This is a genomic window from Streptomyces sp. NPDC085900, from assembly GCF_044540925.1.
GTDB lineage: Bacteria > Actinomycetota > Actinomycetes > Streptomycetales > Streptomycetaceae > Streptomyces > Streptomyces gilvifuscus.
Map to the genome: position 1 here is coordinate 17537 of NZ_JBITSP010000019.1, position 54972 is coordinate 72508.

Below are 54972 nucleotides of genomic sequence, written 5' to 3' on the forward strand. Positions count from 1 at the left end.
AGGCCTTACCAGTCGCCGTCCTCCGTCGGCTTGCCGGGTGCGGGCCGGGGGCTGTCTGGGCTCGTGTCAGGTCTTACCGGTCGCGTCCTCCACCGGCCCGCCCGGTGTGTCCCCGGGTCTGTCTGGCCGTGGTCAGGACTCACCGGTCGCCGTCTTCGACCGGCCGCCCGGTGCGGCCCGGGCCCATCTGGGCCCGCGGTGAGGCCTTACCAGTCGCCGTCCTCCGTCGGCTTGCCGGGTGCGGGCCGGGGGCTGTCTGGGCTCGTGTCAGGTCTTACCGGTCGCGTCCTCCACCGGTCTGCCCGGTGTGTCCCCGGGTCCGTCTGGCCGTGCTCGGGCCTCCCTCGTCGCCGTCCTCCACTGGCCGCCCGGATGCGGGCCGGGGCCGTCCGGGCCTGTGGGCACGCCTTACCGGTCGCGTCCTCCACCGGCCCGCCCGGCGTGTCCCCGGTCCGGGCGGCCGCCGTAAGGACTCACCACTCACCGTCCTCCACCGGCTTGCCCGGTGCGTCCTTGAGGGGTTTGACCTGGTGCGGGGTCGGGGCCTGCCAGGGCTCGTGGTCGTCGCCGACCCAGTCGCCGACCGGCTTCACGGCCTCCAGGGTGTCGGTGGGGGAGAGGTCCTGTGCGTCCTGGTCGTAGTAGTCGTACCAGGGCAGTCCCGCGCGGGTGTAGGCGGCGCGGTCGACCGGTGACGGCGGGGGAGCCTCGCCGGTGATGCGGCGCCACTCGGGCGGCGTCACCAGGTGTACGAAGACCCGGCCGGCGGGCTGCTCGGACCAGTCGTCGAGCGACCGGTCGTCCTGGTAGACCTCCTGCCGCATGGAGCCGCCGACGCCGAGCCCCATGGCCGCCGCGGCCTGCGGTGCCCGCGCCGCGGCGGGAGCGGGAGCCGCGCCCGGAGCCGGCGGTGCCGCCATGGGCATTGCCATTCCGTAGCCGCCGCCCGGCGCGGCCGCCCGCTCCCGGGCGAGTTCCGTGCGGCGCCGCTCCGCCTCCCGCCACTCGGCCAGCTTCCCTTCGCGCAGCGGGAAGGACTGCAGCTGAACGCCGCCCCAGACCTCCTCGCCGGTGACCTGGCCCTCGACGGTCGCCCCCAGACCCAGCGGCACCGCCACGAACTGCCGGACGGTGCCCTTGCCCGAGTTGATGCCGTCAAGCCAGGGCTGACGCGGCAGTACGACGTAGTTCTGCGGCTTGCGTGAGAGCCGGTCGCTCCATGGCTTGCCCGAGACGGCGCACACCTTGCCCACCCCGACCTGGAGGGCGGCGGGCTCGGCCGTACCCGCGAAGCTCAGCCACATCGCCTCGCGCAGGTACACCGGCAGCATCACCCCGCCGCGCGCACGCCACGCCTCGGGCACCGTGTCCGGGTAGTCCGCCACCCGTCGGACCGGGAACTCGCCCAGCCCCGGTGGCAGCGGATGCGTCCCCGTCTCCGGCAGCCGCAGGGTGCGCACGAAGCGCACCGCCACCCCGCCCGGAAGCCGCAGGGTGTTCCCGTCGATCCGCACGCCGCTGTCGGCCATCGGCCCGCCCCCTTCGTTCTACGCTGCCGGGGAAACGTACGCGTCCCCGGTGACCACATCAGCTGGAACGACGCCGGGCACCCGCGCGGTTCCGGCGCAGCACCTCCGGAACGCGCAGTCGGCCCGAGTCGCGCAGGCTCTCCCGCAGCCGGGTCAGCCGCGGCATGCGCTCGCGCTGCTCGGCCGAGGCCCGGTCCAGCTCCTCCAGCAGCCGGCGCGAGCGGTGCTCGGTGTCCATCTCGTCGAGGATGCGGTTGACCTCGGTCAGCACCGCGCCGTGCAGCTGCCAGCTGCGCGCGTCGCGCTGGACCTCCTCCAGCAGCAGCTGGGCCAGCTTGTCCCGGGTCGTGCCGGCCTGGCGCAGTTCCGCGGTCAGCCGCTCCTCGGCCGACTCGGCGCTGACGCTGACGCTGGTGGTGACCAGGACCGCGAAACTGACCACCGCGTCGGCGATCTCCGACAGCAGCCGCTCCACGGCGGCCCCCGTCTCGCGCGCGAACAGCGGCTCCGGATCGCGCTCCTTGGCGAGGTCGGTGAAGGTGCGGGCGAGCACCCGCAGCACCACCGTGCAGATCTCCAGCGTGTCCAGCCCGGTGCGCAGCACCACCCGGTGCAGCAGTCCCTCACGCACGCGCGGGTTGAGCCGCAGACTGTCCTCGGCCTGCCGCAGAGCCGCGTCCACCTCGACGATGTCGTGGTCGAGGCGGCGCGCCTCGTGCAGCCGCTCGGTCGCGTGCTCGACGGGCGTGCGCCCGGCGGCCTCCTCGCCCATACGCAGCATCAGCTGCCGCACCCGCCGGGCCAGGCCCTCGATCGACTCGCCCGCCTCGTCCACCCACACGGGCGGCGCGAGGAGAAGATTGCAGGCCATGCCGACGACCGCGCCGATCAGCGTTTCCACGATCCGGGCCCACGCGGTGTCGCCGACCGTCGTGACGCCGAGGACCAGCATGGCGCTGATCGCCACCTCGGGGACGTACTCCTCGACCCGTACCAGCCGTCCCACCGCCAGCGCGGCCACGATCAGCAGCGCGAGGCTCCACCAGGTCAGACCGACCAGCTGGCTGAAGGCGATGGCGACCAGGACGCCGGCCACCACCGAGTTGACCCGGCGGATGCCGTTGGTGAGCGTGGCGTACAGGGTGACCTGGACGACCAGCAGCGCGGTGAGCGGCGCGGTCAGCGGGGCCGCCTCGGGACTCAGGCGCAGCGCGACGACGTAGGCCACCGTCGCCGCGACGGCAGACCGAAGCGTCTGCACCACCACCGGGTCGCGACGGCGCTTCACGTACCGGACGAGGGACGCCCTCCACTCACGTACATCTGGCACTACGGGCTGTTCCCTTTCCACTGCCTCGAACACGTACGACGTTTCTTTTGAGGACCGTAACTGTCCGCAAGCACACCTAGATTGTTGGTGACGGCCGGTGGACGGCAAGAGGGGAGAACGGTGATGGCGGACACCCGGGACTTCGAGGTTCTCACACGTGCGCACTCCTATCTCGGCGACGTGGTCGCCGCGGTTCCCGAGTCGGCGTGGGGAGCGCCGACTCCCTGCACCGAGTGGACCGTGCGTCAGGTCCTCAACCACGCCCGGATCGACCAGCTGGGCTACGGCCTCGCGCTCACCGGCGGCCGGCCGGACTCCGACCCCTTCCACCCGGCCGACGCGTTGGACGGGGACCCGGCGGCCGAGCTCGGCAAGGTGCTGAGCCAGGTCGCGGAGGCCTATGCCGCGCTGCCCGCGGACGCCGAGCAGGTGCCGACGCCGCTCGGCCCGCTGTCCCCGGCGCTCGCCGCGGCGGCGGCCGCCATGGACGCGGCCGTGCACGCCTGGGACATCGCGGTGGCCACGGGCCAGGACCGCCCGCTGGACCTGGAGCTGGCCGAGGGGATCTGGCCGGTGGCGGAACGGCTCGTCGATCATCTCCGGGACTCCTACCAGGTCTTCGCACCCGCCAGGCGGCTCCCGTACCGCCACGACCGCGCCGAGGCCCTGCTGGCCTTCCTCGGCCGGGATCCGCACTGGACCCCGTGACCGACCGGGACACGGCCCGCCGCTAAATGAGTTGCGGACACCCCCGCCGATGAGTGATCTCTTGGGACGGACGTCCGCACTCACCAGGGGGAGCCGATGGAGTCGACAGAGCCCGGTACGGCCCGGACACTGCGGGCGCTGCGGCACGTTGCCGCCCGCTCCTCCGGGCCGGCCGTCGGCCCCGGGCCGCGGATCACGCTGAACTTCCATCCCGACCGGGCGGCGGGCGGGCTGCCCGTCCTGCGGGCCCTGGCCCGGGACGGCGCCTACCACTCGCAGTTCGTCACCGGCACCAGCAACGGCGGCCTCACCGCGCATCCCGGCGGCGACCGGTGGCGCTGGGAGAGCCGGATCTTCGGCGGCGCCTACGACGACGCCGACCCGCACGAGCGGCCCGTGTACGGCGCGCTGAACTTCCGGCGCCAAGTCGTCGGCGCCGCACCGCGGTTCGGCTCCTCGCACTTCCGGCTCACCGCCGACACCGTGGGCCGGGCCACCTTCTGCTATCCCGACAGCGCCGCGGAGCCGACCGATTTCGGGATCGCCGCCGGCATGTCGCTGATCGCGCTCGCCGAGGTCGACGAGCAGGACGCCCTCAACGACTACATCGAGGCGCAGGTCCACGGCGGGGTGCTGCTCGCCCGGCACGTCGAGGCCCTCGTCCTGGACGCGAGCTACCGCGGCACCGCCGTAGAGGCCGAGGCCCGCCGGCTGCCCTGCCCCGTCGAATGGCACCCCGGCTACCGCCTGACCGTGGAGCAGCTGCGCGTGCACGCGGACTACCGAGGACCCGAGTACGCCGCCCTCGGCGCCCGGATCGCCGAGGACGGCCGGATCGACCCGCGGATCATCGGGGACGCCGCTCGCACCGGCCGGTACGAGCTGCAGGACCTGAAGATGGTGTGGCACACCCTCGCCCGCTTCGGCGCCCCGGAGGGCGCGGGCACCGCCATTTCGCCCAGCGGGCACGCCCGGGCCGGGGGCACCTCCTAAGCGTCCGGCGGCCCCACCTCGGACGCGGGTACCGCTTCTGCGTCTGGCGGGCTCACCCGGACCCCGGGCGCCGCTTCTGCGTCTGGCGGGCCCACCTCGGGTGCGGGCGCCGTCTCTGCGTCTGGCGGGCCCACCTCGGGTGCGGGTACCGCTTCTGCGTCCGGCGGCCACACCTCGGGCGCCGCCTCCGCCTCCGGCGGCCACACCCCGGGCGCGGGCACCCCCTACGCGTCCGGCGGCCACACCCCAGGGGTGAGCACGCCGAGCGCGTAGGCGCGCGCCACCAGCTCGGTGCGGTTCGACGCGCCCCAGCGTGCCGACAGCCGTCGCAGGTGGTAGGTGACGCCGTCCGTGGTCAGGCCGGTCTCCTCGGCGGCCCGTGCGGTGGTCGCGCCCCCGGCCAGCAGCGCCAGGATGCGGGCCTCGACGGGCGCCACGCGGGCCGGTTCCCGCGCCGCCGGCTCGCGCGTGCCCAGCACGCGCAGCATCACCAGCAGCGCTGGCGTCTCCTCCACGGTGTCGCTGACCGGGTCGGCCGTCAGCTCGCCGAACCGCTCGGCCCCGCCCGGCGCCTCCCAGAGGACCGACACCTGGTACCGCGACCGGTGCCTGAGCCGCAGCGCCTCGGCGATCCGCTCCACCTGCGTGGCCTCCCGCGGCCTGAACAGCTCCAGCACGGCACGGCCGCGCAGCCGCCCCGGCGTCGTACCGCACTCCGCCGCCATCGCGGGGTTGGCCAGCAGGACGTCTCCGTACACGTCGCACACGGCCACGGGCACGGAGACCCGGTCGAAGAGCGTCAGGGCGCGATTGCGCCACACCACGGCCTCGCTACGGCCCTCTTCCACCCGTCGCTCCCGTCACCCGGCGCGCGTCCGCCCGCACCACCCCCATCATGCGACGGCGGACGAACCGGCCCTCGGGCTCCTCGCTACACCGCCAGCCAGGCCGCGTGGTCGGGGGCCAGCACACCGTCCTCGACGGGGCCGCTCGCCAGCAGGAGCGATGTGTGCGCGGGCAGCCGGTAGCCCTCGGAGGAGAGGTTGACCGCACACACGAACCCGGGCTCGCGACCGAACAGGAGCACGCCGGCCGGGGCGTCGAGCCACGTCAGGTCGCCGTCGCCGAGCGCGGGATGCTCGCGGCGCAGCCGCAGGGCGGCGCGGTACAGCTCCAGCATCGAGTGCTCGTCGCCGCGCTGCTCGGCGACCCCGCGGCCGGCCCAGGCAGCGGGCTGCGGCAGCCAGGGCTCGGCCCGTGCGCCGTCCGGGCTGAAGCCGTACGGCGGGTTCGAACCGGACCACGGGATCGGCACCCGGCAGCCGTCCCGCCCGCGCTCGGTGTGCCCGGAGCGCTCCCAGACCGGGTCCTGGAGCACGGACTCCGGCAGGTCCTCGACCTCCGGCAGGCCCAGCTCCTCGCCCTGGTAGACGTAGGCGCCGCCGGGCAGGGCGAGCATCAGCAGGGCGGCCGCGCGGGCCCGGAGCGTGCCCAGTTCCAGGTCCAGGGGGCCCTCGGGCCGGTAGGGCTCGTTCACCGTCCATCGCCTGGCGGCCTTGCGGCCGTAGCGGCTGGGATGGCGTACGACGTCGTGGTTGGACAGCACCCAGGTGGCCGGCGCGCCCACCGCGCCGAGCATGGCGAGGGAGTCGTCGATGACGGCCCGCAGGTCCTTGGCGTCCCAACTGGACATCAGGAAGTCGAAGTTGAACGCCGTGTGCAGGCCCTCGGCGCGGACGTAGGCGGCGAGCCGTTCGGGGGTGTCCGCCCAGGCCTCGGCGACGAACGAGCGGTCGCCCGGGAACTCGTCGGCCACCCGGCGCCAGGACCGGTAGATGTCGTGCACCTCGTCACGGTCCCAGTGCGGGTGGTCCAGATGCTGCCGCGGCCCCCGCTCCTGGACGGGCGGCGGCAGGTCGGGCAGCTCCGGGTGCTTGATCAGCCCGTGCGCGACGTCGATCCGGAATCCGTCCACGCCCCGGCCGAACCAGAACCGGAGGATCGACTCGAACTCGGCGCGGACCTCGGGGTGCTGCCAGTTGAGGTCGGGCTGCTCGGGGGCGAACAGATGCAGATACCACTCGCCGTCGGGCAGCCGGGTCCAGGCCGGACCGCCGAAGCAGGAGACCCAGTCGTTGGGCGGTTCGGCGCCGTCGGGCCCGCGGCCGGACCGGAAGACGTAGCGCTCCCGCTCCGGGCTGCCCGGTCCGGCCGCCACCGCGGCCCGGAACCACACGTGCTGGTCGGAGGTGTGGTTGGGCACGATGTCGGGGATGACGCGGATGCCGTGCTCGTGCGCTTCCTCGATCAGCCGCTCGGCCTCCTCCAGCGTGCCGAACAGCGGGTCGATCTCCCGGTAGTCGGCGACGTCGTAGCCGTGGTCGGCCATCGGGGACCGGTACCAGGGGTTGATCCAGACGGCGTCGACGCCGAGCCACTTCAGATACGGCAGCCGGGAGCGGAGGCCGGCGATGTCGCCGACGCCGTCGCCGTTCCCGTCGGCGAAGCTGCGGATGTAGACCTGGTAGATGACGGCATCGCGCCACCAAGGTGCGGGGGAGGTGGACATTCGGTGCGTGCTCCTCGGTCGTGACAACGCTTGCAAGCCTGAACGGTCCCGACACGACCGTCAATGCGTTACGGCTCAGTAATTCCCTGGCAGCGCTGTCATGAACCGCACACACCTGTGCTAGCGTCCGCCCATGCCGCCAGCCCGACGGCACCCCACGATGGCCGACGTCGCCGAACGCGCCGGGGTCTCCGTCTCCACCGTCTCGCGCACCCTGCGCGGGCTGTCGAACGTCTCGCCCGACGTCCGCGCCCGCGTCGAGAAGGCCGCCCGCGCGCTGAACTTCGCCGTCTCCCGGCACGCGTCCAGCCTGGTCACCGGCCGGACGGGGGTCGTCGCGGTGCTCGTGCCCACCCTGGACTCGTGGTTCATGGGCTCGGCCCTCTCCGCCCTCGGCCCCCTGCTGCGGGCCGCGGACCTGGAACTGACCGTCTACGTCACACCCGACCTGGCCGAACGCGCCGCGTTCTTCGAGCGGCTGCCGGCCCGGCGCAACGCCGACGCCCTGCTGGTGTTCTGCTTCGACCTGACCGACGAGGAGAGCGCACGCCTGGACGACCTCGGCATGCCCGTCGTCTACGTCAGTCAGCACGCCGACGGGCGGCCGAGCGTGTACGTCGACGACGGCGCCGCGGCCCGGGCCGGCACCCGGCACCTGCTCAACCTCGGGCACCGCCGCATCGCCTTCATGCAGAGCGCGGGCCCGACCGGCTTCTCCTTCAGCTCGCACGAGCGGCTCCTCGGCCACCGGCGGGCACTCACCGAGGCGGGCGTCCCCCTGGACGACTCCCTCGTGGTGGCCGCACCGGCGGCGGACCGGCGCGCGGTCGCCGAGGCACTGGGAGAGCTGCTCGGCCTGCGCGAGCCGCCCACCGCGGTCTTCGCCGAGCAGGACGAGCTCGCCGTCTCACTGATCTGGACCCTGCGCCGGTCGAGGATCGAGGTGCCCGAGCGGATGTCCGTCCTCGGCTTCGACGATCAGCCGGTCGCCGAGCTGTTCGACCTGACGACGGTGGCGCAGTCACCCGCCGACATGGGCCGGGAGGCCGGTGAACTGGTCCTGAGCCTGATCACCGACCCCGACGCCGACCCCGCCCGGCACGTCCTGCTGCCGACCCGCCTCATCCCCCGCGGCAGCACCGCCCCGGCCATCGGCGAGGAGACCGACTGAAGTCCCGCCGGTGTTCCGGGCAAGACCTTTGGCGAGGTCTTGACTACATGATCATGTAGTGCGGCGGCCCGGTCCGCCCGCCGGGCTCGACCAACCTTGATCGCAGTACTTCCGTACCGCGAAAGGCAGTTGTCGCGCCATGCCCCCCACCGCGCCGCACCCCCACACCACCGACACCGTCCCCGGAGTCCCCGTCGTCGACATCACCGCCACCGGCCCCGGCCGCACCCCCATCCAGCAGATCATGGAACTGATGCGGGAGCACGGGCCGGTGCTGGTGCGCCGCCTGCACGGGCGGGACGCCCTGTTCGTCTCGGACCTCGACCTGGTGGCCGACCTCGCCGACGAGAAGCGGTTCGCCAAGCACATCGGCCCCGCCCTGGAGAACGTCCGCGAGTTCGCCGCCGACGGACTGTTCACTCCGGAGCCCGACTCGCCCCCGCGCTCTGCTACTTCGGCTGCGACGCGCCCGACGCCGACTTCCTGCACGCCGAGGAACTGCGCGCCGCCGAGGCCGCCGAGGTCTGGGAGCTGCTCGACGCGGGGGCCCGGGTGTACGTCTGCGGAGACGGTTCGAAAATGGCGCCCGGGGTGCGGGAGGCGTTCCGTACGCTGTACCGGCGGCACGTGCCGGATGCGGACGACGCGGCGGCCGTGACGTGGCTCGACGGGCTGATCGCGGACGGCCGTTACGTCGAGGACGTGTACGCGGCCGGCTGACCGAGGCGAGAGGTGGGCGCACGGTGGTGGACTCCTGGGAACGGGCCCGGCGCATCCTGCGGGACGCGGGCATCCCTCCCGGGAGGCTGGCCCGCCTGCGCCCCCTGAGCGGCGGCACGTACAACACCGTCGAGGAACTCACGCTCACCGACGGCGCCCGCCACGTGCTCAAGGCCGCGCCGGACGCCCCGGGACTCAGCCACGAGAGGCGGCTGCTCGTCGCCGAGGCGGAGTTCTACCGCGGCGCCGAGACGGCCGGGGTGCCTGCGCCCCGCCTGCTCGCGTTGGACGAGGCCGGCCGCGTACTGCTGATGACCGCATCGCCCGGCGACCCCTGGGACGCCTCGCTCACCGAAGCCGAAAGGGCCACTCTGCGAAGGCAGTTGGGGCGGCACGTGGCCGCCCTTCACCGGGTCGTCGGACCCGCCTTCGGGTATCCCTCCGGTGCGCTCGGCCCCCTGGCCGCGGACTGGCGGACCGCCTTCACCGGGATGCTCGACGCCGTCCTCGACGACGCCCGCCGCTTCGGCGCCCGGTTGCCAAGACCCGTCGACGAGGTGGCCCGCACCCTGGAGGCCGCCCACGGCGCGCTCGACGAGGTCACCGTCCCCGCCCTCGTCCACTTCGACCTGTGGGACGGCAACATCATGGTGGACCGCTCGGCCGGCTCCGTACGCGTCGGCGGTCTCATCGACGGGGAGCGCATGTTCTGGGGCGACCCGCTGGCCGAGTTCGTCTCCCTGGCGCTGCTCGGCGACATCAGGAAGGACGAGGCGTTCCTCTCGGGCTACCGGGAGGCCGGCGGACGGGCCGAGTTCGACACCCCCGCGCTGCTCCGCCTCGCCCTCTACCGCGCCTATCTTTGTCTGATCATGCTGGTGGAGACCGTGCCGCGGGCGATGGGGGAGGAGCAGGTCCGGTGGCGGGACGAGGCGGTCGCGCCGGAGCTCGTCGCGGCCCTGGACACCATCCGGGAACACGCCTCTTAGCTCACATCGTGAACTAAGGGTTGGAGGAATGTCGCGCCGAACCCGCCCGCAGAGGTATGTTGCAGGTCGGCAGGGTTCGGAAGGAGCCATATGGCGGGGCGGAACGGGCGCACCGTGCGCGACCTCAGGCGGGCGAACCGCACGGCGGTGCTGCAACGGCTCTACTTCGACGGACCCCTCAGCCGCTTCGAGCTCGGCCCGGCGACGGGGCTGAGCTCCGGCTCGGTCAGCAACGTCGTCGCCGACCTCGTCGCCGACGGACTGGTGGAGGAGGCCGGCAGCGTCGACTCCGACGGCGGCCGCCCCCGCACCCTGCTGCGGGTGGCCCCCGGCGCGGGCCACATGATCGGCGTCGACGTCGGCGAGACCCGCGTCCGCGTCGAGCTGTTCGACCTCACCCTCACCGAACTCGCCCGCGCCGAAAGGCCCTTGGAGCAGCAGCGGTACGAGGTCGAGGTCATCGTCGGCCACATCCGCGACGGGATCGCCGAGGTCCTGGACGAGGCCGCCATCCCGCCCGAACAGCTCCTCGGCGTCGGCATCGGCGTGCCCGGCATCGTCGAACGCACCCCGGACCGCGGCGCCGTCGTGCACGGCCAGACCATCGGCTGGGACGCGGTCCCGCTGGAGTCGCTGCTGCGGACCACCTCCCGGCTGCCGGACTCCGTCCGCTACTTCATCGACAACGGCGCCAAGACCCTCGGCCAGGCCGAGATGTGGTTCGGCGCCGGGCGCGGCGCGCGCAACGCGATCGTCGTGCTGTTCGGCTCCGGCGTCGGCGCCTGCCTGGTCACGCCCGAGGTGGAACACGGGCGCGCGGTCGAGTGGGGGCATCTGACCGTACGGGTCAGGGGGCGCCGCTGCCGGTGCGGCGCGCTCGGCTGCCTGGAGGCGTACGCGGGTGCGGAGTCCCTGCTGGAGCGCTGGCGCGAGGAGGGCGGACGGCCGCCGGAGGGCGCCGACGAGGAGACGGCGCTGTCCGCGATGCTGGCCGCCGCGTATCCCGCCGGGGGTGGGGCGGCCGACCCCGTCGCGCTCGGCGTGCTGGAGGAGACCGCCGAGTACCTGGGCGCCGGACTGTCCGATCTGATCAACCTCTTCCAGCCCGAGCGCATTCTGATCGGCGGCTGGGGTGGGCTTCAGCTCGGTGCGCGGTTCCTGCCCGCCGTGCGGCGGTACGCGACGTCGTACGCCCTGCGTTACCCGGCCGAGAAGGTCGCGATCGAGCTGGGGCGGCTGGGGCCGGACGCGGTGACCGTGGGAGCGGCGATCCTGCCGCTGGCCGACTTCTTCGGCCGGGGCGGGCGCCGGCTGGAACCGGCGGTCGAGGGGCCCGTGCCGGCCTGGCAGACGGCTCTGGAGGAGCGGGCCCCGCGCTGAGCAGTGGGCCCGCGGGGGGCGACGAGCGGCCGCGTTGTGGCTGGTCGCGGCGTTCCCCGCGCCCCGTGCGGGACGCCTCACAGCCCCATGTTTCGCCGGTCACCGCCGGAGGTACTCGCGTGTCGCTCGACGACGCGAAAGGAGTGCGCCGTGGCGGATCGACACCCTACGGGACAGGACGGCGAGCCCGTGCCGAGGGACCTGCCGGATCAGCAGGTCACCGAGGGCGAGGACCCACTGGACGTGCCCATTCCCGCCGTGGAGGAGGACGAGCCCGGCTCCGGTCTGCCCGACACCGACGAGGCCGGCACCGGCCGTCAGGGAGAGCGGCGGTCCGCGACCGTGCATCCCGAGCACCCCGAACCGGACGAGTCCTCCGCCTGACAGGGAGCCACCATGGGTATCGGCGACCGGGTCCGCTCCTGGCCCGTCTACCGTCAGCTCGGCGGAACCGACCGTACGGCCCGCGGAAGCGCCGCGAAATCGCCGTACACCGACAAGCTGCGCCCGCGCACCGACAGCGCGGACCGCGTCGTGCAGTCCGTCTGCCCGTACTGCGCGGTCGGCTGCGGGCAGCAGGTCTACGTCAAGGACGAGAAGGTCGTCCAGATCGAGGGCGACCCCGCCTCCCCGGTGAGCCGCGGCCGGCTGTGCCCGAAGGGCTCGGCGAGTCTCCAGCTGACCACCGGGCCGGCCCGGGAGCACCAGGTCCTCTACCGGCGCCCGTACAGCTCCGACTGGGAGCCGCTCGACCTGGAGACCGCCATGGACATGGTGGCCGAGCGGGTGATCCGCACCCGGCGGGAGACCTGGGAGTGGGAGTACGAGGGCATGCGCACCGCCCGCACCATGGGCATCGCCAGCCTCGGCGGCGCGACCCTCGACAACGAGGAGAACTACCTCATCAAGAAGCTGCTGACCGGCCTCGGCGTGGTCCAGGTGGAGAACCAGGCCCGGGTCTGCCACAGCGCCACCGTGGCCGGACTCGGCACCTCCTTCGGGCGCGGCGGCGCCACCACCTTCATGCAGGACCTGCAGCATTCCGACTGCATCGTCATCGAGGGCTCCAACTTCGCCGAGTGCCACCCGGTCGGCTTCCAGTGGGTGATGGAGGCCAAGAAGCGCGGCGCGTTCATCATCGACGTCGACCCCCGCTTCAACCGCACCAGCGCGCTCTCCGACCTGTACGTGCCGATCCGCGCGGGCACCGACATCGCCTTCCTCGGCGGGATCATCAACCACGTCCTCACCGAGGAGAAGGACTTCCGCGAGTACGTCCTGCGCTACACCAACGCCGCCACCCTCGTCGGCGAGGACTTCCGCGACACCGAGGACCTCGACGGCGTCTTCTCCGGACTCGACGAGGAAAAGGCCCACTACGACACCACCACCTGGCAGTACGAGGGCGTGGAGATCCAGCAGCCCGCGGGCGAGGCCGACGAGCTGTACGAGAAGCGCACCCGCAAGACGGCCGGCGCCGAGGCGCACGGCTCCGGCGGCGCCCGCACCGGACACCGCGCCCCCAGCGACGACACGCTCCAGCATCCCCGCTGCGTCTATCAGGTGCTCAAGCGCCACTACGCCCGCTACACCCCCGAGATGGTCGAGGAGGTCTGCGGCATCCCCCGCGAGACCTTCCGGCGCGTGTGCGACGCGCTGACCGCCAACTCCGGCCCCGACCGCACCAGTGCCTTCTGCTACGCCGTCGGCTGGACCCAGCACACCACCGGCTCCCAGTTCATCCGCGCCGCGAGCGTCCTGCAGCTGCTGCTCGGCAACATCGGCCGCACCGGCGGAGGCATCCAGGCGCTGCGCGGCCACGCCTCCATCCAGGGCTCCAGCGACATCCCCACGCTGTACAACCTGCTGCCCGGGTACATCCCGATGCCGCACGCGCACGAGAACATGAACCTCGACAACCACGTCGAGTCGACCCGCACGGTCAAGGGCTTCTGGTCGAACATGCGGGCCTACATCGTCAGCCTGCTCAAGGCCTACTACGGCGACGCCGCCACACCCGACAACGACTTCTGCTTCGACCACGTGCCGCGCCTGACCGGCTCCCACTCCACCTACGACACCGTCATGGCCCAGCTCGACGGCGACTGCAAGGGCTACTTCCTGCTGGGCGAGAACCCGGCCGTCGGCTCCGCCAACACGCGCCTGCAGCGCCTCGGCATGGCCAACCTGGAGTGGCTGGTGGTGCGGGACTTCTCCCTCATCGAGTCGGCGACCTGGTGGAAGGACGGCCCCGAGATCGAGACCGGGGAGCTGCGCACCGAGGACATCGGCACCGAGGTGTTCTTCTTCCCCGCCGCCGCCCACACCGAGAAGTCCGGCTCCTTCACCAACACCAACCGCTGGGTGCAGTGGCACTACACGGCCGTGGAACCCGAAGGCGACGCGCGCAGCGACCTGTGGTTCATGTACCACCTGGGCCGCCGGATCAAGGAGCGGCTGGCCGCCTCCACCGACCCCATGGACCGCCCGATCCAGGACCTGACCTGGGACTACCCGGTCACCGGCGAGCTGGACGAGCCCGTCGCCGACGCCGTCCTCGCCGAGATCAGCGGCCACGGCCCCGACGGCTCCCCGCTCAGCGCCTACACCGAGCTCAAGGACGACGGCTCCACCCGCTGCGGCTGCTGGATCTACTGCGGCGTCTACGCCGACGGCGTCAACCAGGCCGCCCGCAAGAAGCCCGAGTGGGAACAGGACTGGGTGGCCGCCGAATGGGCCTGGGCCTGGCCCGCCAACCGCCGCATCCTCTACAACCGCGCCTCGGCCGCCCCCGACGGCACCCCCTGGAGCGAACGCAAGAAATACGTCTGGTGGGATGCGGAGCAGGGCAGGTGGACCGGGCACGACGTCCCGGACTTCGTTCCCGACCGCGCCCCCGACTTCGTACCCGACGAGGACGCCGTCGGACCCGACGCGCTGCGCGGCGACGACCCGTTCATCATGCAGGCCGACGGCAAGGGCTGGCTGTTCACGCCGGCCGGCCTGGAGGACGGGCCGATGCCCACCCACTACGAGCCCCAGGACTCCCCGTTCCCCAACGCCCTGTACCCCTCCACCCCGCGCAGTCCGGTCCGCCGGCTGCTGCCGCGCGAGGGCAACCGATACCACCCGAGCGGCGGGGAGGAGGGCGCCGAGGTCTTCCCGTACATCGTCACCACCCACCGCCTCACCGAGCACTTCACGGCGGGCGGGATGAGCCGCTGGTCGGACTATCTGTCCGAGCTGCAGCCGGAGTTCTTCTGTGAGGTCTCGCCCGAGCTGGCCCGCGAACGCGGCCTGGAGAACGGCGGCTGGGCGACCGTCGTCACCGCCCGCAACGCCGTCGAGGCGCGGGTCCTGGTGACCGAGCGCATGCGGCCGCTGCGGGTGCAGGGCCGGGTCGTCCACCAGATCGGCCTGCCCTTCCACTGGGGGCCCAACGGCGTCGTGACGGGCGACGCGGCCAACGAGCTGACCGCCATCGCCCTCGACCCCAACGCCCACATCCAGGAGGACAAGGCGCTGACCGCCGACATCCGCCCGGGCCGCCGGCCGCGCGGACCGGACCTGCCGAGGCTGGTCGCCGAGTACCGCAGGCGGGCCGGCATCACCGCGGACACCGGAACGGAGACACGCAAGTGAGCGAGGAACGCGTCGGCTTCTTCACCGACACCTCCGTGTGCATCGGCTGCAAGGCCTGCGAGGTGGCCTGCAAGGAGTGGAACGCCATCCCCGAGGACGGCCTGTCCCTGAGCGCGATGTCCTACGACAACACGCAGGCCCTCGGCGCCTCCACCTGGCGGCACGTCGCCTTCATCGAGCAGCCCAGGCCGGACGGCCGTACCCGACTCCCTGTCGTGGAAGGCGGATCGACCGCCCAGGAGACGGCCGTCGGCGGTGACGGCGAGCTGCGCTGGCTGATGTCCTCCGACGTGTGCAAGCACTGCACGCACGCCGCCTGCCTCGACGTCTGTCCCACCGGTTCGCTCTTCCGCACCGAGTTCGGCACGGTCGTCGTCCAGGAGGACATCTGCAACGGCTGCGGCTACTGCGTGCCCGCCTGCCCCTACGGCGTCATCGAGCAACGGCCGCACGACGGACGCGCGTTCAAGTGCACGATGTGCTACGACCGCCTTGGCGCGGGGCAGGAACCGGCCTGTGCCAAGGCCTGCCCCACGGAGTCCATCCAGTTCGGCCCGCTCGACGAACTGCGCGAGCGGGCCGCCCTGCGGGTCGACCAGCTGCACGAGGCGGGCGTCCCCGAGGCCCGGCTGTACGGCCACGACCCGGACGACGGGGTGGGCGGCGACGGCGCGTTCTTCCTGCTGCTGGACGAGCCCGAGGTGTACGGGCTGCCGCCGGACCCCGTGGTCACCACCCGGGATCTGCCGGCCATGTGGAAACACGCGGGCGCCGCCGCCCTGTCACTGCTGGGCGGCGTCGCCGCCTGCTTCGTGGCGACGGCGGGAAGGGGCCGACGATGAGCGTGATCCAGAACGTGCGGCGCGGCCGGCGCCGGCGCGGCGAGCAACCGGTCGTCCCGCGGGCCGAGTTCCGGTCCTACTACGGTCGCCCGGTCATCAAGCCGCCCTCCTGGGCGGCCCTCGACATCGCCGGGTACTTCTTCCTCGGCGGACTCGCCGGCGCGGGCTCGGCGCTCGCGGCGGGAGCACATCTGACGGGACGTACCGGCACCGCGACGGCACTGAAGGTGTCCTCGCTCACCGCCGTCTCCCTCTCGGCCGCCGCCCTCGTCCACGACCTGGGCAAGCCGAGCCGCTTCATGAACATGCTGCGGGTGTTCAAGCCGACCTCGCCGATGAGCATGGGTTCCTGGCTGCTCGGCGCGTACGGCCCCGCCGCGGGGGTGGCCGCCGCGAGCGCCGTGACCGGCAGGTTGCCGCGTCTCGGCGGTATGGCAACCGGAGCCGCCGCGCTGCTCGGCCCCGCCGTCGCCACGTACACCGGGGTGCTGGCCGCGGACACCGCCGTACCGGCCTGGCACGGCGCCCACCGCGAACTGCCCTACCTGTTCGCGGCGTCCGCGACGGCAGCCGCCTCCGGCATGGCGCTGGTGGCCGGACCGACCGGCGAGAACCTGCCCGCCCGCTGTGCCGCCGGGCTCGCCGCCCTGGCCGACACGGCGGTGGAGAAGGCCGCGGAGCGGCGGCTGGGCATGGTGGCCGAGACCTGGAAGGAAGGCCGGGCGGGCACGCTGCTGCGCTCGGCCCGCGCGCTCACGATCGGCGGCGCGGCCGCGGGAGCCCTCTTCGGCGACCGGCGTCCGGTCGCGGTCGCCTCGGGCCTCGCCCTGCTCGCGGGCTCCGCCTGCACCCGCTTCGGTATCTTCGCGGCGGGCGTCGCCTCCGCCGAGGACCCGAAGTACACGGTGGTACCGCAACGGGAGCGGGTGGGCGGGGCGACGCCCGAGGGATCTTCGTAGCAGGGCTCAGCCGACCTTGCGTCCCCGCATCGGTTCCGTGGGGGCGCCCTCGCCCTGCTGGAGGCCGTGCAGGAACTCGCGGAGGACCTCGGTGGCCGAGTACCGCGGCTCCCAGCCCAGTTCGGTACGCGCGCGCGTGCAGTCCATCAGGGGCAGGCGCAGCACCGCGTCGAACAGGTGCGGCGAGGCGGGCAGCAGGTGCAGGTTCCAGGCCGCCGCGATCGCAGAGCGGGCCGCGGCGCGGGGGAGGCGGACCGAGCGGGTGTCCAGCATCTCGGCCAGCAGCTCCGCGTCGACCCAGGGCTCGGCGGCCAGGTTGAAGGCACCGCGGGTCTCCGTGCCGAGCGCGGCGACGTACGCCCTGGCCGCGTCGTCGGTGTGCAGCGCCTGCACCCGCAGGCCGGGGACGTCGGGCAGGAACGGCAGCAGCTCGGGGCGGGCCAGCGGGCCCGGCAGGAAGCGGCCGCCGAAGATCCGGCGCTGCTCGCTGGCCGACTCCCGCTTGAACAGGAACGCCGGGCGCATCCGCACCACCCGCACCTCGGGATGCTCGCGCTCGAACGAGTCCAGCGCACGCTCCAGATACGCCTTCTCCCGGCAGTACGCGGCGTCGGGCCAGCCGTGCGTCGGCCACGACTCGTCCACCGGGCGGTCCTTCGGCCCCGGAGAGTAGGCGCCCACCGACGAGGCGTGCACCAGCGTCGCCACCCCGGCCGCCGCCACCGCCTCGAACACCCGGATGCTGCCGAGGACGTTCGTGCGCCAGGTGGTCGCCGGATCGTGCGTCGGCTGGAACGCCCAGGCCAGATGGATCACCGCGTCGGCGTCCGTGAACTCCTCGACCAGGTCCGTCTGTTCGGATGCCAGGTCGACCGAGGACCAGTCCGTCCGGGGCGGCGACCAGTCGGGGATGCGCCGGGCCAGCCCCAGGACGGAGCCGACGTCCGAGTCCTCCGAGAGCGCGCGCACCACACTGGTACCGACGTTGCCGGTCGCGCCCGTGACCACGATCCTGCTGCCCGCTGTGCTGCTCACCTTCGGCTCCTTCGCTCGCTGGACGAGCGGACCGAGTACCCGTGCGGCGCGGATTCACCTGCCGCCCGGCATGACCCCGGAGGTAATCGACCCCGGCGGCGGCTCCCGGAACCATGGAGGACGTACCCACCGCACCGGATCGCAGGAGGTCGTCCCATGCCGTACTTCACCAGCCCCGCCGACGGTACCCGGCTGCACTACGTCGACTACGGACCGGCCGACGGACCCGTGGCCGTCTTCGTCAACAGCGCCTACCTCGGCTCCGAGATGTGGGAGTTCCAGATGCCGGCGCTGGCCGCGGCGGGCCACCGCTGCGTGAGCCCGGACCGGCGGGGGCACGGCCGCTCCGACGACGTGTGGAACGGCTTCGACCTCGACACCCTCGCCGACGACGTGCACGGCCTCCTTGACCACCTCGACCTGCGCGACGTCACGCTGATCGGTCACTCGATGGGCTCCGTCGAGATCACCCGCTGCCTCACCCGGCACGGCGCCGACCGGGTGGCCCGAGTCGCCTTCGTCGCCGGCATCGCCCCGGGCGTGGTGCGCACCGCCGACAACCCGGACGGCCTGGACCCCGACGCCGTGCGGGCCGCCAACGAGGTGTGCCGCCGGGACCGGCCGGCGTTCTTCCAGGACGGCATCGCCGGCTTCTTCGCCGTGGACCGGCCGGGCAACGAGGTGTCCGAGGCGTTCATGCAGTACTTCGTCCAGCGTGCCCAGCTCTCCTCGCCGCACTCCACGGCCGCGGTCCAGGAACTCGTCGCCACCGTGGACGTGGCCCCCGAACTCCCCAAGATCGACCTGCCGGTGCTCGTCGTCCACGGCACCCACGACACCTCGGCCCCCCTGGAGACGACCGCCCACCGCGCCACCCGTCTCCTCCCCGACGCCACCCTCAAGACCTACGACAACGCCGGCCACGGCCTCTTCGTCACCCACGCCGACCAACTGACGGCGGACCTGGGGGAGTTCATGGCGAGCTGAGCCCGGCGGTGCGGCGGCCGGGGGATGATCAGGGCATGAGTGAGATCATCCTGATGGCCGACGCCCGGGTCGCCGCCGTCCCCGTCGAGGACAACGGCGAACCCCTCGTCGACGTACGGAAGGCACTGCTGGTCGACGACCGCAAGCACGAGGACTCCCGCGGTGCCGAGGCCCATCTGCGCCGCGGCGTCCTCGAACGCCTCCTCACAGCGCAGGCCCTGCTGCCCGACGGTCTGCGGTTGCTCTTCGTGGAGGGGTACCGGCCGCCGCCCCTCCAGCGTCTCTACTTCGAGCGGTACGCCGACGAACTGCGAGCCGTCCACCCGGACTGGCCGGCCGACCGGGTGCGCAGTGCCGCCAGCCGCTTCGTGTCCCCGCCCGATCTCGCGCCACACAGCGCCGGAGCGGCGGTCGACCTGACCCTCGCCGACCCGGACGGCCGTGAACTGGACCTGGGGACACCGATGAACGCCGGCCCCGAGCAGAGCGACGGCGCCTGCTACACCGAAGCCCGGAACATCACCGCCGAGGCGCGGGCGCACCGTGCCGTGCTGGGCGCGGCGTTGGGGGCGGCCGGGCTGGTCAACTACCCGACCGAGTGGTGGCACTGGTCGTACGGCGACCGCTACTGGGCCCTGGCGACGGGAGCACCCGCCGCCTTGTACGGGCCCAAGGAGTCGGTAGGCGGCTAGGCCGCGAAGGCGTTCACGCCCGTCAGTTCCGCTGACAGGTCCCACAGGCGGGATGCCTGGACGGGGTCGGTCGCCCAGGACTTGACGCCGGATGTGGCGTCGTCCGTCGCGGGTTCGGCGATGTCGCAGTCCTCCAGGTAGACGCCGCCGAGGCCGTCGAGCTGGGGTGAGGTGGCCGCCCAGACCTGGGTGGCCGCGCCCTGCTGGGGGGTCTTGAAGCCCTCGGGGTTGAGGATGTTGCCGTCCTCGTCGATCCAGCCGCGCTCGATCATCTCCTCCCGGGGGATGTGCCGTTGCAGCGGCGTGAGGATGCCGCCGGGGTGGAGCGAGAAGGCGCGGACGCCCGAGTCGCGGCCGAGCCGGTCGAGGTGGACGGCGAACAGGACGTTGGCGGTCTTGGCCTGGCCGTAGGCCTGCCACTTGTCGTAGCCCCGCTGCCAGTTGACGTCGTCCCAGCGGATGCCGGAGAAGTGGTGGGCGCGGGAGGAGACGGACACGACCCGGGCGCCGCCCGCCGCGATCGCCGGCCAGAGGCGGTTGACCAGGGCGAAGTGGCCGAGGTGGTTGGTCGCGAACTGCGCCTCCCAGCCGGGCCCCACGCGCGTCTCGGGGCAGGCCATGATCCCGGCGTTGTCGATGACGATGTCGAGGACCCGCCCGGAGGCGAGGAACCGCTCGGCGAAGGACCGCACGCTCCGCAGGTCGCCGAGGTCCAGCTCGTCCACCTCGACGCCGTCGAGACCCGCGAGCGCCTCCTCGGCCGTCGCCCGGCGCCGGGCCGGGACTACCACCTGGGCGCCCGCCTTGGTGAGGGCGCGGGTCGTCTCCAGGCCGAGTCCGGAGTAGCCGCCGGTGACGAGGGCCAGCTTCCCGGTGAGGTCCAGGCCCTGCAGGACGTCGTCGGCGGTGCTGGTCGCGCCGAATCCGGATCCGATCTTGTGCTGTGAAGTGCTCATGCCGGGAACGCTACGGATTGGAGTGCTCTCGAAGTCAAGTGCGCCCCGCGGCCTGCGTGCCGCAACGGGCCCGGCGCAGGAGAAAGCCCCGACCGGACGGGGGGATGCCGGTCGGGGCGGTCGAAGTGTGGGTGCGCACGGCGGTCGCCTCTCGGCGAAAGGCTCCACAGGGCTTCAGCCGAACGATCGTCCCTGTGGGCGAAAGGTGAGGCCCGGGGACACTGTCCCGTCCACACCCACGGCTTGTTCAACGGACAACCACCCTCAGGTGTTCCGCTGTTCGGCCCCCTGGGCGGTGATCCGAGTCACCTGCGCGGCGGCGGGAACGGAGTCCACCCACAGGTTCTCCGCCTGCAGCACCAGTGAGCCGAGCACGGTCGTGCGGTCCGCCCCGCCGGACGCCTGTTCCCGCAGCTCCTCCTGCAGCCGCCGGTGCAGGGTCTGCCGGGCCTCCTCACCCCGGCCGTCCGCCCCCTCGACATCGCGCATGTCGAGCAGCCGTGCCCCTTCCGCGGCGCACGCCTCGGCGATCAGCTCCAGCAGCCGCGCGTACGTCCGCAGCACCCGCCCCTCCGGCAGGGCCGGCGTGCGCCCGTCCTCGGCCGCGACCACGAGCGTCCGCACCAGGCTCCCCACATGGCCGGTGACCCGGCTGAAGCGCTCGTCCTCCGACTCCTCGGGCACCGCCGCGGGGACCCGGCGCAGGGCGCGCAGCGGCCGGCTCGTCAGCCGCAGGCTCTCCCGGCTCCAGCGGCGCGCCGAGCGCAGCGCCTCCATCCGGTGTTCCAGCCGCGCCGTGGCGTGCGACCAGCCGGCCGTGGTCCGCGCGTCCCAGCGCTCGTGCCGCAGATCGTCCGCGACCGTCCGCAGCACGTCCCCGGCCTCCCGAGCGAGGGCCGCGAGGTTCTCCCGCACGTCCCGCAGGTGGATGGGCGGCAGGACGAGCGCGTTGACGGCCACCCCGATCACCGCGCCCAGCGCGGCCTGTCCCACGCGGTGCCCGACCGCGGTCGCGGTCACGGTGCCCGACGCCAGGGTGAACACCGCCGTGGTCGCGGCGTAGACCCCCTGGTCGCCGAAGCGCGACCAGTTCGACAACAGCATCAGCACCGGCAGGCACAGCGCGAGCGCGCCCAGCGTCGTCCCGGTCAGGGCCTGCGCCGCCGACGCGAACAGGGTGCCGACGCAGATCGCCGCGAACTGCTGCGCCGCCTGCCGCAACGAGCTGTACACCGTGGCCTGCACCAGGAGCAGCGCCACCCAGGGCGCCATCAGTGCCATCGGGTCGTTCATCCCGTCGCTCGCCACGACCCAGGCGAGCAGCGCCGCCCCGGCCGCCTTCAGCGACTGCACCACCAGGTCCCGTTCCCGGCCCGGTGAACGCCAGGCCGCCCGCGCGGAGCGACCGGCCCTGACGGCCCCCCGCCGCCAGGCCTGTACCGAGTGCCTGAACACCGTCTTCGTCCTGCTCATGCGCGTACGGGTGTCCAAGATCGCGGCCCCGGAGCGGGGGAAAAGCTGTGACATGCCGCACTCAGGCGAAGGGCCCGTCCTTCAGCGAGGCCAGCAGATGCGCCGGATCGTCGTACACCGACTCGGCGCCCGCCTCCTCCAGGTCGCGGCGGGGGATACCGCCGCACAGCACGCCCACGCAGCGCACCCCGGCCCGGCTGCCCGCACGCATGTCCCACACGGTGTCGCCGACGAACACCGCCCGCTCGGGCGGGACTCCGGCCAGCTCCAGTGCGTGCTCGACCGGCTCGGGTGCCGGCTTGCCCTCCTCGACGTCGTCGGCGCTCGCGGTGGCGGTGATCGCGTCGTCGGCCGAGATGGCGCGGCGCAGCGCGGACAGCTCCGGGCCGCTCGCGGAGGTTGCCAGCACCACCTGCCAGCCGTCCTGGTCGAGGCGGCGCAGCAGGCGGCCGGCGTCCCGGAACGCGGGCAGCCGGTCGAAGTACTGGCCGTACAACGCCTTGTGCGCGGCGCTCAGTTCGGCGTCCTGGTCCTTGTCCCGCCGCTCGCCGAGCAGCCCGGCGATCAGGTCCTCCGAGCCCAGCCCGATGGAGCGGTGGATGGCGTGCATGGGGATGTCGTGCCCCGCCTGCCGGAAGGCTTCCCACCAGCTCACCACGTGCAGGTGGTTGGTGTCGGCGAGGGTTCCGTCGACGTCGAACACGGCCGCCCGTTCCATGCGCGCTCCTTCTCTCCGGCCCGCCCGAGCACGACCGCTCGGACATGACCGCCTCACTACGACCGCTCGGGTACCACGTCAGGTGCCCGACACTCCTGCGGGCAGACTGCGCCGTCCCGTCCAGGCGAGCAGGTCCTCCCGCGACCACGTGTTCACCACACGCTCGGCCGGCACCCCGCACTCCTCGGCCCGCGCGCAGCCGAGGATCTGCCAGTCCAGCTGGCCGGGGGCGTGCGCGTCGGTGTCGATCGAGAACAGCACGCCCGCCTCCACGGCCCGGCGCAGCAGCCGGCGCGGCGGGTCCAGCCGCTCGGGCCGGCTGTTGATCTCCAGCGCGGTGCCCGTCTCGGCCAGCGCGGCGAACACCTCGTCGGCCTCGAACTCCGACTCCGGCCGCCCCCGCCCGGTGACCAGCCGCCCGGTGCAGTGCCCGAGCACGTCCGAGTGCGGATCGCGGACGGCCGCCACCATGCGGCGGGTCATCGCGCGGGCGTCCATGCGCAGCTTGGAGTGCACCGACACCACGGCCACGTCGAGGCGCTCGAGCAGCTCGGGCTCCTGGTCGAGCGAGCCGTCGTCGAGGATGTCGCACTCGATGCCGGTGAGCAGCCGGAACGGCGCCCAGCCGGCGTTCAGCTCCGCCACCACGTCCAGCTGCCGCCGCAACCGCTCGGGGGACAGGCCGCGGGCCACGGTCAGCCTGGGGGAGTGGTCGGTCAGCACCGCCCACTCGTGGCCGAGCGCCGCCGCCGCTCGCCCCATCTCCTCGATCGGGCTGCCGCCGTCCGACCAGTCGGAGTGCAGATGGCAGTCACCGCGCAGCAGCGTCCGCAGCTGCTCGCCGCGCCGCTCGCCACGGGGCGCCGCGGCCTCGCTCTCCAGTTTGCCCAGGTAGCCGGGGACCTGCCCGGCCAGCGCCTCCCGCACCACCTGCGCCGTCTTGGGGCCGACGCCCTTGAGCGACTCCAGCGTCCCGGCGTCGGCCCGCTCGCGTATCTCGCCGTCGGGCAGCGTCGTCAGGACCCGGGCCGCCGTACGGAAGGCCCGTACGCGGTACGTCGGCGCCAGGGACCGCTCCAGCAGGAAGGCGATCCGCTCCAGTGCCTCGACGGGATCCATGGTCACCTCCACGTCCAGGGTTCCCCAGCAGCGCCCGGGCCGCACTGTTTGTCCGGGCCGCCCACGGGTACTGCGAAGCCTCGCCCTTCACCATCATGAGGAGGTCGACGATGTCCCCATCAGCTCCCGGCCAGGTGGCCGTGGTCACCGGTTCCGACTCCGGCATCGGCCGGGCCACTGCCGTCCGCCTCGCGCGGGCCGGTCTGGACGTCGGCATCACCTTCCACACCGACCACAAGGGCGCGGAGGAGACCGCCGAGGAGGTCCGTGCCCTCGGGCGGCGTGCCGAGGTCGCCCGGCTGGACCTCACCGGGCTCCCCGAGGCCGCGGACACCGTGGACGAGCTCGCCGAGCGCCTCGGCCGCCTCGACGTCCTCGTCAACAACGCCGGTACGGGCACCATGACGCCGTTCCTCGACCTGGAGCTCGACACCGTGCGCGAGGTCCTGGACGTCGATCTGATCGGCCCGTTCCTGTGCGGGCAGCGGGCGGCCCGGCACATGATCCGGCAGGGCGACGGCGGGCGGATCGTCAATGTGACGTCCGTGCACGAGCACCAGCCCAGGGTGGGCGCGGCGCCGTACTGCGCGGCCAAGGGCGGCCTCGGGCTGCTCACCCAGGTCATGGCCCTGGAGCTCGCCGAGCACGGCATCACCGTCAACGCGGTGGCGCCCGGCGAGATCGCCACGCCCATGACCGGCCAGGAGGACACGGACGTGCGCACCGAGTCCCGTCCCGGCGTCCCGCTCGGCCGTCCGGGCGACGCGCGGGAAGTGGCCGCCGTGATCGCCTTCCTCGCCGGGCCCGACGCGTCCTATGTCACCGGCGCCTCCTGGGCCGTGGACGGCGGCATGCTCCGCATGGGCCCACAGGCCGGCTCCCATCTGCGGAGCGACGACTGGCGGCGTCCCTGAGACTGCGCACCAGTTCCTGCGCTTGACCGCGTCCGCGCCCCGGTCGTCCCGGCCGCCCGGCGGGACGTGTGGGCCGCCCCCGGCCGGGCCGTCGCCCCCGTGCTCACCCGGCTGGGCGAGCACGGGCACTTCGGGCGTCCCGCCGCACAGGGCGCCGTCGAGGCGCCCGTGCCGGAACTTCTCCGGCAGGAACGCGCCCGAGCCAGGTGGGCCGGATGCGTCCTACGCTCTATTGCATGACCGAACAAGCAGCTCCCTACATCGCGCATCCGCGGATCATGGTGCTCGGAGTGCAGCCGGGCACGCCTCCGTTCCGGATCGTGGAGATCGATGGCGAAGTGGTCGGCGAGGCCAAGGGCGTCATCGACGTCCTGGAGGCCGCCGCGGCGTTCGGCATCACGGTCCACGACATGGACGATCCGGACGTGGTGCGCTGGGTCGGCGGCGACAAGTTCACCTGGAGACTGCACTAGCGAGCGGGTCAGCCGACCGTCCACTTCTGGTTGGCGCCGCCCGTGCAGGACCAGATCTGCAGACGGGTGCCGTTGGCCGAGTTGTTGCCGGTGACGTCCAGGCACTTGTTCGCCTGCGGATTGACGATGTCGTGTGCCCCGGTGACCGTCCACTTCTGGTTCGGGCCGCCGGTGCAGTCCCACAGCTGGACGGTCGAGCCGTCAGCGGTGCCGTTGCCGGTGACGTCCAGGCACTTGCCCAGGGCGCGCAGGGTGCCGTCGGAGCCCACGGTCCACTGCTGGGCGGCGGTGCCGTTGCAGTCGTAGAGCTGGACGGGCGTGCCGTTGGCGGGGTTCGCGCCGGCGACGTCCACGCACTTCCCGGCCAGTCCCCTGATCGCCGCGCCGGTGGCCGTGTCACTCGTGGTGACCGACACCGAGTCCACCACCAGTTGCTGCGGGAAGGCCGTGGAGCCGTCGGGGTCGCCCGGCCAGTAGCCGCCCACCGCCAGGTTGAGGATCAGGAAGAACGGCTTGTTGAACACCCAGGTCTTCCCGCCGAGGTCGGCGGGGGTGCGGCGCTGGTAGACGTTGCCGTCCACGGACCAGGTGATCGAGTCGGGTGCCCAGTCGACGGCGAAGCTGTGGAAGGCGTCGGCGAAGGCCTGGCCGCCCGGCAGGGTGTAGGCGGCGCCGATGCCGCCCGAGCCGGAGTAGCCGGGGCCGTGGATGGTGCCGTGCACGGTGGAGGGCTCGAAGCCGACGTTCTCCATGACGTCGATCTCGCCCGAGTCAGGCCAGTTGACCGGTGTGCCCAGCATCCAGAACGCGGGCCACATGCCCTGCCCGCGCGGGATCTTCATCCGGGCCTCGACGTGCCCGTACTGGGCGGTGAACTTCCCCGAGGTGTTCAGCCGGGCCGAGGTGTACTGGCAGGTGCCGTACCAGCACTGGTAGTTGGCGGGGTTCTCGCGCCGGGCGGTGATCACCAGATGGCCCTGGCCGTCCAGGGCCGCGTTCTTGTTGCCCGAGGTGTAGTACTGCCGCTCGTGGTTGTTGACGTTGTCGCCGGTCTCGATCTGCCACTTCGAGGAGTCGACGGCGGCCCCGGCGGGCCCGTCGAAGGTGTCCGAGAACGTCACCGCGGCGGCGGTGGCCCTGGGCGTCTCCGCCTGCGCCGCACCGGTCGCCGCTGTCGCGACGAGGACGGCGGACAGGGTGGCGAACAGACATCTGCGCAGCAGTCGTGGGGAGGCCACGGCACTTCCTTCCGTACGGCGGCCGGGCGCACACGTGCGCCCGGCCGAGGTGGGGGGTGAAGGCGTCGCCTCTTGATTTAAGGAGTGAGATAAGGACAGCGTCAATACCTTGGTACGGACCGGAGTTCGGGGTTCCCGGTTACGCGCTCTTTGTCCGCTTGGCCGGCTGGGCCGGCACCCGCTCCCGGGCGTGCACCTTGCCCATCCGCCGCCCCAGCAGCAGCCAGCCGATCAGGGCGCCGGTGGTGTTGAGGATGACGTCGTCGATGTCGAAGGCGCGCCCGTTGACCAGTGCCCCCTGGGCGAACTCCACGAGCAGCATCACAACGGCGGTCAGCAGCAGGACGCGCAGCAACCGACGTGCCCGTGGCGCGACGACCGGCACGAGCACGCCGAACGGGATGCCGAGCAGAATGTTGCCGCCGATCTGCTTCACGGTGTCGCGAAGCGCCGGCTGCTCCATGTAGGCCCGGATCGAGCGGCCCGGATGCAGGTTGGTGTGCACCAGCGAGGCGGACGCCGGGGAGGGCTCCAGCGTCAGCTTGGCCAGTACGACGGCGAAGGCGACCATGGCCGCGAACGCGACCAGCATGGCCAGCAGCCGGATCGGCAGGGGCAGGACGTGCCGCTCGCGCGGCTCCGGGCGGGGTGCGGGGCGCGCCTTCGCCTTCCTCGCGTTCCGCGCGCTCTTCTCCGGCTTCCCGGTCTTCCCCGTCTTCCCGGTCTTCGCGGTGCGCAGGCGTAGGGCGGACAGCGGGCGCACTGCTGCACGGGCCATCAGGTGGTCCTCCAGTCTTCAACTTGCTTGGGTCTCAAGGCGTTTACCCCCTCGATGCCCGACGATGCCGCCGCATCCGCGGTCCGGGCGGGCCGCCCGCCCGGTTTTCCTTCCCGCTGCGGGGGCACTCCGGGCGGGGAGCCGAGCGCGCCGCCACACACGGGGCCCGTCGTGATGCTTGGATGCCGCGCAAGGACAGACCGGACATCTCGCCGGCACGGTGTGCGAGCGGAGCCCGAGGAGGTGGCGCATGACCCCGCGGACGGCACTCCTGGCCCTGGCCGAACTGCTCGCCTGGTGGGCCGCGCTCGCCCTGCTGTGGCTGGTCCTCATCAGCACGGTGGACACCCTCGAACTCGCCGTCGGCGCGGGCTGCGCCGGCGTGGGCGCCCTCGCCGCGCGGGCCGCCCGGCGGGCGGTGACCGGATCGTGAACGGCTGGATGACGGCCGCGACCGTCGGGCTCGGCGGCGGCCTCGGGGCGGCCCTGTGGGGGGTGACCACCGGGCCGCTGCGGCGCCGGGTCGTGGCCCAGAACCTGTCCACCGCCCTCGCCTGTCCCGGCCTGCTCCTCCTCTCCCAGGCCTACGGCCGCCCCTCCTACGTCGACCTCGGCCTCGTTCTCGCCCTGCTCGGCCCCGTCGGCACCCTCGTCTTCGCCCGGCTGCTCGCCGACGAACTCGCCGAGGACCCCCCACGTGCCTGGGGAGCGACATGGACGGTGGCCGGCCTGGGCGCGGCCGCGGTCATCGCGCTGTGCGTGGCCACCGGGCCCGGCCGGGCCATGGTCAAACTGCTGGTGATCGGGGCGCTGCTGATCAGCGGGAACATCGTCGCCTCGCGTGCGCTGTCCGGCGGGTTCCGGGGGGTGCGCGGTGGCTGACGCGATGATCGTCGTCGCACTGCTGCTCGTCGCGGCGGCCGCGACGGCGGCGGTGACGACTCGTGATCCCGTGCGCCAGGCCCTCGTCCTGGCCGTCCTCGGCGTCGTGCTCGCCGTGCTGTTCACCGTGCTCCAGGCGCCCGACGTCGCCCTGTCCCAGCTGGCCGTCGGCTCCGCCCTGACCCCCCTGCTGCTGATGCTCACCGTCCGCAAGGTCAGGCGGCGCGGCCGGGGCAAGGAGGAGGACGGCCGATGACCCGGCGCGGCCGACTGTGGGTGCTGCTGGCCGGCGCAGCGGGCCTCGCCGCCCTGCTCGTCGCCGCCTGCCTGAGACTCCCCGACTTCGGCGGGGACCACCACCCCTACGGCGACCGGGCCGTGCGCGCCTCGCTCGCCCGGCGCACCGCCAACACCATCTCCTCGGTCAACTTCGACCAGCGCGCCTTCGACACCCTCGGCGAGATGACCATCCTGTTCGCCGCCGTCATCGGCTGCGTCGTGCTGCTGCGTCAGACCCGCGACGAACACCGTGCCCGCCCCCGACCCGCCGAAGTGGCCCGGCCGGTACGCCGCTACGCCCTCGTCGTCCTGCCCGTCGCCCTGCTCAGCGGGCTGTACGTGATCGCCCACGGCCAGCTCAGCCCGGGCGGCGGCTTCCAGGGCGGCGTCGTCGCCGCGACCGCCCTGCACCTGCTCTACCTGGGCGCCGACTACCGGGCCCTGGAACGGGTCCGGCCGATCGGCGTCTTCGAGGTCGGCGACGCGCTGGCCTCCTCCGCCTACCTCGTCACCGGCCTCGCCGGACTCGTCGCAGGCACCGCCTTCCTGGCCAACACTCTGCTGCCGTACGGCACCTTCAACACCCTGTCCTCCGGCGGCACCGTCCCCCTGCTCAACGCGGCCATCGGCATGGAGGTCGCCTGCGCCGTCGTCATCCTGCTCGCCCGCTTCCTGGACCAGGCCGTCGAGATCGAGGAGGACGACGGGACGTGAACGCCGTGATGGACGTACTGCCCTACCTGGTGGCCGCGTGGGTGTTTCTGGTCGGCTGTTACGGCCTGGCCACCAGCCGCAACCTCATCCACGCCGTCGGCTGCCTGTCCGTCTGCCAGGCCGGCACCTACGTCCTGCTGCTGGCGGTGGGCTACCGGGACAAGGCCACCGCACCCGTCTTCTCCGACATCGAACCCGGCTCCCGGCCGGTCGTCGACCCCGTCGTCCAGGCACTCACTCTCACCGACGTCGTGGTCGGCGCCACCGTCACCGCCCTGCTGCTCGCTCTCGTCGTGCAGGTCGCCAAGCGCCACGACACCGTCGACCCCGACGAGCTCTCCGAGCTGCGCGGCTGATGAACGACCTGCTCCCACTCCTCGTCGCCGATCCCCTCCTCGGTGCCGCTCTCCTGGTCGCCGTGGGGCGCCGGTTGCCCCGGGCCGTCGCCGAGTCCGTGGCCTGCGCCGTTTGCGCCGGAACGGCCGGACTCGCGCTGGTGCTGCTCCTGGACTCCTCGCCGCCCATGACCGAATGGGTCGGCGGTTGGCAGCCGGTGAACGGCGAGAGCGTCGGCATCGTCCTCGTCGGGGACGGGCCGGGCCTCGGGATGGCCGCGCTGGCCTCGCTGCTGACCCTGGCGGCGATGGTGTACTCCTGGCACTACTTCGACGAACCGCCCCGCCGCCACGCGGGCTCCTTCCCCGCCCTGTTGCTGCTCTTCCAGGGCGGCATGTGCGGCTTCGCGATCGCCGGCGACCTGTTCGACATGTTCGTCTGGTTCGAGCTGATGAGTGTCGTCGCCTACGCCCTGACCGGCACCCGCGTCGAGGAGGCCAGGGCCGTGCAGGGGGCCCTCACCTTCGGCGTCGTCACCTCGCTCGGCGCGTACGCCATGCTGATGGGCATCGGGCTGCTGTACGCCCGCACCGGCGAACTGGCCCTCACCCAGATCGGGCGCGGCCTGGACAGCGCCGCCGTCCACGGGGGTCCCGACGCACTCACCCTCGCCGGTTTCGTCCTCGTCCTGACCGGCCTGCTGGTCAAGGCCGCCGCAGCACCCTTCCACTTCTGGCTGCCCGACGCGCACGCCGTCGCGCCGACGCCCGTGTGCATGCTGCTGTCCGGCGTCATGGTCGAGCTCGGCACGTACGGCGTCTGGCGCGTGTACGGCACCGTCTTCTCCGGCCCCGGCGGCGTCCCGGCGGCCGACGCGGAACGGGTACTGCTGGTGCTCGGAACCTTGACGGCGCTGATCGGCGCCCTGATGTGCTGGTTCCAGCGGCACATCAAACGGCAGCTGGCCTTCTCGACGGTCGCCCACACCGGGCTGTTCCTGATCGGCCTCGGCGTGCTGACGCCGGAGGGCGACGACGGGGTCGCGCTGTACATCCTCGGCCACGCCGGGGTGAAGGCCGCCCTGTTCGCCTGCACCGGCGTCCTCCTCGACCGGTTCGGCAGCGTCGACGAGTACGCCCTGCACGGCCGCGCCCGGCGGCTTCGCGGTGTCGCCGTGCTCTACGGCCTGGGCGGCCTCGCCCTCGCCGGCCTGCCGCCCTTCGGAACGGGCCTCGGCAAGTCCGTCACCGAGGAGGCCGTGGGCGGCCCGCTCACCGTGCTGTACGTGCTGGTGAGCGCGGTGACCGGCGCGGTGGTGCTGCGCGTCACCGCGCGGGTCTTCCTCGGCCTCGGACCCCGGCCCGAGGAGGACACCGAGTACGAGACGACCGGCTCCGGCGAGCAGCCCGAGACCCGGAGCCGGCTCGGCCGCGTCCCCGACACGATGACGTCGGTTCCCGCCGTGCTGCTCGCCACCTCCCTCGCCGTCGGCGTGGCCCCCGGCTTCGCCGGAGTGGTCGCGCACGCCGTCAACGAGGCCGGCGCCGGCGGAGCCGTGGTCTCGGCTCCGCACTGGACACCGGCCGGAGTGTTCCTCGCACTCGCCTCGGCCGCGCTGGCCACAGGCCTCGCGGCCCTCGCCGTGGCCCGGCCGAAGCTGCTCGCCGGTGCCTACCGCGCCTCGCGGCTGCGGCGCCTGCAGTCCGGGCACCTCGGTGACTACGTGGCCTGGATGCTGGTCGGCACCGCCCTGCTCGGCGCGCTGGCCCTGCCCGGGGTGCTGGGCGGCTGATCAGCTCGTGTACGAGACGCGCACCTCCTTGAAGCCGAGCGAGTGCAGCAGCCCTTCGAGCATGTCGGTGGTGTTGCTCTCGGCGCGCTTGGTCAGTCCGCTGTCCTTGGCGGCGTCGCCGATGTGCTTGACCGCGGCCTTCTGCACGGCCTGCTCGCTGTTGGGGTTGTCCGAGAAGAGGTCGCCCAGCCGGTCCAGGAGACCGCGCTGCTTGGAGACCGCGTAGGAGCGGTCCGGGTCGAGGGCCGGCTTGCCCAGGGCCGCGTGCGGCAGCCGGAGGGTGGCGGACGTGCGGTCGCCGTTGACCTTCACGTCGTCCTCGCCGACCTTGCCCAGGTCCACATAGGCGTCCACGGTGCCGGCGCCCACGTAGAGGACGCGGGTGCCGCGGATGGCGTCGGGCAGGTACTTGGTGTCCTTCTCCAGGTCGACCACGACCTGGAAGTTGCCGGAGGCGGCGTCGTAACGGCTCATGTCCTGGATGGACTGGAGCAGTGTGGGGCCCGTGCGGTCGTGGGTCTCGGTTCCGAACAGGTCCTTGAGGCCCGGCAGCACGGCCAGCCGGATACCGGCGAAGAACACCACGAGCACCAGCACGACGGCGCTCACCGCCTTCGCCCAGCCGGGCATGCGCCTGGACACGCGCCTGATGGGAGTCGTCATGGCGACGGCCCTCCTTTCCACTGTCACGGATGCCCGCCAAATCCCCCGCCAGACCGTCTCGTTGGCCGATCGTCACCCTTGGTCGAGGCAGTCGGGGCGCATTAGCGTGAGACAACTGTCCGAACCGGCAGGCCTGGAGCCCCGGATGACCACAGACAGCACCTCCCGCCCCTTGTGCCCCATGCACCGCATCGACCTCCCCGAAGCCGGGCCGCCCCGACCCGCCGCCCTCGCCACCGGAACCCCGGTGTGGCTCGTCACCCGGTACGCCGACGTGCGTCAGGTGCTGATGGACCCGCGCTTCGACAGAAGGTCGCTGTACGCCGAGGACGCGCCGCCGCTGCTCGTCGTACCGAACCTGCTGGACGACCCCAATGGTCTGCTCAACATGGACGGGGAGGCGCACCGGAGGCTGCGCGGCACCGTTCAGCGGGCGTTCACGCCCCGGGCGATCGCCCGCTGGCGGCCCTGGGTGGCCTCGACCGTCGACACGCTCCTCGACGACTTCGCCGCGCGGCGGCCGCCCGCCGACATCATCGAGGGCTTCACCCGCCCGCTGCCCGTGTCGGTGATCTGCCGGCTGATGGGCCTGGACCACCTGGACCGCGAACGCATCCGTCACTGGGCCGACCACGCCCTGTCCGGCGGTGCCCACACCCGTGAGGAGGTCTCCGCCGCGCTGGCCGAGTTCACGGCCTTCGGCGCCGACCTGATCGCCGAGCGCCGCAAGTCTCCCGGGGACGACCTGGTCAGCGGTCTGGTGGCGGCGGGCGACAGCCTCGACATCGACGAGCGGCAGCTGGTGCGCCTGGTGTGCGGGCTGGTGGTGGCCGGGCACGAGACGACCATGACGGCACTCGCCAACCTCGTCGTCTACCTGCTCACCGACGCCCGGGACGTCTGGCCCGGGCTCGCCGCCGACGAGGAGACGGCGGCGGGCGCGGCGGAACAGCTGCTGCGCGCCGTCCCGCTCAGCGAGGGCCGCGTGCTGCCGGGACTGATCCGCCGCGCCGTCGAGGACGTCGAGGTCGGCGGCGTGGCCATCCCGGCGGGCGCGGTGGTCGCCGTGCAGACCAACTCCGCCGTCCGCGACCCCGACGTGTTCCCGCCCGGCCCGCCGGACCCCTTCACGCCGCTGACCTCACCGACCCTGATCTTCGGCGCCGGTCCCCACCACTGCCTGGGCGCCTGGCTCGCCCGGCTGGAACTCGGCCTCGCCCTGCACCGGCTGGCCTCCCGACTCCCGGGCCTGCGGGCCGAGTTCACGCCCCGGTCGATCGAGTGGCGGGAGGGCCAGTTGACGCGCAGCCCGCGGAGACTGCCGGTGTCGTGGTGAACGCCCCTCCCGCTACGGGCGCAGTTCGCGGTCGCCCGACGGCCGCGACCACCACACCCCCTCGCCGTGGGTGAGTCCCGGCAGCCGCAGCTCGACCTCGCGCACCCGGCGGGCCGGCACCTCACCGGTGATCACCCAGGAGCTGCTCCCGCCCGACGTGCCGGTGAACTCGGCGCCGCACTGGGCGAGTTGAGCGGTGACCGGCGCAAGGGCGTCGAGCGGGACCTCCGTCTCGAAGGCGTGGTAGGGCTCGTACAGCCTGGTCCCGGCGCTCTCCAGGGCGCGGCGCAGCACGACCGGCGTGAGGGTGCGGAAGTCGCCGGCCGTGCTCATGACCGAGCTGAAGCCGGACCGGATCAGCGTGACCCGGTAGTCCGTCACCGGCGCGCCGGACAGCCCGTCGAGCATGCCCGTGTGCACGGAGTCCTCGACGGCCTGGTGGAAGGCCCGGGGCAGGGCGCCGAGTTCCGTGTCGTACGCGAACACGCCGCCGCTGCCCCGCGGTCCCGGCTCCACGCGCAGCCCGACCGTGGCCCACAGCCGGCTGCCGAGGTGCCACGGCATCTCGGCGGCCGCCTCGCCCACGTCCCGCGGCCGCTCCAGGAAGCGGACGCGGCCCGGTTCGAGGTCGGCCTCGATGCCGAAGTCCTGCGCGAGCGTGGCCGCGAGCACCTCCATCTGGACCTCGCCGTACAGCAGTAGCGCGGTGGCCCCGGAGGCCGCGGGCCGGGCGTGCAGCAGCGGGTCCTGGTCGGCGAGGGCCAGGAGGGCCGCGCGCAGGGGTGCCGCCTGCTCGGGGCGCCGGGCGCGCGCCACGGTCTGCAGCGTCGGCGGGGCGAACCGCTGTGCGCCCTCGGACGGGGGATCGCCGAGCCGGTCGCCGACGCGGATGCCGGTGACGCCGGTGAGCGCCGCGATGTTCCCCGCGGTGAGCGGGCCATCCCGGCCGATCACGGCCAGGCCGTTCGCCCGTCCAAAGACCTCGGTGGTGTGCCCGTCGGCCTCGCGCCGCCGGAAGGTCAACCGCTGACGCGGTGTCACCTCACCGTCGTACAGCCGCAGATAGGCCGTCCGCTCGCCGCCGGGCCCCGGCCGTACGGCGAAGACCGTGCCGCGAGGTGTGCCGCCCCGCGCCGGGGCGGGCGGGACCAGTCGGACCAGGCCGTCGACGAGTTCGGCGACGCCCTGTCCGCCGAGGGCCGAGCCGAAGAAGACGGGGTGGAAGGAACCGTCGGCGGTGCGCGCGGCGAGCGCCCGGCGCAGGTCGTCCGGCGTCGGCTCGGGGCCGTCCACCAGCGCGGTGAGCACGTCCGCGTCGACCTCGGCGAGCGCCTCGGCGAGCAGGCCGTCCCCGGCCGGGCGCGGCGCCACCCGGGCGCCGGGGGTGCCGAGGCCCGAGACGTCTGTGAGCGCGGCGGCGTACGGCGTCAGCCTGCGGCGGATGTCGGCGAGCAGGTCCGTGGAGCGGGCGCCCGCCCGGTCGATCTTGTTGACGAAGACCAGGGTGGGCAGCCGCAGCCGCCGCAGGGTTCGCATCAGCACCCGGGTCTGCGCCTGCACGCCCTCCACGGCCGACAGCAGCAGCACGGCGCCGTCGAGGACCTCCAGGGCACGCTCGACCTCGGCGATGAAGTCGGAGTGGCCGGGGGTGTCGATGAGGTTGATCTGGGTGCCGCCGACGGTGAGGGCGGCGACGGCCGAGCGGATGGTGATGCCGCGCTGCCGCTCGATCAGGCCGTCGTCGGTGCGGGTGTCGCCGGCGTCGACGCTGCCGAGCCGGTCGATCGCTCCGTGGTCGAACAGCAGCCGCTCGGTGAGGCTGGTCTTACCTGCGTCGACGTGGGCGAGAATGCCGATGTTCAGGGTGTGCATGCGGGGTGGTGTCCTCGAAGACCGTGGGCCGGTGGGGGCGCTGGGTGGTTTCGAGGAGTCGGCGCATGCGAGGGGTCCTGACGTGAGGGGTGTCGGGCGGTCACATCATGACGTGCGGGTCGGCATGCGCCGCAACCGGATTTTCCCGCGTCAGTAGCATGAAGGCCCGTACGTGATCATGCGAGGAGCGGATCGTGCGAGACATCTCCGTGTTCAGCGGCAGCGCCCACCCCGATCTGGCCGCCGAGGTCTGTGCCCATCTCGGTGTGCCGCTCAGCCCGACCCGGGTCAGCCGGTTCGCCAACGACTGCCTCGAGGTCCAGCTGCAGGCCAACTGCCGGGAACGGGACGTCTTCCTGATCCAGCCGCTGGTGAAGCCGGTCCAGGAGAACCTGGTGGAGCTGCTGCTGATGTGCGACGCGGCGCGCGGGGCCTCGGCCGCCCGGATCACCGTGGTCATGCCGCACTACTCCTACGCCCGCTCCGACAAGAAGGACGCGCCCCGCATCTCGCTCGGCGGCCGGCTCGTCGCCGACCTGATGGTCGCGGCGGGCGCGAGCCGTGTCCTGACCATGACCCTGCACTCTCCGCAGGTCCACGGCTTCTTCTCGGTCCCGGTCGACCACCTGCACGCCCGGCGTGAGCTGGCCGCCCACTTCCGGCGGTACGACCTGTCCCGCACCACCGTCGTCTCACCGGACCTCGGCAACGCCAAGGAGGCGGCCGCGTTCGCGCGGATGATCGGCGCGCAGGTGGCCGCCGGCGCCAAGCAGCGCTACGCCGACGACCGGGTCTCCATCAGCTCGGTCATCGGCGAGGTCGCCGGCCGGGACGTCATCGTGCTCGACGACGAGATCGCCAAGGGCAGCACGGTCCTCGAACTCCTCGACCGGCTGCGGGAGATGGAGCCCCGCTCGATCCGGGTGGCCTGCACGCACGGCCTGTTCGCGGCCGGTGCGCTCAAACGCATCGGCGAACAGCCCGACGTACTGGAGATCGTGTGCACGAACACCGTGCCGGTCCCGGAGGAGGAGCGCACCGAGAAGCTGCGGATCCTCACCGTCGCCCCGGCGCTCGCCGAAGCCGTACGCCGCATTCACAACGGGGAGTCCGTCAGCGCCCTGTTCGACGCGCCCCGGAACGAATAGACATGAGGTAGTGGAGCAACGCTCGGCATCACCAGGGATGCTCAGGAGGGGTTGCAGTGGCGAAGGCGAAGTTCGAGCGGACCAAGCCGCACGTGAACATCGGGACCATCGGTCACATCGACCACGGGAAGACCACGCTCACGGCGGCGATCACCAAGGTGTTGCACGACAGGTTTCCCGACCTGAACCCGTTCACGCCGTTCGACCAGATCGACAAGGCGCCCGAGGAGCGGCAGCGCGGCATCACGATCTCGATCGCCCATGTGGAGTACCAGACCGAGCGCCGGCACTACGCGCACGTCGACTGCCCCGGACACGCCGACTACATCAAGAACATGATCACCGGCGCGGCCCAGATGGACGGCGCGATCCTGGTCGTCGCCGCCACGGACGGGCCGATGCCGCAGACCAAGGAGCATGTGCTGCTGGCCCGGCAGGTGGGTGTGCCGTACATCGTCGTCGCCCTGAACAAGACCGACATGGTGGACGACGAGGAGATCCTGGAACTCGTGGAGCTGGAGGTCCGCGAATTGCTGACCGACTACGAGTTCCCCGGGGACGAGGTGCCCGTCGTCAGGGTCTCCGCGCTCAGGGCCCTCGACGGCGACCCGCGGTGGACCCAGTCCGTGATCGACCTGCTCGACGCCGTCGACGAGGCGGTCCCGGAGCCGCAGCGGGACGTGGACAAGCCGTTCCTCATGCCGATCGAGGACGTCTTCACCATCACCGGCCGCGGCACCGTCGTCACCGGCCGGATCGAACGCGGCACGCTGCACGTCAACAGCGAGGTCGAGATCATCGGCATCCACGACACCAAGACGAAGACCACCGTCACCGGCATCGAGATGTTCCGCAAGCTGCTCGACGAGGGCCGGGCCGGGGAGAACGTCGGACTGCTGCTGCGCGGCGTCAAGCGGGAGGACGTGGAGCGCGGGCAGGTCGTCATCAAGCCCGGGACGGTCACCCCGCACACGGAGTTCGAGGGGCAGGCGTACATCCTGTCCAAGGACGAGGGCGGCCGGCACACCCCGTTCTTCGAGAACTACCGGCCCCAGTTCTACTTCCGCACGACCGACGTCACCGGCGTGGTGACGCTGCCCAAGGGCACCGAGATGGTCATGCCGGGCGACAACACCGGCATGCACGTCCAGCTGATCCAGCCCATCGCGATGGAGGAGGGCCTGAAGTTCGCCATCCGTGAGGGCGGCCGCACGGTCGGCGCCGGCCAGGTCACCAAGATCCTCAAGTAGGGAGCCCGGCGGCGCTCACACCGACCCGGACGTGGCCTCGGGCTGCCCCAGGGCCGCGTCCAGGGTCGCATGCGGGGGCAGCAGTTTCGACAGCCCCGTGACCCGCAGGATGCGCAGCGTCAGAGGATGCGTGCACACCAGCCGCAGCTCTCCGTCGTGGTCGAGGGTGCGGGTGCGGGCCCGGTACAGCAGGCGCAGCCCCGAGCAGTCGAAGAAGTCGACGGGCCGCAGATCGATGACCAGCCGGACGTCCGGGCGCGCCGTCAGCCGGTCCAGGTACGGACCGATCTCGACGGCCGCCGCGATGTCGATCTCGCCGCGGAACTCCAGCACCGTGTGTCCGCGATCCTGTCGGACCCGCAGATGCCGCGTCAGCGGCGCCGGTTGCTGCTCCACGACGACATCGCCTCCACCTGCTCCGACGCTGCGGGCTTGCAGGTCACCGGGGGCCGGGGTGACAACGTTCTGTGAGCCTACGAGCGTCGGCCCGTCCCCTGGGTCCCCAGTGAGCGCAAAAGCGTTCCCCGCCCTGCAAGTTACCCTCGATGGAGTGAATTTGAGCATGTTCGATTGACATATGTCTTCGAATTGCGGTGAACGCTTACGACAACGCGTGCCAGGCCTTGGACAGGGCCTGGCGGAACTGCTCGGTCTGGTGGGCCGTGAGATCGCGGACCATGCGCTCCTCCAGCTCCCGCACCGGCTCCGCGTGCTGTTCGAGCAGCTGCCGGCCGGCGTCGGTGAGCAGGATCAGCAGCTCCCTGCGATTGCGCGGATTGCGCTCCCGGCGCACCAGCCCGCGGTTCTCCAGGGACCGTACGAGGTCGGCGATGGACTGCGCGGTGACGAACGAGTCGCGGGCGAGCTGGGCGGCCGACAGCCCGTCGTGCCGCTCCAGGACGGTGAGCGCGGTGTACTGCAGCGCCGTGATGCCCGCCGGCCTGACCAGCTCGTCCAGGTGCGAGCGCACCACGAGCTCCACCTGCTTGACCATGTAGAGCAGGGACGGCGATGTCTTCGTAGCCTGGGAGTCGAGCATGGGTTCAGCCTAGAGCATTGACAGGAAACCTGTCCGTAATGAAACTGCGAACCAACAGGATTCCTGTTTGTTGAAATCTTGGCGAAGAGGCTGAGGAGTGGCGATGACCACCTTCGAGATCGAACCCGGACGGCTGTTCGTCGGGGGCCAGTGGCGCGATGCCGCCGACGGAGCGCGCACCGAGGTGGTCGACCCGTCCCGGGGCGCGGTCGTCACCACCGTCGCGGAGGCGGGCGCCGCCGACGTGGACGCGGCGGTCCGGGCCGCCCGGGAGGCCTTCGACAACGGCGCCTGGTCCGGGCTGAGCGGACGCGAGCGCGGCCGCGTCCTGCACCGCGTGGCCGAGCTGATCCGGGAGAACGCCGACGACATCGCCCGCCTGGAGAGCCTGGACGTCGGCAAGCCCATCTCGCTCTGCCACGCCGTGGACGTGACCAACGCCGCCAACGACTACGAGCACTTCGCCGCCCTCGCCCACTCTCTGGACGGCGCGGTCCGCGACACCCCCATGAACGCCCTGGCGTACACCAAGCGCGAACCGCTCGGCGTGGTCGCCGCGATCACACCGTTCAACTTCCCGCTGATCCTGGCCGGTTCGAAGATCGGCCCAGCGCTGGCGGCCGGCAACACGGTGGTCCACAAGCCCGCCGACGAGACCCCGCTCAGCGCCCTGTACATGGCCCGCCTCTTCCAGAAGGCCGGCGTCCCCGACGGCGTGGTCAACGTCGTCACCGGCACCGGACCGGTGGCGGGCGAGGCCCTGCTGCGCCACCGCGGGATCGACAAGGTCGCCTTCACCGGCTCCACCGCGGTCGGCCGGCATGTGGCGGGCGTGGCCGGCGAGGCCCTCAAGCCCGTCACCATGGAACTCGGCGGCAACGCCGCCCACATCGTCTTCGAGGACGCCGACCTGGAGAAGGCGGTCGGCGCGATCATCAAGGCGTTCGTCTTCAACACCGGCCAGTTCTGCATGGGCGGCCCGCGCCTGCTGGTGGCCCGCCCGGTCTACTCCACCCTGCTCGGCATCCTCGCCGAGGCCGTCCCCGGCGTACCCGTCGGCGACCCGCGCGACCCCGGGACCGTCGTCGGCCCCATGGCGGGGGAGAAGCACCTGAGGAAGGTCGAGGAGTACGTCGACCTCGCCCGCAAGGAGGGCGGCCGCATCGTGGCCGGCGGTGAGCGGCTCGACCTCGACGGCGGCTACTACTACAAGCCCACCGTGATCGCCGACCTTTCGAACGACTCCCGGGTCGTGCAGGAGGAGATCTTCGGTCCCGTGCTGACCGTGCAGCCCTTCGACACCGAGGACGAGGCGGTCGCGCTCGCCAACTCCACGCCGTACGGCCTGGCTTCGGGTGTCCAGACCGCCAACCTCGCCCGCGCCCACCGCATCGCCGACCGGCTCCAGGCGGGCATCGTGTGGATCAACGACTGGGCCATGCTCGACCCCGCGGTGCCCTTCGGCGGCGTCAAGGACTCCGGTTTCGGCCGCGAGTACGGACCCGAGGCACTCGCCGCCTACACCAAGGTCAAGTCCGTCGTCGTCTCGCTCGACTGATCCCGGCTGAACACGCCCGAACCACAAGGGAGTTCGTACGATGTCCATCACCACCCGCGCCGCGGTCGTCGAGTCCGGCGGGGCGCCCTTCACCCTCGCCGACGTCGAGCTCGACCGGCCCGGACCGCACGAGGCCGTGGTCCGCATGGTGGCGACCGGCCTGTGCCACACCGACCTCGGTGTGGCGAGCGGCGGCCTGCCGTTCCCGCTGCCCGGAGTGCTGGGGCACGAGGGAGCGGGTGTCGTCGAGGCCGTCGGCCCGGCGGTCACCGGTGTGGCACCCGGCGACCATGTCGTGCTGTCGTTCACCTCGTGCGGCGAGTGCCGCAACTGCAACGGCGGCCATCCCGCGTACTGCGCCACCTGGCTGCCGCTGAACCTGATCGGCGGCCGCCGCGCCGACGGCAGCAGCACCATCATCCGCGACGGGAAGCCCCTGGGTGGCCACTTCTTCGGGCAGTCCTCCTTCGCCGAACGGGCGTTGGTGGACGAGCGCAGCCTGGTCAAGGTCGACCCGGACGTGCCGCTGGAGTCGATCGCCCCGCTGGGCTGCGGTGTGCAGACCGGGGTCGGCGCCGTCTGGAACGTACTGAAGCCGGCCACCGGCGCCACGATCGTCGTGCTCGGCGCCGGCGCCGTCGGGCTGTCCGCGGTCATGGCGGCCGCTCTGACGCCCGCCACCACGATCGTCGCCGTCGACCGGGTCGCCGAACGCCTGCAGCTGGCAAGGGAGTTGGGAGCCACCCACACCGTGAACGCCGCGGAGGAGGAACTCGGCGAGGCGCTCGCCGGGATCACCGCGGGCCACGGCGCGGACGGGGTCGTGGAAACCACGGGCAACGTCGGCGTCCTGCGCCAGGGCGTCGACGCGCTCGCCGCCCGCGGCACCCTCGTCGTCGTCGGCGCCCCGCCCTTCGGCACCGAGGTCGCCCTGGACGTCAACGGGCTGCTCGGCGGCAAGCGGGTCGTCGGCCTCACCCTCGGCGACGCCGAGACCCAGTCCTTCATCCCGTCCCTGGTCCGGCTCGTGAAGGACGGCCGGCTCCCGCTGCACCGCCTGATCAGCACCTATCCGTTCGCGGACATCGACCAGGCGGTGCGGGACATGCGCGCGGGCAAGGCCGTCAAGCCCGTGCTGACGTTCTGACTCAGCCGACCGTCAGGACCAGCTTCCCCGTGGTCCGGCCGGTGTCGCCGAGCCGGTGAGCCTCGGCGGCGTCGGCCAGCGGGAAGGTGCCGGCGATCGTGGGGCGCAGCTTGCCCGCCTCCACCAGCTCCGCGATCGCCGTCATGCCGCCGTGCGAGGCGTCCACGAGCATCCGCAGCGACCGCACACCCAGCCGCTCGGCCTCCTTGTGGAAGTCGTCGGAGCCGACCGGCAGGATCGACACGACGATGCCGCCCGGACGCAGCACCCGCAACGAACGCGTCGAGGTGTCGCCGCCGATGGTGTCCAGGACGACGTCCACGTCCTTCACCGCCTCGGTGAAGTCCGTCTCCCGGTAGTCGACCGCCTCGTCGGCCCCGATCCCGCGCAGGAAGTCGTGCTTGCCCGCGCTCGCCGTGCCGATCACGTACGCGCCGCGCGCCTTGGCGATCTGCACGGCCACGTGCCCGACCCCGCCGGCCGCCGCGTGCACCAGCACCCGCTGTCCCGGCCGCACGTCCGCGTACTCCACCAGCGCCTGCCAGGCGGTCAGCGAGACCAGCGGCAGCGCGCCCGCCTGTGTGTGGTCGATCGAGGCGGGCTTGTGCGCGAACCAGCGCGCCGGGCCGGTGACGTACTCGGCGTGCGAGCCGTGACCGAACGGGTAGGACAGCATGCCGAAGACCTCGTCGCCGGGCTTGAAGCGGGCGACGCCGATGCCGACGGCCTCGACCACGCCCGAGACGTCCCAGCCCAGCACGAAGGGCGGCTCGCCGAGGAAGCCGCCGGTCGCCCGGTGCTTCCAGTCGGTCGGGTTGACGCCGGCGGCGCGCACGCGCACCAGCACCTCGTTCGTGCGCGGCTCGGGGCGCGGCAGCTCCACTTCCCTCAGTACCTCGGGACCGCCGAGGACGTCCTGGCTGATGGCTCGCATCGTCTTCACATTGCTCATGGTGAACCAGCCTGCCCGGATCCGCCGCCCCGGAAAATGGCAGGATTGCCAACCTTCGATAAGATCGTGCCATGCGTGGTGAACAGCGGGTGGAACGGGTCGTCGTACTGGCCCTGGACGGTGTGTATCCCTTCGAGCTCGGCATCCCCAGCCGGATCTTCGGCGCGGCCGACGGCCGGTACGAGGTGCTGACCTGCAGCGTCGACGGCCGACCGGTGCGCAGCTGCGCCGACTTCACCATCGGCGTCGAGCACGGCCCGGAGATCCTGGCCACGGCGGACACGGTGGTGGTCGCCTCGATGACGCCCTCGCGCATCCCCGCCGAGCTGCCCCCGGAGGTCTCCGACGCGCTCGCCCGCATCCGCCCCGACGCCCGCATCGTCTCCATCTGCACCGCCGCCTTCGTGCTCGCCGCGGCCGGCCTCCTCGACGGCCGGAAGGCCACCACGCACTGGCAGGTCACCGACGCGTTCCGGCGCCGCTACCCGCACGTCCACCTCGACCCGGACGTCCTGTTCGTCGCCGACGGCCGCATCCTCACCTCGGCCGGCGCCGCCTCCGGCGTCGACGTCTGCCTGCACATCGTCCGCACCGACCACGGCAGCGAGCTGGCCAACTCCGTGGCCCGGCGCTGCGTGGTCCCGCCCTTCAGGGACGGCGGCCAGGCCCAGTACATCGAGCAGCCCGTCCCGGAGAACGGCGCCGCCGGTACGGCCGCCACGCGCGCGTGGGCGCTGGAACGCCTCGACGAGCCCCTCACCCTGACCGACCTCGCCGCACACGCGCGGATGAGCCTGCGCACCTTCGCGCGCCGCTTCAACGACGAGGTCGGCATGAGCCCCGGCCGCTGGATCGTCCAGCAGCGCGTCGCCAGGGCCCGGCACCTGCTGGAGTCCAGCGACCTGTCCGTCGACCAGATCGCCGGCCACGTCGGCTTCGCCACGGGCGCCTCCCTGCGGCAGCACCTGCACGCCGCGATCGGCGTCTCGCCGCAGACCTACCGCCGTACGTTCCGCACGGCGGTCAGGTAGCCCGAACGTTTCGTGCCGCGTCCGCGTCGGAGGAGCGGAAGGCGGCTAGGGGAACAGGGGTGGGAATGCGCGCGGGACTGGTGGCGACGACGGTGCTGGTGGCGACGGCGATGGTGGCATGCGGTGCCGACGAGAGACCGGACCTGGTCGTCACCGGCACCCCGCCGGCCGCACCCTACGGCGGACCGCTGCACGTGCCCGTGCGGCAGGTCGACGAAGACGGCGTCCGGGCCGCCCGCGTCGAGTCGGGCGCCGCCGGCCGTGCGCTGGAGTGCGACGGCGAGATCTACGCGGGCGGAAGCAGCGGTCCCTGGAGCAAGGGCGACGGAGGCGCGACGCCGCAGGAGGGCCTCGAGGCCTACTTCGACATCGAGCAGCCCGATCTCCCGCAGTACGGCTACCGCGTCGAGCGCAAGGACGCCGACCGCGTCCTGTTCTCCTTCGACGTGGGGGGCAGGACCAAGGTGGCGGTCGTGGTCGCCAAGGACCGGAAGGGCAGGCCCGGTTGGGGTCCGGAGACCAGCGCCTCCTGCGACCCGGCGGAACTCCCGGCGAGCTTCACCGACACCCGGCCGTACGAGATCTGGACCGGCCATGGCGGCGAGCGGGTGCCGGTGACCAAGGTGACCGGGGGCGTCGGGCCGGCCCACTGCGACTGGCAGAAGGCGCACTTCCTGTCGCTGGGCGAGGGCAGGGACGGCAGGACGTACGCACGTGACCCGGACGGAGTGCTGCCCGACGGCATGCTCACCGTCCCGTACGACGGTGAGGTGCGGATGCCGGCCGACGCGCACGACACCGGATACCGGTACCACGACCGGCGGTTGTGGCTCACCGGCGACCCGTCGAGGGCCTACGTCCGCACGTCCCACGGCGTGGAGGCCTGGGCGCGGGTGAAGGACGGGTACGGCTGCAAGTGAGCGGATGTCAGCGGCTGGCGTGCAGGGCCACCAGCAACTGCCAGACCTCGTCGGCGATCCGGGCGGCGTCACCGTCCAGCAGGCCGTGCAGCCAGTCGGCCAGCACCCCGGCGAAGGTGGCGGCCACCGCCGAGGCCACCAGCGCGGCGTCCGCCGCACCCGCCCGCTCGCGCTCACGGAGGCTGTAGGCGCGCAGATCCCGGTGCAGCACCCGGCCGAGCGGGCCGCCGCCCCCCGGAGTCAGCAGCTCGCGGTACAGGCCGGCGTGCGGGGCGAGCGAGGCGAAGAACTCCGCCAGCGCGGGCGGCGCGTGCACGGGATCGGGCCTGCCCGTCCAGGAGTGCAGCGCCTCGACGGCCTCCCGTACGACGTCCGCGCACGCGTCGACCGCCAGCGCCTCCAGACCGTCGTAGTGCACGTAGAACGTGGCCCGCCCGACCCCGGCCCGCCGCACCAGAGCCGCCACACCGACCTCCGCCAGCGGCCGCTCGGCGCACTCCGCGAGCAGCGCCTCGCGCAGCCGCGCCCTGGTGCGCGCGGCCCTCGGGTCCTCGGCTGCGGCGCGGGTCACTGCGCGATCAGGACGGCCGCCAGGGCGAGGGCGCCGGGCAGGGCCTGGGCGAAGAGGATGCGGCGGTTGGCGGTGACGGCGCCGTAGACGCCGGCGACCACGACACAGGAGAGGAAGAACACCTGGGCACGGTAGCCGGTCGGGTCGGCCGCGATCAGGCCCCAGACCAGGCCGGCCGCGAGAAACCCGTTGTACAGGCCCTGGTTGGCGGCCATCGGCGCGGTCGCCCGGGCCATCTCCGGGTCGAAGCCGTGCAGTGACCTCCCGGGCTTCTTCTGCCACAGGAACATCTCCAGCACCAGGATGTAGGCGTGCAGGGCGGCCACCAGCGCGACCAGGACATCAGCGAGCGTCGCCATGGCGACCTTCCTTTCATGGACAGGTGTCCACTATAGCTGGACACCTGTCCATGAAGTGCAGGGGTCGTGCAACCGGGCGACGGGGGTGTGGTTCCTGGCGGAGAGTGATGGAACCCTCACCTCCGCGGGGTGTTCGAGGTTGATCCTTTCGGGTTCAAACCCGATAAGCTCCCGTTCGGCACTGCGAGTTGACGGATCGCGTCCGTTCACCTCGTGGTGCGCACCCATGAGTGCGGAACCCCCTTGTACACCCCCCTTGTTCGTTCGTGTTGCTACGAAGGATGCAGATGGAACTCGCCACTCCGCCGCCGGCGGCGCGGGCCCCTGTCGCCTGGTACAGCTGGTGGTTGATGCCACTGGCCTTAGGAGGCGGGACGGTTGCCGCCACGTTCATGAGCTCCGAGCGAATAGCCGCCGGCGTCGCGGGTGCGGCGGCGACCGCCGCGAGCGCCGTCTGCGTACGGCTGCTGGTCCGCACCCGGGCCCAGCTCAACCGCTCCGAGAACTCCTTCCGCACCACGCAGGCGGAGCACTCGCAGCAGTGGCAGCAGCATGTGTCGGTGCTGGAGCGGAAGTTCACCGCCGAGCGCGCCTCCCTCGAGGCTCAGCTCAACGAGCAGTCCAGCGGCTACGAGGCCCAACTCGCCGAGCAGAGCTCGACGTACGAGGCCCGGCTCGCCGAACAGACCCGCGCCTTCGAGGCGCGGCTCGCCGAGCAGATCGAGTCGTACGAGGCCCGGCTCGCGGAGCAGAACGAGGCCTGGCAGGAGCAGCTGGCCCACCAGCACGCCGCCGTCGCGCGGCTCGCCGACGAGCAGTTGCCGGAGGCGCTGAAGCAACTGCGCGCCGGTGAGGCGATCGAGGACCTGCTGCCCGTCGGCAACCAGTGCGCCAAGGTCAGCTCCGACCTGCAGGCCGAACTGCGCAAGGTGCTGCGCACCGCGCTGATCGGTGTGGAGGAGGAGTTCAACCGCTCGACCTCCGCCGAGCAGGCCGTGATCAGCATCGGCAACCGCATCCACGTGCTCACCAGCAAGCTCCGCGGCCGGCTGCACGAGATGCAGGGCGAACACGGCCGGCTGCCCGCGGTGGCCCGCGGTCTGATGGAGCTCGACCAGCAGCTCGGCCCCGCCGACTCGCTCGCGGCGAGCATCGGCGTACTGGGCGGCTCGGACCGGCCCGGACGCCAGTGGCAGGAGCCGCAGCGACTGCTGAGCGTGGTGCGCGGCGGCATCGGCCGGATCAAGGACTTCCACCGCGTCGAGGTACGGCATCTGCCCGAACTCGGCGTGGACGGCGGCCTGGTGGACCACCTCACGCTGGTCTTCGCGCACCTGCTGGACAACGCGGCCCGCTACTCGCCGCCCACCGAGCCGGTCATCGTCTCCGGCAAGGAGGTCCCCAACGGCGTCGGGATCGAGATCCAGGACTCCGGCAAGGGCCTGAGCGAGGAGAAGAAGCGGGAGGCCGAGGAGGCACTGTCCGGCACCGCGGCCGGACCCGGCATCGGCGGAATCTCCGAGGACGCCAACATCGGTCTGCGCGTCGTCGGGGCCCTCGCCCGTCGCTACGGCATCCGCGTCACCTTCGCGGACTCGCCCTGGCTCGGTACCTCGGTGGTCGTGGTGGTCCCGCACAAGTACTTCAGCCCGCTGCCCGCCGCGACCCCGGTGACCGCCCAGGCTCCGGCGTCCTCGCAGGCGCAGGCGACCGAGGCGGCCCCCGCCGCCGCGTACTCGCCCGCCCTCACGGCGACCGTCGCGGCCGCCGCCGAGACCGTGGCCGAGGCCGGTGACGGCGTGGACACCACGCCCGGCGGACTGCCCCGACGCCGCAGCAAACGGCACGAGACGGTACGGCACGAGCCGGCCGACCGCGCCGCGCGGACCGGGGAGAACGCGGTCCACGCCGTCCCGCCGGACGCCTCGTTCGCGGGCCTGGCCGCCTTCGCGACCGCCGGCCGCACGTCCGCCGAGGAGCCCACCGGGGAGTCAGCCGAGGGGGACATCACGCCTGACGGCCGTGAGTCCACCGCGCACCGCACTGAAGAGAGCGACTAGTCCACATGACGCAACAGGGAACCGACGTGAGCTGGGCGCTCCGCGATCTCGTGGAGTCCATCCCGGAGATCCGCTTCGCCCTCGTGGCCTCCAGTGACGGCAAGGCCATCACCTCCTTCGGCGCCGAGGACCCGGACGACGTGGACCGGTTCGCCGCCGTGGTGGCCGGACTGCAGGCGCTGGCCCAGCCGGTGGCCGAGCAGTTCCCCAAGTACGCGGGGCAGCTGCGGCTGGCGATGATCGAGGTCGACGGCGGCCATCTCTTCGTCGTACGCGCGGGTGTGGAGACGTATCTCGGTGTCCTCGCCCGGGAAGGCCTCGACCAGGGGCTGCTCGGACACCAGATGAGGGATCTGGCCCGCAGGATGGGTGAGCTCCTCGGCACCACTCCGCGCCTGGAGGAGCACTCTGGATGAGTGCTCCCCGCCGGCCCACGAATCCGTCCGGTCTCGAGCGCTACTACGTCCTCACCCGGGGGCGCAGCGGACCGGGCGGTTCGGCGTCGAGTCTCGACGTGGCGACCCTCATCGTCTCCGTGACCGCCCCCGTACCGGGCATGCAGCACGAGCACGAGGACATCCTCCGGCGCTGCCGCGATCCGCTGTCGGTGGCCGAACTCGGCGCCCACCTCGGATTGCCCTTCAACATTCTCGCGGTGCTGTTGGCGGATCTGCTCGAGGCAGGCCGCGTCGAAGCCCGTGACCCCATCCCGGCGCACGACGCCGGCCGCGGGCCCGACCTCGCGCTCCTTGAGGAGGTACTCAGTGGACTTGAACGGCTTTGACCACCCCGGGCGCCCGGCCGCCGGGGGCACCACCCGCTCGGTGAAGGTGATGATCGCCGGCGGCTTCGGCACCGGGAAGACCACCATGGTCCGCTCGGTCAGCGACATCAAGCCGCTGACCACCGAGGAGACGCTCACCCAGGCCAGTGCCGACGTCGACCACCTCATCGGCGTCGCCGACAAGACGGAGACCACCGTCAGCCTGGACTTCGGCAAGATCAGCCTCAACGACAGCCTGATGCTGTACCTGTTCGGCACGCCCGGACAGGAGCGGTTCTGGTTCCTGTGGAACGGCCTGTTCAAGGGCGCGCTCGGCGCGGTCGTCCTGGTCGACACCCGGCGCCTGGCCTCCAGCTTCCGGGCCATCGAGGAGATGGAGCGGCAGAACGTGCCCTTCGTCGTCGCCCTGAACGTCTTCCCCGACTCCAAGGAGTACCCGGTCGAGGAGATCCGGGACGCGCTCGACATCCCCGAGCACATCCCGGTCGTGGCCTGCGACGCCCGCGACCGGGCCTCCAGCCGTGACGTGCTCGTCGCGCTGATCCACCACCTGAAGGACCGCTCCGCCGTCGCACTGGAGTCCCGATGAACGCGCAGCCCTTAAACGATCCCGACACGCCGAGCGGGTGCCCGGTCGCGCACGGGGCCGACCTCACCCGGCTGTTCGGGCCGGAGGCGTCGACCGACCCCTACGGCATCTACGAGCGGCTGCGCAAGGAACACGGGTCCGTGGCGCCGGTGCTGCTCGAGGGCGACGTCCCCGCCTGGCTGGTCCTCGGCTACCGAGACAACCGGCGGGTGCTGGACAACCCGCGCCAGTTCAGCCGGGACGCGCGGATCTGGCGGGACTGGCGGGAGGGGCGCGTCTCCGAGACGCATCCGCTGATCCCGATGGTCGGCTGGCGGCCCGACTGCGTCTCCCAGGACGGCGAACCGCACCGCCGGCTGCGCGGCGCGGTGACCGACGGGCTGCTCGCGGCGTCCAGCCGGGGCGTGCGGCGACACGCCACGTACTTCGCGAACAAGCAGATCGACGCGTTCGCCGACGCCGGGCGCGCCGACCTGGTGGCCGACTACGCCGAGCTCCTGCCGATGCTCGTGCTCACCCGCATCCTGGGCCTTCCCGCGGCGGACGGGCTGCGCCTGATCGAGTCCTGCGCCCAGGTCTTCAAGGGCGGCGAGGACGCCCTGGAGCACAACGGCCGGATCATCCAGATCCTGTCGGAACTCACCGAGCGCAAGCGGGCCGAGCCGGGCTCCGACTTCACCACGGCTCTGCTGGAGCACCCGGCCGGACTCGACCACGACGAGGTCGTCAGCCATCTGCGCCTGGTGCTGATCGCCGCCCACACCACCACCAGCAACCTGCTGGCCCGGGTCCTGCAACTGGTCCTCACCGACACCGCCCGGCTGGCCGGTCTGGTCAGCGGGCAGCTGAACATCTCCTCCGTGGTGGAGGAGGTCATGTGGGACACCCCGCCGCTGGCCGTGCTCCCGGGCCGGTTCGCGGCGGCCGACCTGGAGCTCGGAGGCCATCACATCCAGGAGGGGGAACTGCTCGTCCTGGGCCTGGCCGCCGGCAACCTCGACCCGGAGGTACGGCCCGACGCGGCCGTCACCGTGCAGGGCAACCAGTCCCATCTGGCGTTCAGCTCCGGACCGCACGAGTGCCCGGGGCAGAACATCGGGCAGTCCATCATCGAGATCGGCGTGGACGTCCTGCTGCACCGGCTGCCGGACCTGCGGCTGGCCGTGCCGTCGGAGGAGCTCTCCTCGACCGCTTCCACCTGGGAGTCCCGGCTCGACAGCCTGCCGGTCGAGTTCTCCGTCTGACACCGACACCACCGCTGCCCGGCCGGTCCCCCCGGCCGGGCAGCGCCGTCTGTCGGGACGGTCGCAACACGCGGGCTGTCAGCCGTCGAGCCAGTCGCCCGCGACGTCCGACGGACGGTAGCCCGTGGCGTTCCACAGGAAATGGGGGTGGGCGCAGCCGAACATGTAGGCGAGCAGGGTGGTGTCCTCCCGCCCGGTCCCAGGGTCGTGCAGAGCGTGGAACATCTCGGACCCCACGACGCCGGCCTCCTCCTGGACCTCACGGGCGCGGTCCGTGGACGCCGCCGCGGCGGACGCCTCCACGGCGGCTATGTAGGTGCGCCGCAGGATCTCCCACGCGCTGTCGATGTCGCCGTACCAGGGACCGTGCAGCGCCTCGAAGGCATGGAGCTCGGCGTCGAACAGGGGCCAGGTCGCGGGGTGCTGTGCCCGGCAGCGGGCGGACAGCTCGGCGGTCCGGGCGCTCAGCGCCGGTACGCTGGGCCGCGGCGCGATGGTCAGGTCGGTGCCGTGGGTGAGGATGCCGCTGCACGGGTTGGGCTGCAGGTCGCAGAGCGGGCAGGACTCGGCCGGGGGGAGGCCCTGGGTGATGCCGTCGAACCACAGAGCGTGGCGTCCCGTGAGCCCCATCCAGACGATGGTGGTGGTCATCAGCCAGGTGTTCCACATCGGGGGATGCGCCTCGGGCGTGCAGCCGTACTTGACCAGGGCTATCGCGCAGGCGGCGTAGAGGGCCTTGGTGTGGGTGGGCATGTCGGCGAGCCAGAAGTTGCTTATCTCGCCGGTGAGGGCGTCGGCTCGGACGTCGGCCATGTCGTCGATGACGCGGCACAGCAGCAGGGAGGCGAGATGTTCTTCCTGCCAGAGTTCGGTGTCGGGGGAGACGTGCCAGAACAGGCAGTCCAGCATCTGCAGGGCCGAGTAGGTGCTCTGGCTGAGCGGGTTGGTCTGCGGGAGGGTGACGTCGCCCGCGGCATGCTGCTGGAGCCAATACTCGTCGACGGATCGCTTGTGGGCCGCGAAGAGCCCGGAGACCAGGGCCCGTGCGCTGTTGGTGCTGAAGTTCTCGGCCAGGCGTTCTTCGACATGCTGGGTGAGGCGCGCGGTGTCGATGGTGTCGATCACGCGTTTGTACTCGTGGAAGACGAGGATGTCGTCCTCGAAGCGGTGGCGGTGGCCGAGGTCCCGTTCGAGGTCGTTCATCTGCCGGGTCCAGGACCAGCCACCGGTCAGGACGCTGTCGAGCTCGGGGCGGTGCGGCCAGGTCTTCACCGTCAGGGGACGCCCGGCGCTGTGCCGCCAGCGGTAGTCGTCCGGCGTGCGGGCGGGAGGCGTGGGCAGCCGACGGCACAGCGGGCAGCCGCAGGCGGTGGACGGCTCCTCCTCGCGCGGCGGGGTGTGCGCCCGGGTTCTCCAGGCCCCTTCGAGCATCGTGCAGGTCAGCCGGCAGATCTCGGCGTCGGTGCCGACCTGGGGGAAGGCCGCCTCTATCAGGCGCAGGCCGGTGTCGAGACGCCTCAGCCTGGCTATGCCCTCCTCGTCGGGCGGGAGGAACGCGGGCCGCGCCAGATGGAGGGCTCCCTCCACCCGCAGGGTGGTGCTGGGGTGGGGGGAGCCGAGGGCCTCGAGCCGCTGCCGAGCGGCGTCCTGGTACCCGCGGTACTGCTCCGTGCTGCCGTTGATGCGTGTCAGGAAGAGGCGGGCCAGGGCGTCCCCGGCCTCCGTGGGCTGGAGCGGGGCGTCCGGCCGCGCCGGGAGCGAGGTGTCGGTGGACGCCTCCGGAACGGCACCTACGACTCGAGATTTCACACAGGTCTCCCATCAACTGTGGTCGTGGAAAAGGAACCGATCGACCGTGGTCGTCGGCCGGTCGGTTCCGCCAACTTCTGCGCCCTCCGCGCAGGCCTCGCCGGAGCCGGACGCACGCGTTCGGCTCCGCTCCTGGTGCGTACGCCCGCGAGGGGGCACGACTGCTGCGCTTACGCGGCGAGGAAGTGGGGGCGGACAGCCCTGCTGTCCTTCGCGGACGATCCGCTCGGGGCCCGCTCGGTTCTCGAGCGTGGCGAGTCGATCGTCCGCGGGTTCACCGCGAGACCGCCGGCCTTCATCAACGGACCGGTTTCGGCGCGGAGTTCACGGCTGCCCGTCAGACGAGGAGCGCGCAGAGGGGCGGACGGTTCTGGGCGTACCCCAGATGTCCGTTGACGGGAGTGTCGAACGGGAGGCCGAACCTGGCGTCCTTAGGCATGCGTTTCCTTCCGGGAGCCGGAACAGGCAGAGCCCCCCCGCCCTGCGAACGGGCGGCCTTCTGGCCGCCCGTGCACTCGAACTCAGCTTCTATGGCCGAAAGTTGAACCGAGAAGCGCTACGAGGCTGCCCAGAGCCTAAATGATCTACGCGTGACCTCACCGTGATATCCGTTACTGCTTACGACTCTTGAGCTGCGTACACTGCCTCCCCTCCCACGAAGGTCATCGCCACCCGCGTCCGCCCGATCTCCTGCGGCGGTCCGGCGAACGGATCGCCGTCCAGCACCACCAGGTCCGCCAGTTGGCCGACCCGCACTCGTCCGGTGTCGTCGAGATGGTTCACGTACGCCGATCCGGCCGTGTAGGCCGTCAACGCCTCGGCGAGACCGATGCGTTCGGCGGGCAGGAACACGGGGGCGCCGTCGCCGTCGGGCGCGACCCGGTTGACCGCGACGTGGACTCCCTGAAGCGGATCGGGGCTGCTCACCGGCCAGTCGCTGCCCGCGGCGAGCCGCGCCCCGGAACGCAGCAGCGAGCCGAACGGGTACTGCCACGCCGCCCGTTCGGCTCCCAGGAAGGGGATCGTTAGCTCGTCCATCTGCGGTTCGTGGGCGGCCCACAGCGGCTGCAGGTTCGCCGTGGCATCCAGCTCGGCGAAGCGCGGTACGTCGTCGGGGTGCACGACCTGCAGGTGCGCCAGATGCGGCCGGGTGTCGCTCGGCCCGTTCGCCGCCCGCGCGGCCTCGATGGCGTCCAGGGCGTCGCGGACGGCCCGGTCGCCCAGCGCGTGGAAGTGGCACTGGAAGCCGAGCCGGTCCAACTCGCTCACATACTTGGGGAGTTGACCGGAGTCGATGAAGCTCTTGCCGTGGTTGGCGGTGGCGCAGCCGCACCGGTCCAGGTACGGATCCAGCAGCGCGGCCGTGCCGTTCTCGGCGACCCCGTCCAGCATCAGCTTCACGGTCCCCGCTCGGAACCGTCCGTGACTCAACGCCTCCCGCTTCTCCAGGAGTTCGGGGATCTGCTCGGCTCCACGCTCCCGGTCCCACCACAGGGCGCCGACGACCCGCGCGGTGAGCGAGCCGTCCCGCGCGGCCGCCAGATACGCCCCGGACGGGTCGTCCATGCCGAGGAAGGCCCCGACGAGCGCGTCCTGCCATGCCGTGATGCCGAGCGCGTGCAGATGGCGCTGGGCGTGCAGCAGGGCCGCCAGCCGGTCGGCAGCGGTGGCCGGGGGAGTGAGCCGGCCGACGAGTTGCATCGCCCCCTCCTGCAGGGTGCCGCTCGGTTCGCCGGCCGCGTCCCGCTCGATGCGTCCGTCGGCCGGGTCCGGGGTGTCCCGGGTGACCCCGGCGAGCTCCAGGGCGCGGCCGTTGACCCAGGCGCCGTGGTGGTCGCGGTTGGGCAGGTACACCGGCCGGTCGGGCACGGCCGCGTCCAGCAGTTCCCGGGTCGGCGTACCGCCCTCGAAGGCCTCCATGGACCAGCCCCCGCCGAGGATCCACTCCCGCTCGGGGTGTGCGCCGGCGTAGGCGCGGACCGCGGCGACCGTCTCCTCGGCCGTCCTGGCCCCGGTCAGGTCGCACTGCGACAGCTCAAGACCCGCCGGGATCGGATGGACGTGCGCGTCCTGGAAACCGGGCAGCAGCAACCGGCCCGCCAGGTCGACGACTCGGGTCCGCGGCCCCTTGAGGTCCAGCACCTCGTCGTGCCCCACGGCTGTGATGCGGCCGCCGGTGACGGCCACGGCGGTGGCGGTTCGGCCCTCGGGGGTCAGGACGGGGCCGCCGGTGAAGAGGAGGTCTGCGTGCATGGATCCGTTTCCTAGGAGATGGTGGTCAGCAGGGCGGGCGCGTCCGCGTCCGTGCCCTCGCCCGTGCGGAAGTACGGGGACCTGCGCGCCCACTTGGCCCATGCGGCGGCGACGAAGCCGGACCCGATCATGAGCAGGGGAGTGAGGAGCAGGAACCACCCGTTGTCCGCGCGGAGTTCGAGATGGTCGGTGGAGGAGTAGAAGCTCCAGCCGAGATAGCCGCCGAGCCCGAGCAGCGCCGTCGCGCTCAGCATGGGCAGCACCACGGCCCGCAGCCCCTGGCGCCAGTCCTCCCGCAGCAGCGAACGGAAGCGTACGGCCGCCGCCAGCGCCGTCAGGGCGTACGACAGGGCGACCACGATGCCGACGGCGTTCACCGTCGCCATGATCATGTCCGCGAGCCGCGGGATCACCAGGGCGAGCGCGGCGACCGCCGCCGCCAGCGCGCCGATCAGCAGCGTCCCGGCGGCCGGAGTGCCGTAGCGGGCGCTGACCCGGGACCACACCGGCCCGAGCGTACGGTCCCGGCTCATCGCGAACATGCCGCGGGCCGTCGGGATCACCCCGGCCTGCAGTGAGGCCACCGCCGAGAACATCAGCGCCACCAGGGGCAGCGCGGCCAGGGGCTGCGCGGCCAGCCGGTCCCCGAAGTACGCCAGCCCCTGGGCGCCGTGCCCGGCCAACTCCGGCTCCGGCAGGACCCGTTGGAAGGCGATCGAGCCGAGCAGGAACAGCGTCAGCATGGTCAGGAGCGTGATGAACCCGGCCCGGGAGGCGTCCCGCGGCTCGCGCACCTCCTCGTTGACGCTGAAGGCGGCCTCGAAACCCCAGTAACAGAACACCGACAGGATCAGCCCCTGGGCCAGCGCCGACGCCGAGGGGATCGCGAACGGATCGAACCAGCTCAGGCTGAAGGCGTGCGGGCCGGTGACGATGCCGTAGCCGCAGAACCCGAGCAGGACGACGTACTCGAAGACCAGCAGCCCCGTCTGCAGCCGCGCCGCCGTGCGGACCCCGGTGACGGCGGTGACGGTCACCGCCACCAGGACGAAGATGCCGAGGGCGGTGGTCTGCGCCGTCGAGCCCGCGTCCAGCGCGAGTCCGCCGATCCGGTGCACTCCGGCCTCCCCGGCCAGCTGGATCAGCGCCGAGCCGGTGACCGCGGTCGT

At 72.4% G+C, this 54972-nt stretch carries 52 protein-coding genes and 1 pseudogene (1 of these 53 running past the window's edge); 32 read left to right on the forward strand and 21 right to left on the reverse strand.

Annotated elements, in window-relative coordinates; all coding sequences use genetic code 11:
* Positions 1-473: 473 nt before the first annotated feature.
* Positions 474-1529: a hypothetical protein gene (locus ACIGDI_RS40855; RefSeq protein WP_399907591.1), complete on the reverse strand. Its 1056-nt coding sequence runs from the start codon at positions 1527-1529 to the stop codon at positions 474-476.
* Positions 1530-1587: 58 nt separating this feature from the next.
* The gene (locus ACIGDI_RS40860) at positions 1588-2859 is read right to left on the reverse strand and encodes an FUSC family protein (RefSeq protein ID WP_399907593.1); all 1272 of its coding nucleotides are present in this window, start codon (positions 2857-2859) and stop codon (positions 1588-1590) included.
* 123 nt (positions 2860-2982) lie between these two features.
* On the opposite strand from ACIGDI_RS40860, the gene ACIGDI_RS40865 reads away from it, so the two are divergent.
* Both ACIGDI_RS40865 and ACIGDI_RS40870 read left to right on the forward strand, forming a co-directional pair.
* Positions 2983-3567, forward strand: a complete 585-nt coding sequence (locus ACIGDI_RS40865) for a TIGR03086 family metal-binding protein (RefSeq protein ID WP_399907595.1) — start codon at positions 2983-2985, stop codon at positions 3565-3567.
* A gap of 96 nt (positions 3568-3663) precedes the next feature.
* Positions 3664-4560 carry a DUF3626 domain-containing protein gene (locus ACIGDI_RS40870; RefSeq protein ID WP_399907597.1) on the forward strand — a complete coding sequence of 299 codons (897 nt, stop codon included), beginning with the start codon at positions 3664-3666 and terminating at the stop codon, positions 4558-4560.
* 224 nt (positions 4561-4784) lie between these two features.
* On the opposite strand, the gene ACIGDI_RS40875 is transcribed toward ACIGDI_RS40870, so the two are convergent.
* Both ACIGDI_RS40875 and ACIGDI_RS40880 read right to left on the reverse strand, forming a co-directional pair.
* Positions 4785-5408: a PAS domain-containing protein gene (locus ACIGDI_RS40875; protein WP_399907599.1), complete on the reverse strand. Its 624-nt coding sequence runs from the start codon at positions 5406-5408 to the stop codon at positions 4785-4787.
* Positions 5409-5491: 83 nt separating this feature from the next.
* Positions 5492-7129, reverse strand: a complete 1638-nt coding sequence (locus ACIGDI_RS40880; protein WP_399907601.1) for a glycoside hydrolase family 13 protein — start codon at positions 7127-7129, stop codon at positions 5492-5494.
* 133 nt (positions 7130-7262) lie between these two features.
* Between ACIGDI_RS40880 and ACIGDI_RS40885 the strand changes: the two genes are divergently transcribed.
* The 8 genes and pseudogenes from ACIGDI_RS40885 to nrfD all read left to right on the forward strand — a co-directional run bounded on the left by ACIGDI_RS40885 (position 7263) and on the right by nrfD (position 16832).
* Positions 7263-8300 carry a LacI family DNA-binding transcriptional regulator gene (locus tag ACIGDI_RS40885; RefSeq protein ID WP_399907603.1) on the forward strand — a complete coding sequence of 346 codons (1038 nt, stop codon included), beginning with the start codon at positions 7263-7265 and terminating at the stop codon, positions 8298-8300.
* Positions 8301-8439: 139 nt separating this feature from the next.
* A pseudogene (locus ACIGDI_RS40890) lies at positions 8440-8739 on the forward strand (hypothetical protein); the annotation flags it as partial.
* A gap of 304 nt (positions 8740-9043) precedes the next feature.
* Positions 9044-10009, forward strand: a complete 966-nt coding sequence (locus tag ACIGDI_RS40895; protein ID WP_399907605.1) for a phosphotransferase family protein — start codon at positions 9044-9046, stop codon at positions 10007-10009.
* A 90-nt stretch (positions 10010-10099) separates the two neighbouring features.
* Complete coding sequence (locus ACIGDI_RS40900) at positions 10100-11389, forward strand: ROK family protein (protein WP_399907607.1); 1290 nt, start codon at positions 10100-10102, stop codon at positions 11387-11389.
* A gap of 150 nt (positions 11390-11539) precedes the next feature.
* Entirely contained in the window at positions 11540-11773 is a 234-nt protein-coding gene (locus ACIGDI_RS40905) for a hypothetical protein (RefSeq protein WP_399907609.1), read from the forward strand.
* Positions 11774-11785: 12 nt separating this feature from the next.
* The gene (fdh, locus tag ACIGDI_RS40910) at positions 11786-15031 is read left to right on the forward strand and encodes a formate dehydrogenase (protein ID WP_399907611.1); all 3246 of its coding nucleotides are present in this window, start codon (positions 11786-11788) and stop codon (positions 15029-15031) included.
* Complete coding sequence (locus ACIGDI_RS40915; RefSeq protein ID WP_384821386.1) at positions 15028-15873, forward strand: 4Fe-4S dicluster domain-containing protein; 846 nt, start codon at positions 15028-15030, stop codon at positions 15871-15873. The genes fdh and ACIGDI_RS40915 overlap by 4 nt, the downstream gene beginning before the upstream one ends.
* Positions 15870-16832: an NrfD/PsrC family molybdoenzyme membrane anchor subunit gene (gene nrfD / locus ACIGDI_RS40920; RefSeq protein WP_399907613.1), complete on the forward strand. Its 963-nt coding sequence runs from the start codon at positions 15870-15872 to the stop codon at positions 16830-16832. Before ACIGDI_RS40915 ends, nrfD begins: the two co-directional genes overlap by 4 nt.
* A 6-nt stretch (positions 16833-16838) precedes the next feature.
* On the opposite strand, the gene ACIGDI_RS40925 is transcribed toward nrfD, so the two are convergent.
* Entirely contained in the window at positions 16839-17867 is a 1029-nt protein-coding gene (locus ACIGDI_RS40925; RefSeq protein WP_399907615.1) for an SDR family oxidoreductase, read from the reverse strand.
* Between the two features lie 156 nt (positions 17868-18023).
* On the opposite strand from ACIGDI_RS40925, the gene ACIGDI_RS40930 reads away from it, so the two are divergent.
* Positions 18024-18854, forward strand: a complete 831-nt coding sequence (locus tag ACIGDI_RS40930) for an alpha/beta fold hydrolase (RefSeq protein ID WP_399907617.1) — start codon at positions 18024-18026, stop codon at positions 18852-18854.
* 35 nt (positions 18855-18889) lie between these two features.
* Positions 18890-19546, forward strand: coding sequence for a M15 family metallopeptidase (locus ACIGDI_RS40935; protein ID WP_399907619.1), 657 nt, complete (start codon positions 18890-18892; stop codon positions 19544-19546).
* Here the strand turns inward: ACIGDI_RS40935 and ACIGDI_RS40940 are convergent.
* From ACIGDI_RS40940 to ACIGDI_RS40955, 4 genes are all read right to left on the reverse strand, one after another.
* Positions 19543-20502, reverse strand: a complete 960-nt coding sequence (locus ACIGDI_RS40940) for an SDR family NAD(P)-dependent oxidoreductase (protein ID WP_399907621.1) — start codon at positions 20500-20502, stop codon at positions 19543-19545. The genes ACIGDI_RS40935 and ACIGDI_RS40940 overlap by 4 nt on opposite strands.
* A 264-nt stretch (positions 20503-20766) precedes the next feature.
* Positions 20767-21975, reverse strand: a complete 1209-nt coding sequence (locus ACIGDI_RS40945) for an aromatic acid exporter family protein (protein ID WP_399907623.1) — start codon at positions 21973-21975, stop codon at positions 20767-20769.
* A gap of 61 nt (positions 21976-22036) precedes the next feature.
* The gene (locus tag ACIGDI_RS40950; protein WP_272174644.1) at positions 22037-22693 is read right to left on the reverse strand and encodes an HAD family hydrolase; all 657 of its coding nucleotides are present in this window, start codon (positions 22691-22693) and stop codon (positions 22037-22039) included.
* A gap of 78 nt (positions 22694-22771) precedes the next feature.
* Entirely contained in the window at positions 22772-23812 is a 1041-nt protein-coding gene (locus tag ACIGDI_RS40955; protein ID WP_399907625.1) for a PHP domain-containing protein, read from the reverse strand.
* A 110-nt stretch (positions 23813-23922) separates the two neighbouring features.
* On the opposite strand from ACIGDI_RS40955, the gene ACIGDI_RS40960 reads away from it, so the two are divergent.
* Positions 23923-24726, forward strand: a complete 804-nt coding sequence (locus ACIGDI_RS40960; protein ID WP_399907626.1) for an SDR family oxidoreductase — start codon at positions 23923-23925, stop codon at positions 24724-24726.
* A 236-nt stretch (positions 24727-24962) separates the two neighbouring features.
* Positions 24963-25199 carry a hypothetical protein gene (locus ACIGDI_RS40965; RefSeq protein WP_200703357.1) on the forward strand — a complete coding sequence of 79 codons (237 nt, stop codon included), beginning with the start codon at positions 24963-24965 and terminating at the stop codon, positions 25197-25199.
* Between the two features lie 8 nt (positions 25200-25207).
* On the opposite strand, the gene ACIGDI_RS40970 is transcribed toward ACIGDI_RS40965, so the two are convergent.
* Together ACIGDI_RS40970 and ACIGDI_RS40975 are read right to left on the reverse strand one after the other, a co-directional pair.
* On the reverse strand, positions 25208-26437 hold the full coding sequence (locus ACIGDI_RS40970) for a lectin (RefSeq protein ID WP_399907628.1): 1230 nt from the start codon (positions 26435-26437) through the stop codon (positions 25208-25210).
* Positions 26438-26576: 139 nt separating this feature from the next.
* Positions 26577-27215, reverse strand: a complete 639-nt coding sequence (locus ACIGDI_RS40975) for a VanZ family protein (protein ID WP_399907630.1) — start codon at positions 27213-27215, stop codon at positions 26577-26579.
* 250 nt (positions 27216-27465) lie between these two features.
* On the opposite strand from ACIGDI_RS40975, the gene ACIGDI_RS40980 reads away from it, so the two are divergent.
* From ACIGDI_RS40980 to ACIGDI_RS41005, 6 genes are read left to right on the forward strand one after another with little or no spacing between them, the layout of a single operon-like run.
* Entirely contained in the window at positions 27466-27648 is a 183-nt protein-coding gene (locus tag ACIGDI_RS40980; RefSeq protein ID WP_399907632.1) for a hypothetical protein, read from the forward strand.
* Positions 27645-28097, forward strand: a complete 453-nt coding sequence (locus ACIGDI_RS40985; protein WP_399907634.1) for an MrpF/PhaF family protein — start codon at positions 27645-27647, stop codon at positions 28095-28097. The genes ACIGDI_RS40980 and ACIGDI_RS40985 overlap by 4 nt, the downstream gene beginning before the upstream one ends.
* Positions 28090-28353: a hydrogenase subunit MbhD domain-containing protein gene (locus ACIGDI_RS40990; protein ID WP_399907635.1), complete on the forward strand. Its 264-nt coding sequence runs from the start codon at positions 28090-28092 to the stop codon at positions 28351-28353. Before ACIGDI_RS40985 ends, ACIGDI_RS40990 begins: the two co-directional genes overlap by 8 nt.
* Positions 28350-29090, forward strand: a complete 741-nt coding sequence (locus ACIGDI_RS40995) for an MnhB domain-containing protein (RefSeq protein ID WP_399907637.1) — start codon at positions 28350-28352, stop codon at positions 29088-29090. The genes ACIGDI_RS40990 and ACIGDI_RS40995 overlap by 4 nt, the downstream gene beginning before the upstream one ends.
* Before the next feature lie 8 nt (positions 29091-29098).
* Positions 29099-29446: a sodium:proton antiporter gene (locus ACIGDI_RS41000; protein ID WP_399907720.1), complete on the forward strand. Its 348-nt coding sequence runs from the start codon at positions 29099-29101 to the stop codon at positions 29444-29446.
* Positions 29446-31218, forward strand: coding sequence for a complex I subunit 5 family protein (locus ACIGDI_RS41005; RefSeq protein WP_399907639.1), 1773 nt, complete (start codon positions 29446-29448; stop codon positions 31216-31218). Before ACIGDI_RS41000 ends, ACIGDI_RS41005 begins: the two co-directional genes overlap by 1 nt.
* Here ACIGDI_RS41005 and ACIGDI_RS41010 read toward each other — a convergent pair whose 3' ends face one another.
* The gene (locus ACIGDI_RS41010) at positions 31219-31881 is read right to left on the reverse strand and encodes a DUF4230 domain-containing protein (RefSeq protein WP_399907642.1); all 663 of its coding nucleotides are present in this window, start codon (positions 31879-31881) and stop codon (positions 31219-31221) included.
* A 145-nt stretch (positions 31882-32026) separates the two neighbouring features.
* On the opposite strand from ACIGDI_RS41010, the gene ACIGDI_RS41015 reads away from it, so the two are divergent.
* Positions 32027-33217 (forward strand): cytochrome P450, encoded by a 1191-nt coding sequence (locus ACIGDI_RS41015; RefSeq protein WP_399907644.1) that lies wholly within the window; start codon positions 32027-32029, stop codon positions 33215-33217.
* Between the two features lie 12 nt (positions 33218-33229).
* Here ACIGDI_RS41015 and otr(A) read toward each other — a convergent pair whose 3' ends face one another.
* Positions 33230-35089 carry a tetracycline resistance ribosomal protection protein Otr(A) gene (gene otr(A), locus ACIGDI_RS41020; protein WP_399907646.1) on the reverse strand — a complete coding sequence of 620 codons (1860 nt, stop codon included), beginning with the start codon at positions 35087-35089 and terminating at the stop codon, positions 33230-33232.
* Between the two features lie 194 nt (positions 35090-35283).
* Here otr(A) and ACIGDI_RS41025 point away from each other — a divergent pair, with 194 nt between their 5' ends.
* Positions 35284-36237 carry a ribose-phosphate pyrophosphokinase gene (locus ACIGDI_RS41025; RefSeq protein WP_200703351.1) on the forward strand — a complete coding sequence of 318 codons (954 nt, stop codon included), beginning with the start codon at positions 35284-35286 and terminating at the stop codon, positions 36235-36237.
* A 56-nt stretch (positions 36238-36293) separates the two neighbouring features.
* Positions 36294-37487, forward strand: a complete 1194-nt coding sequence (gene tuf, locus ACIGDI_RS41030; RefSeq protein ID WP_399907647.1) for an elongation factor Tu — start codon at positions 36294-36296, stop codon at positions 37485-37487.
* A 15-nt stretch (positions 37488-37502) separates the two neighbouring features.
* On the opposite strand, the gene ACIGDI_RS41035 is transcribed toward tuf, so the two are convergent.
* Together ACIGDI_RS41035 and ACIGDI_RS41040 are read right to left on the reverse strand one after the other, a co-directional pair.
* Entirely contained in the window at positions 37503-37883 is a 381-nt protein-coding gene (locus ACIGDI_RS41035; protein ID WP_272174651.1) for an anti-sigma factor antagonist, read from the reverse strand.
* A 205-nt stretch (positions 37884-38088) separates the two neighbouring features.
* Positions 38089-38526 carry a MarR family winged helix-turn-helix transcriptional regulator gene (locus ACIGDI_RS41040; RefSeq protein ID WP_200703348.1) on the reverse strand — a complete coding sequence of 146 codons (438 nt, stop codon included), beginning with the start codon at positions 38524-38526 and terminating at the stop codon, positions 38089-38091.
* Positions 38527-38629: 103 nt separating this feature from the next.
* On the opposite strand from ACIGDI_RS41040, the gene ACIGDI_RS41045 reads away from it, so the two are divergent.
* Positions 38630-40084, forward strand: coding sequence for an aldehyde dehydrogenase family protein (locus ACIGDI_RS41045; RefSeq protein WP_399907650.1), 1455 nt, complete (start codon positions 38630-38632; stop codon positions 40082-40084).
* A gap of 40 nt (positions 40085-40124) precedes the next feature.
* Positions 40125-41231 carry an NAD(P)-dependent alcohol dehydrogenase gene (locus ACIGDI_RS41050; protein ID WP_399907652.1) on the forward strand — a complete coding sequence of 369 codons (1107 nt, stop codon included), beginning with the start codon at positions 40125-40127 and terminating at the stop codon, positions 41229-41231.
* A 1-nt stretch (position 41232) separates the two neighbouring features.
* Here ACIGDI_RS41050 and ACIGDI_RS41055 read toward each other — a convergent pair whose 3' ends face one another.
* Positions 41233-42183: an NADP-dependent oxidoreductase gene (locus tag ACIGDI_RS41055; RefSeq protein ID WP_399907654.1), complete on the reverse strand. Its 951-nt coding sequence runs from the start codon at positions 42181-42183 to the stop codon at positions 41233-41235.
* A gap of 71 nt (positions 42184-42254) precedes the next feature.
* Here ACIGDI_RS41055 and ACIGDI_RS41060 point away from each other — a divergent pair, with 71 nt between their 5' ends.
* Positions 42255-43214, forward strand: coding sequence for a GlxA family transcriptional regulator (locus ACIGDI_RS41060; RefSeq protein WP_399907656.1), 960 nt, complete (start codon positions 42255-42257; stop codon positions 43212-43214).
* 65 nt (positions 43215-43279) lie between these two features.
* Positions 43280-44134, forward strand: a complete 855-nt coding sequence (locus ACIGDI_RS41065) for a hypothetical protein (protein WP_399907658.1) — start codon at positions 43280-43282, stop codon at positions 44132-44134.
* A gap of 7 nt (positions 44135-44141) precedes the next feature.
* Here the strand turns inward: ACIGDI_RS41065 and ACIGDI_RS41070 are convergent, their stop codons facing one another.
* Positions 44142-44705 carry a TetR family transcriptional regulator gene (locus tag ACIGDI_RS41070; protein WP_399907659.1) on the reverse strand — a complete coding sequence of 188 codons (564 nt, stop codon included), beginning with the start codon at positions 44703-44705 and terminating at the stop codon, positions 44142-44144.
* Positions 44702-45064 (reverse strand): DUF1304 domain-containing protein, encoded by a 363-nt coding sequence (locus tag ACIGDI_RS41075; RefSeq protein ID WP_200703341.1) that lies wholly within the window; start codon positions 45062-45064, stop codon positions 44702-44704. Before ACIGDI_RS41075 ends, ACIGDI_RS41070 begins: the two co-directional genes overlap by 4 nt.
* Before the next feature lie 287 nt (positions 45065-45351).
* On the opposite strand from ACIGDI_RS41075, the gene ACIGDI_RS41080 reads away from it, so the two are divergent.
* From ACIGDI_RS41080 to ACIGDI_RS41100, 5 genes are read left to right on the forward strand one after another with little or no spacing between them, the layout of a single operon-like run.
* Complete coding sequence (locus ACIGDI_RS41080; protein ID WP_399907662.1) at positions 45352-47124, forward strand: ATP-binding protein; 1773 nt, start codon at positions 45352-45354, stop codon at positions 47122-47124.
* A 5-nt stretch (positions 47125-47129) separates the two neighbouring features.
* The gene (locus ACIGDI_RS41085) at positions 47130-47540 is read left to right on the forward strand and encodes a roadblock/LC7 domain-containing protein (RefSeq protein WP_030043913.1); all 411 of its coding nucleotides are present in this window, start codon (positions 47130-47132) and stop codon (positions 47538-47540) included.
* The gene (locus tag ACIGDI_RS41090) at positions 47537-47908 is read left to right on the forward strand and encodes a DUF742 domain-containing protein (RefSeq protein ID WP_058921397.1); all 372 of its coding nucleotides are present in this window, start codon (positions 47537-47539) and stop codon (positions 47906-47908) included. Before ACIGDI_RS41085 ends, ACIGDI_RS41090 begins: the two co-directional genes overlap by 4 nt.
* Positions 47889-48497, forward strand: a complete 609-nt coding sequence (locus ACIGDI_RS41095) for an ATP/GTP-binding protein (protein ID WP_200703339.1) — start codon at positions 47889-47891, stop codon at positions 48495-48497. Before ACIGDI_RS41090 ends, ACIGDI_RS41095 begins: the two co-directional genes overlap by 20 nt.
* Positions 48494-49741 (forward strand): cytochrome P450, encoded by a 1248-nt coding sequence (locus ACIGDI_RS41100; protein WP_399907666.1) that lies wholly within the window; start codon positions 48494-48496, stop codon positions 49739-49741. Before ACIGDI_RS41095 ends, ACIGDI_RS41100 begins: the two co-directional genes overlap by 4 nt.
* 78 nt (positions 49742-49819) lie before the next feature.
* Here the strand turns inward: ACIGDI_RS41100 and ACIGDI_RS41105 are convergent, their stop codons facing one another.
* The 3 genes from ACIGDI_RS41105 to ACIGDI_RS41115 all read right to left on the reverse strand — a co-directional run.
* Positions 49820-51550, reverse strand: a complete 1731-nt coding sequence (locus ACIGDI_RS41105) for a hypothetical protein (protein WP_399907668.1) — start codon at positions 51548-51550, stop codon at positions 49820-49822.
* Positions 51551-52168: 618 nt separating this feature from the next.
* Positions 52169-53803, reverse strand: a complete 1635-nt coding sequence (locus ACIGDI_RS41110; protein ID WP_399907670.1) for an amidohydrolase — start codon at positions 53801-53803, stop codon at positions 52169-52171.
* A gap of 11 nt (positions 53804-53814) precedes the next feature.
* A protein-coding gene (locus ACIGDI_RS41115) for an APC family permease (protein WP_399907671.1) crosses the window boundary here: on the reverse strand, positions 53815-54972 show its 3' portion. 345 nt of this gene lie beyond the right edge of the window; the window shows 1158 of its 1503 coding nt (coding positions 346-1503); its start codon lies off the right edge, out of view — the gene reads right to left on this strand; the stop codon is at positions 53815-53817.

What these genes read in the sequence shown, in the direction of transcription:
- ACIGDI_RS40855 (WP_399907591.1), bottom strand. Translation starts at nt 1,529, where the DNA reads ATGGCCGACAGCGGCGTGCGGATCGACGGGAACACCCTGCGGCTTCCG.
- ACIGDI_RS40865 (WP_399907595.1), top strand. Translation starts at nt 2,983, where the DNA reads ATGGCGGACACCCGGGACTTCGAGGTTCTCACACGTGCGCACTCCTAT.
- ACIGDI_RS40870 (WP_399907597.1), top strand. Translation starts at nt 3,664, where the DNA reads ATGGAGTCGACAGAGCCCGGTACGGCCCGGACACTGCGGGCGCTGCGG.
- ACIGDI_RS40880 (WP_399907601.1), bottom strand. Translation starts at nt 7,129, where the DNA reads ATGTCCACCTCCCCCGCACCTTGGTGGCGCGATGCCGTCATCTACCAG.
- ACIGDI_RS40885 (WP_399907603.1), top strand. Translation starts at nt 7,263, where the DNA reads ATGCCGCCAGCCCGACGGCACCCCACGATGGCCGACGTCGCCGAACGC.
- ACIGDI_RS40900 (WP_399907607.1), top strand. Translation starts at nt 10,100, where the DNA reads ATGGCGGGGCGGAACGGGCGCACCGTGCGCGACCTCAGGCGGGCGAAC.
- fdh (WP_399907611.1), top strand. Translation starts at nt 11,786, where the DNA reads ATGGGTATCGGCGACCGGGTCCGCTCCTGGCCCGTCTACCGTCAGCTC.
- nrfD (WP_399907613.1), top strand. Translation starts at nt 15,870, where the DNA reads ATGAGCGTGATCCAGAACGTGCGGCGCGGCCGGCGCCGGCGCGGCGAG.
- ACIGDI_RS40930 (WP_399907617.1), top strand. Translation starts at nt 18,024, where the DNA reads ATGCCGTACTTCACCAGCCCCGCCGACGGTACCCGGCTGCACTACGTC.
- ACIGDI_RS40935 (WP_399907619.1), top strand. Translation starts at nt 18,890, where the DNA reads ATGAGTGAGATCATCCTGATGGCCGACGCCCGGGTCGCCGCCGTCCCC.
- ACIGDI_RS40940 (WP_399907621.1), bottom strand. Translation starts at nt 20,502, where the DNA reads ATGAGCACTTCACAGCACAAGATCGGATCCGGATTCGGCGCGACCAGC.
- ACIGDI_RS40945 (WP_399907623.1), bottom strand. Translation starts at nt 21,975, where the DNA reads ATGAGCAGGACGAAGACGGTGTTCAGGCACTCGGTACAGGCCTGGCGG.
- ACIGDI_RS40950 (WP_272174644.1), bottom strand. Translation starts at nt 22,693, where the DNA reads ATGGAACGGGCGGCCGTGTTCGACGTCGACGGAACCCTCGCCGACACC.
- ACIGDI_RS40955 (WP_399907625.1), bottom strand. Translation starts at nt 23,812, where the DNA reads ATGGATCCCGTCGAGGCACTGGAGCGGATCGCCTTCCTGCTGGAGCGG.
- ACIGDI_RS40960 (WP_399907626.1), top strand. Translation starts at nt 23,923, where the DNA reads ATGTCCCCATCAGCTCCCGGCCAGGTGGCCGTGGTCACCGGTTCCGAC.
- ACIGDI_RS40965 (WP_200703357.1), top strand. Translation starts at nt 24,963, where the DNA reads ATGACCGAACAAGCAGCTCCCTACATCGCGCATCCGCGGATCATGGTG.
- ACIGDI_RS40975 (WP_399907630.1), bottom strand. Translation starts at nt 27,215, where the DNA reads ATGGCCCGTGCAGCAGTGCGCCCGCTGTCCGCCCTACGCCTGCGCACC.
- ACIGDI_RS40980 (WP_399907632.1), top strand. Translation starts at nt 27,466, where the DNA reads ATGACCCCGCGGACGGCACTCCTGGCCCTGGCCGAACTGCTCGCCTGG.
- ACIGDI_RS40995 (WP_399907637.1), top strand. Translation starts at nt 28,350, where the DNA reads ATGACCCGGCGCGGCCGACTGTGGGTGCTGCTGGCCGGCGCAGCGGGC.
- ACIGDI_RS41000 (WP_399907720.1), top strand. Translation starts at nt 29,099, where the DNA reads ATGGACGTACTGCCCTACCTGGTGGCCGCGTGGGTGTTTCTGGTCGGC.
- ACIGDI_RS41005 (WP_399907639.1), top strand. Translation starts at nt 29,446, where the DNA reads ATGAACGACCTGCTCCCACTCCTCGTCGCCGATCCCCTCCTCGGTGCC.
- ACIGDI_RS41010 (WP_399907642.1), bottom strand. Translation starts at nt 31,881, where the DNA reads ATGACGACTCCCATCAGGCGCGTGTCCAGGCGCATGCCCGGCTGGGCG.
- ACIGDI_RS41015 (WP_399907644.1), top strand. Translation starts at nt 32,027, where the DNA reads ATGACCACAGACAGCACCTCCCGCCCCTTGTGCCCCATGCACCGCATC.
- ACIGDI_RS41040 (WP_200703348.1), bottom strand. Translation starts at nt 38,526, where the DNA reads ATGCTCGACTCCCAGGCTACGAAGACATCGCCGTCCCTGCTCTACATG.
- ACIGDI_RS41045 (WP_399907650.1), top strand. Translation starts at nt 38,630, where the DNA reads ATGACCACCTTCGAGATCGAACCCGGACGGCTGTTCGTCGGGGGCCAG.
- ACIGDI_RS41050 (WP_399907652.1), top strand. Translation starts at nt 40,125, where the DNA reads ATGTCCATCACCACCCGCGCCGCGGTCGTCGAGTCCGGCGGGGCGCCC.
- ACIGDI_RS41055 (WP_399907654.1), bottom strand. Translation starts at nt 42,183, where the DNA reads ATGAGCAATGTGAAGACGATGCGAGCCATCAGCCAGGACGTCCTCGGC.
- ACIGDI_RS41060 (WP_399907656.1), top strand. Translation starts at nt 42,255, where the DNA reads ATGCGTGGTGAACAGCGGGTGGAACGGGTCGTCGTACTGGCCCTGGAC.
- ACIGDI_RS41065 (WP_399907658.1), top strand. Translation starts at nt 43,280, where the DNA reads ATGCGCGCGGGACTGGTGGCGACGACGGTGCTGGTGGCGACGGCGATG.
- ACIGDI_RS41075 (WP_200703341.1), bottom strand. Translation starts at nt 45,064, where the DNA reads ATGGCGACGCTCGCTGATGTCCTGGTCGCGCTGGTGGCCGCCCTGCAC.
- ACIGDI_RS41080 (WP_399907662.1), top strand. Translation starts at nt 45,352, where the DNA reads ATGGAACTCGCCACTCCGCCGCCGGCGGCGCGGGCCCCTGTCGCCTGG.
- ACIGDI_RS41085 (WP_030043913.1), top strand. Translation starts at nt 47,130, where the DNA reads ATGACGCAACAGGGAACCGACGTGAGCTGGGCGCTCCGCGATCTCGTG.
- ACIGDI_RS41090 (WP_058921397.1), top strand. Translation starts at nt 47,537, where the DNA reads ATGAGTGCTCCCCGCCGGCCCACGAATCCGTCCGGTCTCGAGCGCTAC.
- ACIGDI_RS41100 (WP_399907666.1), top strand. Translation starts at nt 48,494, where the DNA reads ATGAACGCGCAGCCCTTAAACGATCCCGACACGCCGAGCGGGTGCCCG.
- ACIGDI_RS41110 (WP_399907670.1), bottom strand. Translation starts at nt 53,803, where the DNA reads ATGCACGCAGACCTCCTCTTCACCGGCGGCCCCGTCCTGACCCCCGAG.